Annotated in this window: 48 protein-coding genes, 1 tRNA gene and 1 pseudogene (1 of these 50 running past the window's edge); 15 read left to right on the top strand and 35 right to left on the bottom strand. The window is 68.1% G+C overall.

The genetic code is table 11. From position 1 onward, the window contains the following. The 13 genes from atpA to rpmE form a co-directional block, all read right to left on the bottom strand. Nucleotides 1–851, bottom strand: partial view of a F0F1 ATP synthase subunit alpha gene (gene atpA / locus ACIHAR_RS33300; protein WP_365464101.1) — the 5' portion only. The gene continues 739 nt to the left of window position 1, outside the view; the window shows 851 of its 1,590 coding nt (coding positions 1–851); its start codon is at nt 849–851; the stop codon falls past the left edge of the window. Between the two features lie 119 nt (nt 852–970). After that, a complete protein-coding gene (locus tag ACIHAR_RS33295) occupies nt 971–1,786 on the bottom strand; it encodes a F0F1 ATP synthase subunit delta (RefSeq protein ID WP_365464104.1) in 816 nt (271 codons plus the stop codon). After that, a complete protein-coding gene (locus tag ACIHAR_RS33290) occupies nt 1,783–2,328 on the bottom strand; it encodes a F0F1 ATP synthase subunit B (protein ID WP_365464106.1) in 546 nt (181 codons plus the stop codon). The genes ACIHAR_RS33295 and ACIHAR_RS33290 overlap by 4 nt, the downstream gene beginning before the upstream one ends. 41 nt (nt 2,329–2,369) lie before the next feature. Continuing rightward, nucleotides 2,370–2,600, bottom strand: a complete 231-nt coding sequence (gene atpE, locus ACIHAR_RS33285; protein WP_007384721.1) for an ATP synthase F0 subunit C — start codon at nt 2,598–2,600, stop codon at nt 2,370–2,372. 76 nt (nt 2,601–2,676) lie between these two features. Beyond that, the gene (atpB, locus tag ACIHAR_RS33280; RefSeq protein WP_365464109.1) at nt 2,677–3,504 is read right to left on the bottom strand and encodes a F0F1 ATP synthase subunit A; all 828 of its coding nucleotides are present in this window, start codon (nt 3,502–3,504) and stop codon (nt 2,677–2,679) included. 225 nt (nt 3,505–3,729) lie between these two features. Next, entirely contained in the window at nt 3,730–4,176 is a 447-nt protein-coding gene (locus tag ACIHAR_RS33275; RefSeq protein WP_365464112.1) for a hypothetical protein, read from the bottom strand. Nucleotides 4,177–4,480: 304 nt separating this feature from the next. Further along, nucleotides 4,481–5,854, bottom strand: coding sequence for an MraY family glycosyltransferase (locus tag ACIHAR_RS33270; RefSeq protein ID WP_365464115.1), 1,374 nt, complete (start codon nt 5,852–5,854; stop codon nt 4,481–4,483). Between the two features lie 129 nt (nt 5,855–5,983). Then, complete coding sequence (gene glyA / locus ACIHAR_RS33265; protein ID WP_365464118.1) at nt 5,984–7,222, bottom strand: serine hydroxymethyltransferase; 1,239 nt, start codon at nt 7,220–7,222, stop codon at nt 5,984–5,986. 87 nt (nt 7,223–7,309) lie between these two features. Next, nucleotides 7,310–7,990 (bottom strand): protein-tyrosine-phosphatase, encoded by a 681-nt coding sequence (locus tag ACIHAR_RS33260; protein WP_365464121.1) that lies wholly within the window; start codon nt 7,988–7,990, stop codon nt 7,310–7,312. Next, a complete protein-coding gene (locus ACIHAR_RS33255) occupies nt 7,987–8,634 on the bottom strand; it encodes an L-threonylcarbamoyladenylate synthase (RefSeq protein ID WP_365464124.1) in 648 nt (215 codons plus the stop codon). The genes ACIHAR_RS33260 and ACIHAR_RS33255 overlap by 4 nt, the downstream gene beginning before the upstream one ends. Nucleotides 8,635–8,689: 55 nt before the next feature. Then, on the bottom strand, nt 8,690–9,529 hold the full coding sequence (gene prmC, locus ACIHAR_RS33250; RefSeq protein ID WP_365464194.1) for a peptide chain release factor N(5)-glutamine methyltransferase: 840 nt from the start codon (nt 9,527–9,529) through the stop codon (nt 8,690–8,692). A 79-nt stretch (nt 9,530–9,608) separates the two neighbouring features. Beyond that, the gene (gene prfA / locus ACIHAR_RS33245; RefSeq protein WP_365464127.1) at nt 9,609–10,685 is read right to left on the bottom strand and encodes a peptide chain release factor 1; all 1,077 of its coding nucleotides are present in this window, start codon (nt 10,683–10,685) and stop codon (nt 9,609–9,611) included. A gap of 110 nt (nt 10,686–10,795) precedes the next feature. Continuing rightward, complete coding sequence (gene rpmE / locus ACIHAR_RS33240; RefSeq protein ID WP_189942647.1) at nt 10,796–11,017, bottom strand: 50S ribosomal protein L31; 222 nt, start codon at nt 11,015–11,017, stop codon at nt 10,796–10,798. Nucleotides 11,018–11,178: 161 nt separating this feature from the next. Between rpmE and ACIHAR_RS33235 the strand changes: the two genes are divergently transcribed. Beyond that, a complete protein-coding gene (locus ACIHAR_RS33235; protein ID WP_400022994.1) occupies nt 11,179–11,646 on the top strand; it encodes a hypothetical protein in 468 nt (155 codons plus the stop codon). A gap of 8 nt (nt 11,647–11,654) precedes the next feature. Here the strand turns inward: ACIHAR_RS33235 and ACIHAR_RS33230 are convergent, their stop codons facing one another. From ACIHAR_RS33230 to ACIHAR_RS33190, 9 genes are all read right to left on the bottom strand, one after another. Next, nucleotides 11,655–12,809, bottom strand: a complete 1,155-nt coding sequence (locus ACIHAR_RS33230) for an LCP family protein (RefSeq protein WP_400022993.1) — start codon at nt 12,807–12,809, stop codon at nt 11,655–11,657. Nucleotides 12,810–13,021: 212 nt separating this feature from the next. Further along, entirely contained in the window at nt 13,022–14,767 is a 1,746-nt protein-coding gene (locus ACIHAR_RS33225; RefSeq protein WP_400022992.1) for a trypsin-like serine protease, read from the bottom strand. 269 nt (nt 14,768–15,036) lie between these two features. Then, nucleotides 15,037–17,028 (bottom strand): transcription termination factor Rho, encoded by a 1,992-nt coding sequence (gene rho, locus ACIHAR_RS33220; RefSeq protein WP_365464138.1) that lies wholly within the window; start codon nt 17,026–17,028, stop codon nt 15,037–15,039. Between the two features lie 406 nt (nt 17,029–17,434). Further along, a complete protein-coding gene (gene thrB, locus ACIHAR_RS33215) occupies nt 17,435–18,364 on the bottom strand; it encodes a homoserine kinase (RefSeq protein ID WP_365464141.1) in 930 nt (309 codons plus the stop codon). Nucleotides 18,365–18,636: 272 nt separating this feature from the next. Then, nucleotides 18,637–19,695: a threonine synthase gene (thrC, locus tag ACIHAR_RS33210; protein ID WP_365464144.1), complete on the bottom strand. Its 1,059-nt coding sequence runs from the start codon at nt 19,693–19,695 to the stop codon at nt 18,637–18,639. 6 nt (nt 19,696–19,701) lie between these two features. Continuing rightward, nucleotides 19,702–20,994: a homoserine dehydrogenase gene (locus ACIHAR_RS33205; RefSeq protein ID WP_365464146.1), complete on the bottom strand. Its 1,293-nt coding sequence runs from the start codon at nt 20,992–20,994 to the stop codon at nt 19,702–19,704. 152 nt (nt 20,995–21,146) lie between these two features. Then, nucleotides 21,147–22,538, bottom strand: coding sequence for a diaminopimelate decarboxylase (gene lysA / locus ACIHAR_RS33200; RefSeq protein ID WP_400022991.1), 1,392 nt, complete (start codon nt 22,536–22,538; stop codon nt 21,147–21,149). 15 nt (nt 22,539–22,553) lie between these two features. Next, nucleotides 22,554–23,720 (bottom strand): ArgS-related anticodon-binding protein NrtL, encoded by a 1,167-nt coding sequence (nrtL, locus tag ACIHAR_RS33195; RefSeq protein ID WP_400022990.1) that lies wholly within the window; start codon nt 23,718–23,720, stop codon nt 22,554–22,556. 144 nt (nt 23,721–23,864) lie between these two features. Then, nucleotides 23,865–24,356: a response regulator gene (locus tag ACIHAR_RS33190; RefSeq protein ID WP_365464196.1), complete on the bottom strand. Its 492-nt coding sequence runs from the start codon at nt 24,354–24,356 to the stop codon at nt 23,865–23,867. A gap of 345 nt (nt 24,357–24,701) precedes the next feature. Here ACIHAR_RS33190 and ACIHAR_RS33185 point away from each other — a divergent pair. Beyond that, nucleotides 24,702–24,773: transfer RNA gene (locus ACIHAR_RS33185), tRNA-Arg, on the top strand. Between the two features lie 211 nt (nt 24,774–24,984). Here the strand turns inward: ACIHAR_RS33185 and ACIHAR_RS33180 are convergent. Then, nucleotides 24,985–26,361 (bottom strand): tyrosine-type recombinase/integrase, encoded by a 1,377-nt coding sequence (locus ACIHAR_RS33180; RefSeq protein WP_400022989.1) that lies wholly within the window; start codon nt 26,359–26,361, stop codon nt 24,985–24,987. After that, nucleotides 26,358–26,531: a helix-turn-helix transcriptional regulator gene (locus ACIHAR_RS33175; RefSeq protein WP_400022988.1), complete on the bottom strand. Its 174-nt coding sequence runs from the start codon at nt 26,529–26,531 to the stop codon at nt 26,358–26,360. Before ACIHAR_RS33175 ends, ACIHAR_RS33180 begins: the two co-directional genes overlap by 4 nt. Nucleotides 26,532–27,810: 1,279 nt before the next feature. Between ACIHAR_RS33175 and ACIHAR_RS33170 the strand changes: the two genes are divergently transcribed. Further along, nucleotides 27,811–28,107 (top strand): hypothetical protein, encoded by a 297-nt coding sequence (locus tag ACIHAR_RS33170; protein ID WP_400022987.1) that lies wholly within the window; start codon nt 27,811–27,813, stop codon nt 28,105–28,107. Between the two features lie 635 nt (nt 28,108–28,742). Here the strand turns inward: ACIHAR_RS33170 and ACIHAR_RS33165 are convergent. Both ACIHAR_RS33165 and ACIHAR_RS33160 read right to left on the bottom strand, forming a co-directional pair. Further along, nucleotides 28,743–31,199, bottom strand: coding sequence for a DUF262 domain-containing protein (locus ACIHAR_RS33165; protein ID WP_400022986.1), 2,457 nt, complete (start codon nt 31,197–31,199; stop codon nt 28,743–28,745). Nucleotides 31,200–31,229: 30 nt separating this feature from the next. Next, entirely contained in the window at nt 31,230–31,421 is a 192-nt protein-coding gene (locus ACIHAR_RS33160) for a hypothetical protein (protein ID WP_400022985.1), read from the bottom strand. A 355-nt stretch (nt 31,422–31,776) separates the two neighbouring features. Here ACIHAR_RS33160 and ACIHAR_RS33155 point away from each other — a divergent pair. Beyond that, nucleotides 31,777–32,627 (top strand): annotated as a pseudogene (locus tag ACIHAR_RS33155) (IS5 family transposase). A gap of 61 nt (nt 32,628–32,688) precedes the next feature. Here the strand turns inward: ACIHAR_RS33155 and ACIHAR_RS33150 are convergent. From ACIHAR_RS33150 to ACIHAR_RS33130, 5 genes are all read right to left on the bottom strand, one after another. Then, on the bottom strand, nt 32,689–33,057 hold the full coding sequence (locus tag ACIHAR_RS33150; RefSeq protein WP_400022984.1) for a contact-dependent growth inhibition system immunity protein: 369 nt from the start codon (nt 33,055–33,057) through the stop codon (nt 32,689–32,691). Nucleotides 33,058–33,195: 138 nt separating this feature from the next. Then, nucleotides 33,196–34,029 carry a phosphoadenosine phosphosulfate reductase family protein gene (locus ACIHAR_RS33145; RefSeq protein ID WP_400022983.1) on the bottom strand — a complete coding sequence of 278 codons (834 nt, stop codon included), beginning with the start codon at nt 34,027–34,029 and terminating at the stop codon, nt 33,196–33,198. Continuing rightward, entirely contained in the window at nt 34,026–37,604 is a 3,579-nt protein-coding gene (locus ACIHAR_RS33140) for an ATP-binding protein (RefSeq protein ID WP_400022982.1), read from the bottom strand. The genes ACIHAR_RS33145 and ACIHAR_RS33140 overlap by 4 nt, the downstream gene beginning before the upstream one ends. Further along, nucleotides 37,601–38,713, bottom strand: a complete 1,113-nt coding sequence (locus ACIHAR_RS33135; RefSeq protein WP_400022981.1) for a DUF4007 family protein — start codon at nt 38,711–38,713, stop codon at nt 37,601–37,603. The genes ACIHAR_RS33140 and ACIHAR_RS33135 overlap by 4 nt, the downstream gene beginning before the upstream one ends. A gap of 59 nt (nt 38,714–38,772) precedes the next feature. After that, the gene (locus ACIHAR_RS33130; protein ID WP_400022980.1) at nt 38,773–39,948 is read right to left on the bottom strand and encodes a cysteine desulfurase family protein; all 1,176 of its coding nucleotides are present in this window, start codon (nt 39,946–39,948) and stop codon (nt 38,773–38,775) included. A 459-nt stretch (nt 39,949–40,407) separates the two neighbouring features. Here ACIHAR_RS33130 and ACIHAR_RS33125 point away from each other — a divergent pair, with 459 nt between their 5' ends. From ACIHAR_RS33125 to ACIHAR_RS33105, 5 genes are all read left to right on the top strand, one after another. Continuing rightward, nucleotides 40,408–42,033, top strand: coding sequence for a DEAD/DEAH box helicase (locus tag ACIHAR_RS33125; protein WP_400022979.1), 1,626 nt, complete (start codon nt 40,408–40,410; stop codon nt 42,031–42,033). After that, nucleotides 42,030–43,910 carry an ATP-binding protein gene (locus tag ACIHAR_RS33120; protein WP_400022978.1) on the top strand — a complete coding sequence of 627 codons (1,881 nt, stop codon included), beginning with the start codon at nt 42,030–42,032 and terminating at the stop codon, nt 43,908–43,910. The genes ACIHAR_RS33125 and ACIHAR_RS33120 overlap by 4 nt, the downstream gene beginning before the upstream one ends. Further along, nucleotides 43,907–44,803, top strand: coding sequence for a phospholipase D family protein (locus ACIHAR_RS33115; RefSeq protein WP_400022977.1), 897 nt, complete (start codon nt 43,907–43,909; stop codon nt 44,801–44,803). The genes ACIHAR_RS33120 and ACIHAR_RS33115 overlap by 4 nt, the downstream gene beginning before the upstream one ends. Nucleotides 44,804–44,818: 15 nt before the next feature. Beyond that, complete coding sequence (locus ACIHAR_RS33110) at nt 44,819–45,526, top strand: hypothetical protein (RefSeq protein ID WP_400022976.1); 708 nt, start codon at nt 44,819–44,821, stop codon at nt 45,524–45,526. 207 nt (nt 45,527–45,733) lie between these two features. After that, nucleotides 45,734–46,534 carry a phosphoadenosine phosphosulfate reductase gene (locus ACIHAR_RS33105; RefSeq protein WP_400023021.1) on the top strand — a complete coding sequence of 267 codons (801 nt, stop codon included), beginning with the start codon at nt 45,734–45,736 and terminating at the stop codon, nt 46,532–46,534. Between the two features lie 108 nt (nt 46,535–46,642). Here ACIHAR_RS33105 and ACIHAR_RS33100 read toward each other — a convergent pair whose 3' ends face one another. The 4 genes from ACIHAR_RS33100 to ACIHAR_RS33085 all read right to left on the bottom strand — a co-directional run bounded on the left by ACIHAR_RS33100 (nt 46,643) and on the right by ACIHAR_RS33085 (nt 51,483). Continuing rightward, nucleotides 46,643–47,494, bottom strand: a complete 852-nt coding sequence (locus tag ACIHAR_RS33100; protein WP_400022975.1) for a hypothetical protein — start codon at nt 47,492–47,494, stop codon at nt 46,643–46,645. Nucleotides 47,495–47,553: 59 nt separating this feature from the next. Continuing rightward, complete coding sequence (locus tag ACIHAR_RS33095; RefSeq protein ID WP_400022974.1) at nt 47,554–48,996, bottom strand: DNA phosphorothioation-associated putative methyltransferase; 1,443 nt, start codon at nt 48,994–48,996, stop codon at nt 47,554–47,556. 208 nt (nt 48,997–49,204) lie between these two features. Further along, on the bottom strand, nt 49,205–50,086 hold the full coding sequence (locus ACIHAR_RS33090; RefSeq protein WP_400022973.1) for an aminoglycoside phosphotransferase family protein: 882 nt from the start codon (nt 50,084–50,086) through the stop codon (nt 49,205–49,207). After that, entirely contained in the window at nt 50,083–51,483 is a 1,401-nt protein-coding gene (locus ACIHAR_RS33085) for a helix-turn-helix domain-containing protein (protein WP_400022972.1), read from the bottom strand. The genes ACIHAR_RS33090 and ACIHAR_RS33085 overlap by 4 nt, the downstream gene beginning before the upstream one ends. A 161-nt stretch (nt 51,484–51,644) precedes the next feature. On the opposite strand from ACIHAR_RS33085, the gene ACIHAR_RS33080 reads away from it, so the two are divergent. The 6 genes from ACIHAR_RS33080 (at nt 51,645) to ACIHAR_RS33055 (ending at nt 57,401) form a co-directional block, all read left to right on the top strand. Continuing rightward, the gene (locus ACIHAR_RS33080; protein ID WP_400022971.1) at nt 51,645–52,142 is read left to right on the top strand and encodes an ATP-binding protein; all 498 of its coding nucleotides are present in this window, start codon (nt 51,645–51,647) and stop codon (nt 52,140–52,142) included. Nucleotides 52,143–52,216: 74 nt separating this feature from the next. Further along, entirely contained in the window at nt 52,217–52,804 is a 588-nt protein-coding gene (locus ACIHAR_RS33075) for a DUF6624 domain-containing protein (RefSeq protein WP_400022970.1), read from the top strand. Between the two features lie 184 nt (nt 52,805–52,988). Next, nucleotides 52,989–54,191 carry an ATP-binding protein gene (locus tag ACIHAR_RS33070; RefSeq protein WP_400022969.1) on the top strand — a complete coding sequence of 401 codons (1,203 nt, stop codon included), beginning with the start codon at nt 52,989–52,991 and terminating at the stop codon, nt 54,189–54,191. 77 nt (nt 54,192–54,268) lie between these two features. Next, nucleotides 54,269–54,817 carry a hypothetical protein gene (locus ACIHAR_RS33065; RefSeq protein WP_400022968.1) on the top strand — a complete coding sequence of 183 codons (549 nt, stop codon included), beginning with the start codon at nt 54,269–54,271 and terminating at the stop codon, nt 54,815–54,817. Further along, nucleotides 54,814–55,569: a DUF317 domain-containing protein gene (locus ACIHAR_RS33060; RefSeq protein ID WP_400022967.1), complete on the top strand. Its 756-nt coding sequence runs from the start codon at nt 54,814–54,816 to the stop codon at nt 55,567–55,569. The genes ACIHAR_RS33065 and ACIHAR_RS33060 overlap by 4 nt, the downstream gene beginning before the upstream one ends. A 35-nt stretch (nt 55,570–55,604) precedes the next feature. Beyond that, nucleotides 55,605–57,401, top strand: coding sequence for a type IV secretory system conjugative DNA transfer family protein (locus tag ACIHAR_RS33055; RefSeq protein WP_400022966.1), 1,797 nt, complete (start codon nt 55,605–55,607; stop codon nt 57,399–57,401). Nucleotides 57,402–57,671 lie beyond the last annotated feature (270 nt).

Genomic DNA, 57,671 nt, shown 5'->3' with positions numbered 1-57,671 from the left:
GCGCGGTAGGCGTCGGCCTGCTTCGACAGGTCGTCGAAGATGATCAGGACGTGCTTGCCCTCGTACATCCACTGCTGGCCGATGGCCGAACCGGTGTACGGGGCGAGGTACTTGAAGCCGGCCGGGTCGGACGCCGGGGCGGCGACGATGGTCGTGTACTCCAGCGCGCCGTTCTCCTCCAGCGCGCGGCGGACCGACGCGATGGTCGAGCCCTTCTGGCCGATGGCGACGTAGATGCAGCGGACCTGCTTCTTCGGGTCGCCCGAGCGCCAGTTGTCGCGCTGGTTGATGATCGTGTCGACGGCCAGGGCGGTCTTGCCGGTCTGGCGGTCGCCGATGATCAGCTGACGCTGACCACGGCCGATCGGGGTCATCGCGTCGACGGCCTTGTAGCCGGTCTCCATCGGCTCGTGCACCGACTTGCGCTGCATGACCGTGGGGGCCTGCAGCTCGAGGGCGCGGCGGCCGGACGTCTCGATCTCGCCGAGGCCGTCGATCGGGTTGCCGAGCGGGTCGACGACGCGGCCGAGGTAGCCCTCGCCCACCGCGACGGAGAGGACCTCACCGGTACGGGTGACCGGCTGACCCTCCTCGATGCCGCTGAACTCACCGAGGACGATGGCACCGATCTCGCGCTCCTCGAGGTTGAGGGCGAGGCCGAGGGTGCCGTCCTCGAACTTCAGCAGTTCGTTGGCCATGGCCGAGGGCAGACCCTCGACCTTCGCGATGCCGTCGCCGGCAAGGGTGACCGTACCGACCTCCTCGCGCGAGGCCGCGTCCGGCTTGTACGACTGGACGAAGTTCTCCAGCGCGTCCCGGATCTCCTCCGGCCGGATCGTGAGCTCCGCCATCTGGGTTCCCTGCTCTCCTTGTTGGGCCCGAAGTTTCTTTGGGGGTCTGGGGGCGACCCCCAGGAATCCTCTGCACGGCCCAACCAGGGCCGTAAGCACTACTGCGTGTTGAGTTGCTGCTAGCTCGCCATGCGGCGGGCGGCGTCCTCGATGCGGTCCGCGAGGGAACCGTTGATCACCTCGTCGCCGACCTGCACCCGGATCCCGCCGAGGACCGCGGGGTCCACGTCGAGGTTGAGGTGCATCCGACGGCCGTAGAGCTTCGCCAGGGCGGCGCCCAGGCGCTGCTTCTGTCCGTCGCTCAGCGGCACCGCCGAGGTGACGACGGCCACCACACGGTCCCGGCGCTCGGCGGCGAGCTTGGACAGGGACTCGAGTCCCGCTTCCAGGCTACGTCCCCGCGGCGCGGTCACGAGGCGCGTCACCAGACGCTCGGTGGCCGCGTCGGCCCGGCCGCCGAGCAGGCTGCGCAGCAGCTCGCCCTTGGCCGAGGCGGTGGCCTTCCGGTTCGTCAGCGCGGCGCGCAGCTCGGTGTTCGAGGAGACGATCCGCCCGAAGCGGAACAGTTCGTCCTCGACGTCGTCGAGCGTGCCGGTCTTCTGCGCGGCGGTGAGGTCGGCGGTGTTCGCCAGGTCCTCCAGCGCGTCCACCAGGTCGCGCGACTGCGACCAGCGGGAGCGCACCAGGCCGGACACCAGGTCGGCGGTGGCGCCGCTGACCTGGTTGCCGAGCAGGCGCTGGGCCAGCTCGGCCTTGGCCTCACCGGCCTGCGCCGGGTCGGTGAGGACCCGACGCAGCGACACCTCGCGGTCGAGCAGCGCGGTGACGGCCGCCAGCTCGGCGGCGAGCTGCGCCGCGTCCACGGACGTGGAGTCCGTCAGCGCGTCGAGACGCTCGCGTGCGGCTGCCAGGGCCTCGCGGCTCGCTCCGTTCATCGCGACGCCTCGGCCTTCTCCTCGAGCTCGTCGAGGAAGCGGTCGATGACGCGGCTCTGGCGGGCGTGGTCCTCGAGGGACTCGCCGACGAGCTTGCCGGCCAGCTCGGTGGCGAGCTTGCCGACGTCCTGGCGCAGCGCGGACGCGGCGGCCTTGCGGTCGGCCTCGATCTGGGTGTGACCGGCGGCGACGATCTCCTCGCGCTGCCGCTGGCCTTCCGCGCGCATCTCGGCGATGAGCGCGGCGCCCTGCTCCTGCGCCTCCTGGCGCAGACGCGCGGCCTCGTGCCGGGCCTCGGCGAGCTGAGCCTTGTACTGCTCAAGAACGCTCTGGGCCTCGGTCTGAGCGGCCTCGGCCTTCTCGATACCGCCCTCGATGGCCTCGCGACGCTCGTCCAGAACCTTGTTGATGTTCGGGAGCAGCTTCTTGGCGAGGAAGCCGAAGACGATGACGAAGGCGAGCAGGCCGATGACAAGCTCGGGGATCGGCGGGATGAGGGGGTTCTCTCCCTCCGCAGCCGCGATCGTGAGCAGCGGGCTCATGGGTGTGCCTTTCGTCTAGTCGGCTGGTCTGGTGTCAGCGATCAGTAGCCGTAGACGAACGGCATGACCAGACCGATCAGGGCCAGCGCCTCACAGAAGGCGAAGCCGAGGATCTGGTTGGCGCGGATCAGGCCGGCGGCCTCGGGCTGGCGGGCCAGGGCCTGGGTGCCGTTACCGAAGATGATGCCGACGCCGACGCCCGGGCCGATCGCAGCGAGACCGTAACCGATGGAACCGAGGGAACCTTCGACGGCAGCAAGGGTCGTGGACATGCGAGGTTCTTCCTTCTCTTTACGGACCGGTGGGGGTTGGCCACCGGACGACTTGTGGAGGTGGGAGGGCGGTGGCTCAGTGGTGCTCGGCGAGAGCGCCCTGGATGTAGGTGCACGTCAGCAGGACGAAGACGTACGCCTGCAGAGCCTGGATGAAGAGCTCGAAGGCGGTCATCACGACGACCATCACGAACGAGACACCCGCGTAGGCGATGCCGAAGCCGTTCAGCATGTACCAGCTGGCGATCGTGAAGAGCAGCAGCAGGGTGTGACCGGCGAACATGTTCGCGAAGAGTCGCACGGCGTGCGTGAACGGGCGGATCAGCAGGTTCGAGAAGAGCTCGATCAGCATGGCCAGCGGGAGCACCGGGCCGAGCGACTTGTCGTAACCGGTGACGTTCTTCCAGAAGCCGACGAAGCCGTGCCGCTTGAAGGTCAGGGACACCCACAGGATGTAGACGAGCAGCGCCAGGATCAGCGGGTAGGAGATGATCGCGGTGACCGGGAACTGGGCGACCGGGATGATCGACCAGAGGTTCAGCATCCAGACGAAGAAGAAGAGGGAGACGACGAGCGGGACGTACTTCTCACCCTCCTTCTTGCCGATGGTCTCGTAGACGACACCGCGCCGGATGAAGTCGTAGCCCGCCTCGGCGACCATCTGGAGCTTGCCGGGGACGACCTGCGGCTTGCGGAAGGCGGCCCAGAAGAAGCCGACGATGATGATCGAGCCGAGCAGCGCCAGCAGCATCGTCTTGTTGAAGTACAGGTTGCTGTCCGCGTTGCCCCACAGGGGCTGGAACAGGAACGAGTGCAGGCCCGGCGAAACCTCGGCGAAGCCACACCCGTCGAAAAGGTGGCAGTCGGTCTCGAAGGCGAGCACCTGCGTCGGGTCAGCACTCACCGCGGGCTCCTTCAGCGTGGCGCATAGGTACGGCAACCTCGTTGTGTCGGCGCGGCGCGGAGCCGCGGTTCGGCACGGGACTGGTGTTACGGATGTGGGGGCGGCGTGGGGGCATCTCGCCTCGCGAATGAGCAGGCGTCAGCTGGGATGCCCGCGCCCGCGATGCCGCAGTTGGCACCGGACGATAGCAGGATCTCTCAGGCGTCTTTATCCCGGCCCTACCCCTCACGACGAGTGCCCCGATTTTTCGGGCTTCTCGCCCTTCGAGGAGTCCGACGAATCGGGTTCGACGTAAAGGATCTTGGACTTCATGTGGGCGCGCGTCTGCGCGACGATCCACGCGAGAGTGCCGGCGACGAGCGTGAAGGCGAAGGCCCGGGGGTGGAACAGCGTCGTGTTCTTGAACGCGGCCATGAAGATGAACAACAGCAGGATCTGCGCCGCGTACAGCATCAGGCCCATGGCCTGGAAGAGATGCGGAAGCGATTTGGCAGTGCGCTGCAGAACGTAGAGACCGAGCCCCATGAACAGGATGACCACGACGGTCGCGACGACGGCGCCGATCGCTCCCTTGCCTCCGGCGACCACACCGCTGACGACGGCGGCAATCGCGCCGACGGCAACCGTGGGCACGGCAGCCTGGGCCAGGATCCGGACGTCGTTGGACGGCATGGCGGCAACTCCGCTTTCAAAGGGGGTGGCAGGGGTGTCGTCATGGACGAGCGTAGTCCCGGTCCGAGGGGAGTGGAGACCTCACACCAATGGACCGTCGCACTACGGTCCTTCGGTTCTATCCGGGGTTCTCGTGAACGGTATCACAAACTATTTGATGAGGTCTTTACCTGGATGGTGTGCTTGCTGTCACACGTGAGAGTGACAGTGCGCGCATGAGCGGGAACGGCGCCCACTTGTCTGGTATTGCACCCTTTGTCGCCGCGACACTTCCCCACGACTTGGCAATGCTCTCGTCAGATTCTTACCTTGCCGTGCGCGAAGCCGGACGCGAGGCGCCGCGCGACCGGTGGCCGACCGCGGTGGCCCCGTTGACGCCCGAGACGCCCACGACCACCGGCGTGCGGTGTTCCGGCTCGTCGGCCGCGGGGCTCTCCTGGGCCGCCGCGGGGCTCCTCTCCGCCGCGCGGCCCTCCTCCGCGGCGGCGACGGCCGTCTCCACCTCCGGCAGGACCTTGCGGCGCCGGTAGCGCGGCGGCACGAAGGCCTCGGCCCAGCGCGGGGCACGCGGCGTGAAGCGCGGCAGCAGAAGCAGCACCAGCCCGATCGCGCTGAGGATCACGACACCCAGGACGATCCACATGGACGCCGCGTTGACCGAGTAGGCCAGCGCGCCGAAGCCGATCAGCGCCGACCAGAAGTACATGATCAGCACCGCGCGGCTGTGCGAGTGCCCGATCTCCAGCAGCCGGTGGTGCAGGTGCCCGCGGTCCGCCGCGAACGGCGACTGGCCGCGCCAGGTGCGCCGCACGATGGCCAGGACCAGGTCGGCGGCCGGGATGGCGATGATCGTCAACGGCATCAGCAGCGGGATGTAGACCGGCACCATCTGGTGCACCGCGCTCCGCTCGGAACCGCCGAACAGGTTGTCCGGGTCCACCTGGCCCGTGATGGAGATCGCGCCGGCGGCCAGCACCAGCCCGATCATCATCGAGCCGGAGTCGCCCATGAAGATCCGCGCGGGATGCATGTTGTGCGGCAGGAAGCCCAGGCACATGCCCATCAGGAGCGCCGCGAACAGGGTCGCGGGGGCGGCGGCCTCGATGCCGTACGAGTACCAGATGCGGTAGGCGTACATGAAGAACGCCGCCGAGGCGATGCACACCATGCCGGCGGCCAGGCCGTCGAGGCCGTCCACGAAGTTGACCGCGTTGATGGTGATGACGACCAGGGCCACCGTCAGCAGGGTGCCCTGCCACTGGGTCAGCGCGACCGTGCCGACGCTCGGGATGGGCAGCCACAGGATCGTCAGACCCTGCATGACCATCACGCCCGCGGCGATCATCTGCGCGCCCAGCTTGATCAGCGCGTCGATCTCGAACTTGTCGTCCAGGACGCCGATCAGCCAGATCAGCGCGGCCCCGGAGAGCAGGGCGCGCGGCTCGTTGGACTTCTCGAAGACCTGGTTGAGGTTGGTCAGGTGGTCGGCGACCAGCAGGCCCGCGCACAGACCGAAGAACATCGCGATCCCGCCGAGCCGCGGAGTGGGTTCCCGGTGCACGTCACGGGCCCTGATCTCCGGCATCGCTCCGGCCACGATCGCGAACTTCCGTACCGGCCCTGTCAGCAGATACGTCACCGCGGCCGTGACGCAGAGCGTCAGCAGGTATTCACGCACGGGCTTCCCCACAGGTCTCGCTGGCCATCTCAGCTCCACACCCTAGCGACGGCCGCATATGGGTGAGGACTTCCGGGTAGCCACGATGGTTGCACGGGTGGCTGTGTACCGGGGCGCGTCTACCCCGGATCACCCCGGATACGGGGGGAATCCCCGGGTCAGCTCCCGGACCTCCTCACGCGCGGTCCTGCCCTCCACCTCGTCCCGCAGCACGCCCGCCATCAGCTTGGCGATCCGGGTCATCTCCTCCTCGCCCATGCCCTGCGTGGTCACGGCGGCCGTGCCCAGGCGCAGGCCGCGGGCGTCGGCGTGCGGCAGGGCGCAGCAGTCCAGCACCATCCCGGCGGCCGCGAGCCGGCCGCGCGCGGTGCGGCCGTCGATGCCGAGGGGCGCCGGGTCGGCGGTGATGAGGTGCGTGTCGGTGCCGCCGGTGGTGACGGCGAACCCCTCCCCCTCCAGGCCGGCCGCGAGAGCCCTGGCGTTGGCGACCACCTGATGGGCGTACGCGGCGAACGCCGGTGTTGCCGCCTCGCCGAACGCGACCGCCTTCGCGGCGATGGTGTGCATCTGCGCGCCGCCCTGCGTGAAGGGGAAGACGGCCCGGTCGACCCGCTCGGCCAGCTCGCCGCCGCACAGGATCATCCCACCGCGCGGCCCGCGCAGCACCTTGTGCGTGGTGGCGCAGACGACGTCGGCGTACGGCACCGGGGAGGGCGCCGCTCCCCCGGCGACGAGGCCGATGGGGTGCGCGGCGTCCGCGATGAGATAGGCGCCGACCTCGTCGGCCACCTCCCGGAAGAAGGCGTAGTCGATGTGGCGCGGGTAGGCGATGGACCCGCACACGATCGCCTTGGGCCGGTGGCCGCGGGCCAGCGTCCTCACCTGTTCGAGGTCGATGAGCCCGGTCTCGGCGTCCACCCCGTACGGCACGAAGTCGAACCAGCGGCCGGAGAAGTTGGCGGGCGAACCGTGGGTCAGGTGACCGCCGTAGGGCAGTCCGAGGGCGAGGACGGTGTCGCCGGGCCGCAGCAGCGCCGCGTAGGCGGCCAGCACGGCCGATGACCCGGAATGCGCCTGCACGTTGGCGTGGTCCGCCCGGAACAGCGCCTTGGCCCGCTCCACGGCGAGGCGCTCGGCGACGTCGACGATCTCGCAGCCGCCGTGGTGACGGGCCCCCGGGTAGCCCTCGGCGTACTTGTTGGCGAGCGGCGAGCCGAGCGCCGCCAGCACGGCCGGCGAGGTGAAGTTCTCGGCGGCGATCAGCTGCAAGGAGGACGCCTGCCGTTCCCGCTCCCCGAGCAGGATCTCGGCGAGCTCGGGGTCCTGCCGCTGCAGGACGTCGGCCTCGAGGGCATGGGTGACCGGCATGGTGGACTCCGGGCGTCGACGGTGACGTAGGTCCAATGTAGGCCGGGGAGGCCCGGGACGCCCGGTGCCGCAGCCGACTTCCGGCACCTACATCCGCGCGGTCACTCCGGTGAGCGCCGTGACGACGGGGTCCAGCGCCTGGTGTATCTCGTCGCCGATCGAACGGAAGAACGTCAGCGGAGCCCCGTACGGGTCGTACACCTCGTCCGCCTCCGCCGTGGGCGCCAGCAGCCACCCGCGTAGAGCCGCCGCCGCGCGCACCAGGGCACGGGCGCGTATCACCACGCCGTCCTCCAGCGGGGGCAGCGTGGCCGGGTCGATGGCGTTCACCAGGCGGGTGAACTCCTTGAGGGTGAAGGTGCGCAGGCCCGCCGAGTGGCCCATGGAGATGACCTGGGCGCGGTGGTCGCGGGTGGCCGTCAGGACCAGGTCGGCCCGGATGACGTGCTCGTCGAGGAGCTCCCGCCCGGTGAAGCCGGAGGCGTCCGCGCCGAACTCGGCCAGCACGGTCTCGGCGTTGGCCTCCATGGGCGCGCCCTCGTGGCCCCACGTGCCCGCGCTCTCCACGATCAGCCCGCCGCCCAGCACCCCGAGTCGCTGCGACACGAAATGCCGGGTCAGCCGCTCGGTGATCGGCGAGCGGCAGACGTTGCCGGTGCTGACGTGGAGGATGCGGAAGGTGTCGCGCGGAAGCCCGACGAACGTCGTCGTGATCTCCGCCGCGCTTTCCCCGTTGCCTATGCCACGCCCCGCGTCAGGGGCTGTCAATTCGCCACCTCGAGGTCGGGTACGACCTTCCGCAGCTCGTCGGCCGTGATCGCGCCCGCGCGCAGCAGCAGGGGCACGTCACCGCTGACGTCGACGATCGAGGACGGCACGTTGCCGGGGGTCGGGCCGCCGTCGAGGTAGACGGAGACGGAGTCGCCGAGCATCTCCTGGGCGGAGTCGCAGTTCTCCGGGGCGGGGTGGCCCGTCAGGTTGGCGGAGGACACCGCCATCGGGCCGACCTCGGTCAGGAGCTCGATGGCGACCGGGTGCAGCGGCATGCGCACGGCGACCGTGCCGCGGGTGTCGCCCAGGTCCCACTGGAGGGACGGCTGGTGCCTGGCGACGAGGGTGAGCGCGCCCGGCCAGAAGGCGTCGACCAGCTCCCAGGCCAGCTCGGAGAAGTCGGTGACGAGACCGTGGAGCGTGTTCGGGGAGCCGATCAGCACGGGGGTGGGCATGTTGCGGCCCCGGCCCTTGGCCTCCAGCAGGTCACCGACGGCCTCCTTGGAGAACGCGTCGGCGCCGATGCCGTACACCGTGTCGGTGGGGAGGACCACCAGCTCGCCGCGGCGGACGGCGGACGCGGCCTCACGCAGACCCGTCACGCGGTCGGTCGCGTCATTGGTGTCGTATCGCCGAGCCATGTCTAGCGGGCCTCCTCGTGCACGTACTGCTGGGGGTCGGAAGTCGGGGTGGCGCTCACGGCAGCGCCTTGCGGGCCGTCGCGAAGCGCGGGCGCTTGTTGAGGTCGGGGTGGTCGGCCGCGTCGGCCCAGCCCCGCTCCTCGGTGAAGATCCACGGCACCTGGCCGCCCTGGGTGTCGGCGTGCTCGATCACGACGACACCGCCGGGGCGCAGGAGCCGGTGTGCGGTGCGTTCCAGGCCCCGGATGAGGTCGAGGCCGTCCTCGCCGGAGAACAGGGCCATGTCGGGGTCGTAGTCCCGTGCCTCGGGGGCGACGTACTCCCACTCGGTGAGCGGGATGTACGGCGGGTTGGAGATCACCAGGTCGACCTGGCCGTCGAGGTCCGGGAAGGCGGTCAGGGCGTCGCCCTGCCGCAGATCGACCCTGGACCCCTCCACGTTCTTGCGCGTCCACACCAGGGCGTCCTCGGACAGCTCCACGGCGTGCACGCGGGAGCGCGGGACCTCCTGGGCGAGGGCGAGCGCGATGGCGCCGGACCCGGTGCACAGGTCGACGATGCACGGCTCGACGACGTCCATCGCCCGTACGGCGTCTATGGCCCAGCCGACCACGGACTCGGTCTCGGGCCGCGGGACGAAGACGCCGGGGCCGACCTGGAGCTCCAGGTAGCGGAAGTAGGCCCGCCCGGTGATGTGCTGCAGCGGCTCGCGCTGCTCGCGCCGGGCGATGACCTCCCAGTACCGGGCGTCGAAGTCGGAGTCCTTCACGGAGTGGAGGGCGCCGCGCTTCACGCCGTGCACGAACGCGGCGAGCTCCTCCGCGTCGTTGCGCGGCGAGGGCACGCCGGCGTCGGCCAGCCGCTGGGTGGCCTGAGCTACCTCAGCGAGCAGCAGGCTGCGGGGGCTTGGGGGTCGCCCCCCAATGGATTGCTGCACGCAAGTCCTCCGTGTCGTCCTCGTCCGCGCGACTGCCTTACGCCGCCGCCAGTTTCGCCGCCGAGTCCGCGTCGACGCAGGCCTGGATCACCGCGTCGAGGTCGCCGTCCAGGACCTGGTCCAGGTTGTACGCCTTGAAGCCGACGCGGTGGTCGGAGATGCGGTTCTCCGGGAAGTTGTAGGTGCGGATCTTCTCGGAGCGGTCGACGGTGCGGACCTGGCTGCGGCGGGCGTCGGCGGCTTCCTTCTCCGCTTCCTCCTGCGCCATGGCGAGCAGCCTGGAGCGCAGGATACGCAGTGCCTGCTCCTTGTTCTGCAGCTGGCTCTTCTCGTTCTGGCAGGAGGCCACGACTCCGGTCGGGATGTGCGTGATGCGCACGGCGGAGTCGGTGGTGTTCACGGACTGCCCACCGGGCCCGGAGGAGCGGTAGACGTCGATGCGGAGGTCGTTCGGATTGATCTCGACGTCGACCTCCTCGGCCTCGGGGGTGACGAGCACGCCGGCGGCGGAGGTGTGGATACGGCCCTGGGACTCGGTCGCCGGGACGCGCTGCACGCGGTGCACGCCGCCCTCGTACTTCAGCCGGGCCCACACGCCCTGCCCGGGCTCGGTGGCGCCCTGGCCGCCCTTGGTCTTCACGGCGACCTGGACGTCCTTGTAGCCGCCCAGCTCGGACTCGGTGGCGTCGATGATCTCGGTCTTCCAGCCGACCCGCTCGGCGTAGCGCAGGTACATGCGCAGCAGGTCGCCGGCGAACAGGGCGGACTCGTCGCCGCCCGCGCCCGCCTTGATCTCCAGGATCACGTCCTTGTCGTCGCTGGGGTCGCGCGGGACGAGCAGCAGGCGCAGCTTCTCGGTGAGCTCCTCGCGCTGCTTCTCCAGCTCCTTGACCTCGGCGGCGAAGTCGGGGTCGTCGGCGGCGAATTCCTTCGCCGTGTCGATGTCGTCGCCGGTCTGCTTCCAGGAGCGGTACGTGGCGACGATCGGGGTGAGCTCGGCGTAGCGCTTGTTCAGCTTGCGCGCGTTGGCCTGGTCGGCGAAGACCGACGGGTCGGCGAGCTTCTTCTCCAGGTCGGCGTGCTCACCGACGAGTTCCTCGACGGCCTCGAACATCTCTGGCTCCTGTACTGCGGACGAAAGGGAAGGCGGGCGACCAAAAACGCCGGTCCCGGCACACGGCCCCGGGACGGGGACGCGGCCGTGGACCGGCGAAGAAGGGCTCGCTACTTCTTGGAGCCGGCGGCCTTGCCGAAGCGGGCCTCGAAGCGGGCCACACGGCCACCGGTGTCGAGGATCTTCTGCTTGCCCGTGTAGAACGGGTGGCACTCGGAGCAGACGTCGGCGCGGATGGTGCCGGCCTCGATCGTGCTGCGGGTGGTGAACGACGCGCCGCAGGTGCAGCTGACCTGCGTCTCGACGTACGCGGGGTGGATGTCGCGCTTCAAGGTGTCTCCTAGGTTCCGGGAGGGCGCCGGGTCGCAGCCGCGGGAATGCGGAGGCGTGAACCGGAGCCGACGTACCAGTCTGCCAGGACTGGCGCCATCCCCCAAAACCGGGGGGTGGGGTGATCTATTCCCGGGCCGCCGGGGGACGGGAGGAGGTGGGCATGAGCTACGAGTTGCGGGCGGTGATCGCCGGGGATGACGTGCTGCGGGGTGTCGTGCGGGAGCTGCCCGCCGCCCGTTCGGCGCCCCTTGGGGCAGGGTCTGTCGCTGCTGCCGGTGACGAACGCCCGCCTCGACGCCGCCGGCGGCGACACGACACGCCCGCTGGCTTCCGGTGGCTGCCGGCCGGTTTCGACGCCCGCCTCGTCGCGTGGTCGGCCGCCGGGCCCGTCGCCTTCGTGGAGGCGGAGTACTTCGGTGGCGTGGGTGAGCAGAGGACGGCCGTCTGGGCCGGCGGCGCGCTCGTACTGGGGCCGCTCGCCGTAGGAGAGGGGGAGCGCCTCCCGGTCGGCGGCAGTCCGATCTCGCAGGCGCTGCGCCGTCTCGGCGCGGTGGCGCGGGACGGTGGGGACGAATTCTCCGCCGTCGGGCTGGGCCGCCACCGCCGGAGCGGGCGCTGGATCTCCTGACCCGCCCCTCAGGACGAGGTCACGACCCCCGACGCCTCCCCCGTGGCGTTGCCCTCGGTGACCGTCCGGGGAACGGGTCGGTCGTTCCTCAGGGCCGTCCAGAGCTGCTGGGCCTTCTTCTCCTGGACGAGGACGCGGTTGGGGTCGGCGGGGTCGTACCGGACCGGCATGGTGACCATGGTCAGGTCGGAGGCGTCGATGCCCTTGAGGCCGTCGGCGAAGGACATCAGGGAGTTCAGGGAGCCGAGGCCGGCGTCGGTGGTGACGGCCTTGGTGGCGGTGTCGGCGAGGTCGTACAGCTTGTTGCCGCCGGTGAGGACGCCGACCTCCTCGACCTGGTCCATCAGGGCCTTGACGAACGCCTGCTGGAGCTGGATGCGGCCGAGGTCGGAGCCGTCGCCGACACCGTGCCGGGTGCGCACCAGGGCGAGGGCCTGCTCGCCGTCCAGCTTGTGCGTGCCGGCCTCGAGGTCGAGGTGGCTGTCGGGGTCCTTGAGGTCCTTGGTGGTGGTGATCTCCACCCCGCCCAGCTCGTCGACGAGCTTCTTGAAGCCGGAGAAGTCGACCTCCAGGTAGTGGTCCATGCGCACGCCGCTGATCGACTCGACCGTTTTCACCGCGCAGGTCGCGCCGCCGGTGGAGTACGCCGAGTTGAACATCACGTCCTTCGCCGCGTCGTGCGTGACGCCCTGGGAGTCCGTGCACTCGGGGCGGTCGATGAGGGTGTCGCGCGGGATAGAGACGACGCTCGCCTTCTCGTGGCCCTCGTGGACGTGGATGACCATCGCCGTGTCGGAGCGCGCGCTGCCGTCGTCGGCGCCGCCGCCGAGCTTCTTGTTGGCGCCGGAACGGGTGTCCGAGCCGAGGACGAGGATGTTCTCCGAGCCGTTGTCGGCCTTCGTGGGCCGGTCGGCGCCCAGGGCCCGGTCGATGTCGACGCTCTTGATGTTGCCGTTGAGCTTGAAGTAGAGGTAGCCGGCGCCGGTGCCGCCCAGGACGACGATGCCGGCGGCCGTCCACGCCGTGACCAGCAGGCTTCTGCGCCCGGCGCGCGGCCTGCGGCGGCGCCCCTCGGCGTCGCGGCCCGGCTCGCTGCTGCCCGGGTGATCCGGTGTGCCGGTCTCTCCCGGTATGCCGGGCTCCGGCGTGCTCTCGGCGGACATGTGCTCCTCGGTTGTCGTCCGGTCGGTTACCCCGTGTCGCCGGGGTCAGGCCTGGTCCTGCTCCGGACGGACCCTCACCGCACCATCGTCGCTCCGCCGGCAGGACGGCGGAAACTCGGCACAGGGTCGCACGACGCACTGTGCCCGGCCTCAGGGAGACCGGGCACAGTGCGTGATCGGGTGAGCGGGGAACACCCCGCCCACCTGCGATGTCAGGCGAAGATGTCGTACTGCTTGAACGTCGTCCCGAGGGAGATCCCCGGGGAGAAGATCACGTTGCCGGTGCTGCCGTTGCCCCGGTACAGGTACAGGGTGCCTGCGGGGGTACGGGCCAGCAGGTCGGCCTTGCCGTCACCGTTGACGTCGCCGACGGTGGCGAAGGCGTTGTACGTCGTGTTGCTCCAGGTCGCGACCTTGAGCCCGGACATGAAGGCGGTCGAGCCGAGGACGCCCCGGCCCCGGTAGAGGTACACGGCGCCGCTGGTCTTGTTGCGGGCGAGCAGGTCGGCCCTGCCGTCGCCGTTGAAGTCGCCGTGGCCGCGCACGACGTTGAAGTTGTTCCAGCCCGTGCCGGCCTTCACCCGCGTGCCGAAGCTGCCGTTGCCCTTGCCCGGGTAGATCCACAGGACGCCGGCGGAGTCGACGGAGACCACGTCGGGCAGGTCGTCACCGGTGACGTCACCGGGGGCCACGATGCTCAGGCGGGTCTTCCAGTTGTCGCCGATCAGCTTGTCCGCCCAGGTGCCGCTGGCGGGCACGAAGTGCTTCCAGTAGACGTCACCGTCGGACGTGCGGCGCACGATCAGGTCCTGGTAGCCGTCCCGGTCCAGGTCCGTCTGCAGGATCACGTTGTAGCCGCCCCAGGTGCCCCAGGACTGGCGCGCCGCGAGCGTGGTGCCCTTGGAGTCGATCTCGTAGCCGGTCTGGGTGGAGGCGTTGCGCACCCACAGGTCGGCGTTGTGGTCACCGCTGAGGTTGGTGTCGTCGATGCGCGGGTAGACGGTGCCGACGTACGTCGTGACCTTGGCGAAGACGCTGTACGCGCCGCTCGCCACGCAGTCCTCCACGCCCCAGGAGACGACGCCCACGATGCGGCCGCCGTAGACGAGCGGGCCGCCGGAGTCGCCGTTGCAGGCGGAGGTGGTGCCCTCGTCGCTGCCGGTGGCGGGGTTGCCCGCGCACACCATGTGGCCCTTGACGAAGTCGGCGCCGTAGGCGTCCGCGCAGGTCGCGTCCGACTGGATCGGCAGCGTGGCGGTCTTCAGCGTCTCGGAGATGTCGTCGCTGGTGGAGGAGGTGCGGCCCCAGCCGTAGACCTTGGCCTGGGTGCCGGCCACGTACGAGCCGGTGTTGCCGGGCGTGATCATCTTGATCGGCGTGGCCTTGACCGGGTTCGGCAGGGTCAGCACGGCGATGTCGTTGTCGATCGTCGTGGCGTTGTACGACCAGTGGTTCCACTGGCGCCAGACGCCGCTGACGGTGCCGCCGTGCAGGTCGTCCCCGGTCGGCAGCTGCGAGGTGCCGGTGATGATCGCGCCGTTCGCGTACCAGTCGTAGCCCTTGACGCAGTGCGCTGCGGTGAGGATCTTCGTCGGCGCCACGACCGCGCCGCCGCAGAAGAAGCCGATGTCGTCGGTCGTGGTCTCGGTGCCGCGGTCGTCGCCGTACCAGAGCTGCGCCATCCACGGGGCCGTGGTGATGGTCGTCGTGGTACCGCCGATGATCTTCGGGTCGATCGTGGTGGCGCCGGTGCTCGCGCTCTGCGACGCCTTCGTCGTCTTGCCCGCGGTGTCGTCACCGGCAAGGGCGATGTCGAGCCGCTTCTGCAGCTCCTTCACCGACGGCACGGTGACGGCGGGCGCCGGCGGCGCCTCGGAGGCGGAGGCCGACGAGGTCAGCAGCGCACCGGCGACAGCGGCGGCAAGCCCGGCCGCCGCGACAGGCAGAACGATCCGCATCCGACGTCTGTGACGCCCGCCCCCGGACGTGGGTGTACCCACTCAAGTCCCCCCTAGGGATCTGTAGTTCGTGGTCGAAAGGACGACCGAAGACGGCGATCGTACCTTGACCGTGAACAGCAGAAAGGGCCGCCCCCTGAAAACAGGGGGCGGCCCCGACACGCCCTTCGAGGGGCGCGGACGGCGTCATCCCTGCGGCTCCGCCGCATGGGCGCGATCAGCCACCGTCAGCCCGCGGCTGACGGCCCGGCAGGCCGTCTCGACGGCGACTAGTCGCCGTTGCCCGGCGCAGGCGTCGTCTTCTGGATCTGCATCAGGAACTCGGCGTTCGACTTCGTCTGCTTCATCTTGTCGAGGAGCAGCTCGACCGCCTGCTGCTGGTCGAGGGCGTGCAGCACCCTCCGCAGCTTCCAGACGATGTTGAGCTCCTCGGCGCCGAGCAGGATCTCTTCCTTACGGGTACCGGACGCGTCCACGTCCACCGCCGGGAAGATGCGCTTGTCGGCGAGCTTCCGGTCGAGCTTGAGCTCGGCGTTACCCGTGCCCTTGAACTCCTCGAAGATCACCTCGTCCATGCGGGACCCGGTGTCCACCAGCGCGGTGGCGAGGATGGTCAGCGAGCCGCCGTCCTCGATGTTGCGGGCCGCACCGAAGAAGCGCTTCGGCGGGTACAGGGCGGTCGAGTCGACACCACCGGACAGGATGCGGCCGGAGGCCGGGGCGGCGAGGTTGTACGCACGGCCCAGACGCGTGATCGAGTCGAGCAGCACGACGACGTCGTGGCCCAGCTCCACCAGGCGCTTGGCGCGCTCGATGGCGAGCTCGGCGACCGTGGTGTGGTCCTCGGCCGGGCGGTCGAAGGTCGAGGAGATGACCTCGCCCTTGACCGACCGCTGCATGTCGGTGACCTCTTCCGGACGCTCGTCGACGAGGACGACCATCAGGTGGCACTCGGGGTTGTTGTGCGTGATCGCGTTGGCGATCGCCTGCATGATCATGGTCTTGCCGGTCTTCGGCGGGGCCACGATCAGACCGCGCTGGCCCTTGCCGATCGGCGACACGAGGTCGATGATCCGGGTGGTCAGCACGCCCGGGTCCGTCTCCAGGCGGAGGCGGTCCTGCGGGTACAGCGGGGTCAGCTTGTTGAACTCCGGGCGGCCGCGGCCGTGTTCGGGCGCCATGCCGTTGACGGAGTCGAGGCGGACCAGCGCGTTGAACTTCTCGCGGCGCTCGCCTTCCTTGGGCTGACGGACCGCACCCGTGATGTGGTCGCCCTTGCGCAGGCCGTTCTTGCGGACCTGGGCGAGGGAGACGTACACGTCGTTCGGGCCGGGCAGGTAGCCCGACGTCCGGATGAACGCGTAGTTGTCGAGGATGTCCAGGATGCCCGCGACGGGGATCAGGACGTCGTCGTCGGCGATCTGCGGCTCGACGGCGCCCATCTCGTCACGGCCACGACGGCCACGGCGGTCGCGGTAGCGGCCGCGACGGCCACGGCGGCCGCCCTCGAAGTCGTCGTCGTCCTGCGGACCGGTGCCCCGGTCCTGGCGTCCGCCGCCCTGCTGCTGGTTCTGCTGCTGGCGCTGGCCGCCCTGGCCCTGCTGGTCGTCACCCTTGCCGCGGCGGTCGCGGTCACGGCCGCGCTCACGGCGGTCGCGGCGACGGCCCTCGCCGCCGTCGGCGTCTCCCTTGCCCTCGCCCTGCGGCTGCGCGGCCTGCTCGGTCTGCGCGGGGGCCTGGGTCTCGGCCTTGGGGGCGCTCTTCGCCTCGGCCGTTACGGTCTCGGGGCTGCCCGCCTCGGCGGTGGCGCGGCGACGGCGGCGCTCGGCGGGGGCGTCGTTCCCTCCGGCCGGCTGGCCGGGGATCTCGATCTGCTGCTGGGCCACGGCCTTCTCGGCGGGGGCCTCGGCCGGGGCGGCGTCCGCCTTCTTCTCGGCGGCGGCCTCACCCGTACGCGCCTTGGAGGTGGCGCGGCGCTTCGGCTTGGTCTCGGTGGGGGCTTCGGCCTTCGCGGCCGGGGCGCCACCTGCGGCCTGCGCCTCCTTGATGACCTCGATCAGCTGGCTCTTGCGCATACGCGCGGTGCCCCTGATGCCGAGGCCGGATGCGACCTGCTGCAGCTCGGCCAGCACCATGCCCTCGAGGCCGGTACCGCGGCGCCGCCGGGAGCCGGCACCGGTGGCAGGCGCGGAGGCGTCCGTGGAGGGCGCGGCAGCGGTCTCCTCGACACGTGCGCCCATCAGATCGGTGGTGTCGCTCACGAAGGGTCCTTCCCTGGAGCGGACGTCGGCCTGTCTGGCTCGGCGACCGGTTGTGCTGTCCGACTTCGGTCCTTGCTGTGGCGAAGCCGGGGCGGTGGTCCGCCAAAGCGGCGGAAGAGATATCTGGTGATGGCGCTTCCTCGACGAGCCGTGGCACCCAGTGTCACGAAGCGTGGTCGCACCGATTCCGGAGCGTGCCCGGCAGACCGCTCAGCGTCGCTGTACGGCGTACTGCCCAGGTACGACGTACGGAACGCAGTGCGGCTTGGGGAGCTCCCGGAAGGATGTCTGTCCCGGACGGGGACACGAGGCACCTCGCCATGGTGGGGTCGGGTGCAGACTTGAGGTTAACACTACCGGATCCAACAAACATTCCCCCTCTCGAAATCCGGCAACCGTCACGCTTTCAGAAGTCGCCGGAGGGCGCGAGCGGCAGCACGCTCGCTCCCTGCAGGTCCAGGCTGAGCCGGTTCGCGGCCCAGTCCGCGCCGGCCAGGGTCTCGACCTTGTCGGCCGTGCCCGCGTCGGCCAGCGCCATCACGGTGGGTCCGGCGCCGGAGATCACCGCGGGGATCCCGTCGGCGCGCAGCCGCTCCACCAGCGCGGCGCTCTCCGGCATGGCCGGCGCGCGGTACTCCTGGTGGAGGCGGTCCTCGGTGGCGGGCAGCAGCAGCTCGGGGCGCCTGGTCAGGGCCTCGACGAGCAGGGCGGCACGGCCCGCGTTGGTGGCGGCGTCGACGTGCGGCACGGTGCGCGGGAGCAGACCGCGCGCGGTCTCGGTCAGGACCGGCTTACCGGGCACGAAAACCACCGGAACGATGGAATCGGAGGGCTCCATCCTGATCGCCCGCGCGGCGCCCGCCTCCATCCAGGAGAGGGTGAAGCCGCCGAGCAGACAGGCCGCGACGTTGTCGGGATGGCCCTCGATCTCGGTCGCGAGCTCGAGCAGGGCGGTGTCGTCGAGCTTGCTCTCGCCGCCTATGGTCACGGCGCGCGCGGCCACGATGCCGGCGCAGATGGCGGCGGAGGAGGAGCCGAGGCCGCGGCCGTGCGGGATGCGGTTGGCGCAGACGATCTCCAGGCCGCGCGGCTGGCCGCCGAGGACGTCGAAGGCGGTGCGCAGGGAGCGGACGAGGAGGTGCTTCTCGTCACGCGGCAGCGTCTCGCTGCCCTCACCCGCGATGTCGATGTGCAGCCCTGAGTCGGCCACCCGGACCACGACGTCGTCGTAGAGCCCCAGCGCGAGGCCCAGGGCGTCGAAGCCCGGACCGAGGTTGGCGCTGGTGGCGGGGACGCGCACCCGGACGGCGGCGGCGCGGAACGCTGGACCGGCCATCGCTCGTTGACTCTCCTTGAGCTGCGTGATGGTCGAATGACACTCGATGACGTACGAAAGACCCACGGGCCGCGCAGACGGCGCGGCCCCGTTGCCGGCCGCGCGATATGCGGAGGCATATGCGGTAGGCGGGTTCGGTACAGCCTATCGAAGGAAGGTTCTGTGGCGACATAGGGCGCACAGGAGGCGCACGATGCGTGTCGTAAGCCCCCTGTGCACCCCTGGGAGGGGTTACCCCGGCCGGGATCTGCCGGGTAGCCCGCCAAACTTCGTCAGGCGAGGCCGAGGCGCGCGGCCGCGGTCACGGCGTCGACGGGGACGGTGACCGGCTGCGGGGCGCCGGCGACGGCCCAGTCGGGGTCCTTCAGACCGTTGCCCGTGACGGTGCACACGATCCTCTGGCCCGGGTCGACCTTGCCCTGCTCGGCGGCCTTGAGCAGACCGGCCACGGACGCGGCGGACGCGGGCTCCACGAAGACGCCCTCCTGCGCGGCCAACAGCCGGTAGGCGCGCAGGATCTCACGGTCCGTCACCTCGTCGATGAGACCGCCGGACTCGTCCCGTGCGGCCAGCGCGTACTGCCAGGAGGCGGGGTTGCCGATGCGGATCGCGGTGGCGATGGTCGACGGGTCCTTGACCACCTCGCCGCGCACGATCGGCGCGCTGCCGGACGCCTGAAAGCCCCACATACGCGGTGTCTTTCCGGCCACACCGTCGGCGGCGTACTCCTTGTACCCCTTCCAGTACGCGGTGATGTTGCCCGCGTTGCCGACCGGCAGGACGTGGATGTCGGGCGCGTCACCCAGCATGTCCACGATCTCGAAGGCGGCGGTCTTCTGACCCTCGATACGTACCGGGTTGACCGAATTGACCAGCGCCACCGGGTAGTTGTCGCTCAGGGCGCGAGCCAGCGTGAGGCAGTCGTCGAAGTTGCCGTCGACCTGGAGGATCTTCGCGCCGTGCACGAGGGCCTGGCCCATCTTGCCGAGCGCGATCTTGCCCTGCGGGACGAGAACGGCCGAAACCATGCCGGCGCGCACCGCGTACGCGGCGGCGGAGGCGGAGGTGTTGCCCGTCGAGGCGCAGATGACCGCCTTCGCGCCCTCCTCCTTGGCCCGGGTGATGGCCATGGTCATCCCGCGGTCCTTGAAGGACCCGGTGGGGTTCGCGCCCTCGACCTTGAGGTGGACCTCGCAGCCCGTGCGCTCGGAGAGCACCTGCGCGGGCACGAGCGGCGTGCCGCCCTCGCGGAGCGTCACGACCGGCGTGCTGTCGGATACCGGCAGCCGGTCCCGGTACTCCTCGATGATTCCGCGCCACTGGTGGGTCATTGCTGCTTACTCTCCTTCAACCCGCATGATGCTGGCGACACCCCGCACGGTGTCGAGCTTGCGCAACGCCTCGACGGTCCCGGTCAGGGAGGCGTCGGACGCGCGGTGGGTGACGACGACGAGGGAGGCCTCGCCGTCCTTGCCCTGCTGGCGAACCGTATCGATGGACACGCCGTGCTCGGCGAACACGGTCGCCACCTGGGCGAGTACACCCGGTTTGTCCGCGACGTCAAGGCTGATGTGGTAGCGCGTGACGACCTCGCCCATCGGCGAGACGGGCAGGGCGGCGTACGCCGACTCGCCGGGTCCCGTCGCCCCGCTGAGCCGGTTGCGGCACACGGCGACGAGGTCGCCGAGGACGGCGGAGGCGGTGGGAGCACCGCCGGCGCCGGGGCCGTAGAACATGAGCTGTCCCGAAGCGTCCGACTCGACGAACACGGCGTTGTACGCGCCGCGCACGGAGGCGAGCGGGTGGGTCAGCGGAATCATGGCGGGGTGCACCCGCGCGGTCACGGACCCCCCGTCGGCCGCCCGCTCGCAGATGGCGAGCAGCTTGATGGTGCAGCCCATCTCCTTGGCGGAGGCGAAGTCGGCCGCGGTGACCTCGGTCATGCCCTCGCGGTAGACGTCGTCGAGGCGCACACGGGTGTGGAAGGAGATCCCGGCGAGGATGGCCGCCTTGGCGGCGGCGTCGAAGCCCTCGACGTCGGCGGTCGGGTCCGCCTCCGCGTACCCGAGCGCGGTCGCCTCGTCGAGGGCCTCCTGATAGCCGGCCCCGGTCGAGTCCATCTTGTCGAGGATGAAGTTGGTCGTCCCGTTGACGATGCCCATCACCCGGTTGATCTTGTCGCCGGCGAGCGACTCGCGCAGCGGACGGATCAGCGGGATGGCGCCGGCGACGGCGGCCTCGTAGTAGAGGTCCCTGCCGTGCTCCTCGGCGGCCGCGTGCAGGGCGGCCCCGTCCTGGGCCAGCAGCGCCTTGTTGGCGGAGACGACGGAGGCGCCGTGCTCGAAGGCGGTGGTGATGAGCGTACGGGCGGGCTCGATGCCCCCGATGACCTCGACGACGACGTCGATGTCGCCCCGTTTGACGAGGGCGGTGGCGTCGGTGGTGACGAGCTCCTGCGCGATGCCCTCGCGCACCTTGGACGGCCGGCGGACGGCGACGCCCGCGAGCTCCACCGGTGCCCCGATCCTCGCGGCGAGGTCGTCGGCGTGCGTCGTCATGATGCGCGCCACCTCTGAGCCGACCACTCCACAGCCCAGCAGCGCCACCTTCAGCGGACGCGTACGCATCATCCGACCTCGTTTCCTCATACCGTCTACGGTTGCTCCAGTCTCACTCACCGGACCGGCGTTTCTATCCCCGGTCCGGATCGTGAGACGTCTATTTCACATTCTGCGAGGCGGCAGACAGGAGATCTTCCGCCCCGTTTCCGGCGCCGCCCGCGTCACCCGACGTCGAGCCGCAGGAGGTCCTCCTCCGTCTCGCGCCGGACGATGACCCGCGACGCACCCTCGCGCACGGCCACCACCGGCGGACGCAGGACGTGGTTGTAGTTGCTGGCCATGGAACGGCAGTACGCGCCCGTGGCCGGCACCGCGATCAGGTCACCCGGTGCCAGGTCCCCCGGCAGGAACGCGTCCTTCACCACGATGTCACCACTCTCACAGTGCTTGCCGACGACGCGGGCCAGCATCGGCTCGGCGTCGGAGGCGCGGGAGACCAGGGCGACGCTGTACTCGGCGTCGTACAGCGCGGTGCGGATGTTGTCCGACATGCCGCCGTCGACGGAGACGTACGTCCGCAGCCCGTCGAGGGGCTTGACGGTGCCCACCTCGTAGAGGGTGAAGGCGGTCGGCCCGACGATGGCGCGCCCGGGCTCGACGGAGATCCGCGGGGTCCGCAGCCTGGCGGCCTCGCACTCCCGGGTGACGATCTCGGTGAGCGCCTTCGCGATCTCGTGCGGCTCGCGCGGGTCGTCGTCGCTGGTGTACGCGATCCCGAGCCCGCCGCCGAGGTCGATCTCCGGGAGCTCTACCCCGTGCTCGTCACGGATGTCCTTCAGCAGCCCGACGACCCGGTGGGCGGCGACCTCGAAGCCGGACATGTCGAAGATCTGCGACCCGATGTGCGAGTGGATCCCGATGAGCTCGAGCCCGTCGAGCTGCAGGGCCCGCCGCACCGCCTCGGCGGCCTGTCCCCCGGCGAGCGGAATGCCGAACTTCTGGTCCTCGTGCGCGGTGGCGATGAACTCGTGCGTGTGAGCCTCGACACCTACGGTGATCCGGATCTGCACCCGCTGCCGCCTGCCCAGCGACTGGGCGATGTGCGCGACGCGGACGATCTCCTGGAAGGAGTCGAGGACGATCCGCCCGACGCCGTTCTCGATGGCCCTGGTGATCTCACCGGTGGACTTGTTGTTGCCGTGGAAGGCGATGCGGTCGGCGGGCATCCCCGCCGACAGGGCGGTGGCCAGCTCGCCACCGGAGCAGACGTCGAGGTTGAGCCCCTCCTCGTGCAGCCACCGGACGACGGCGCGGGAGAGGAAGGCCTTGCCGGCGTAGAAGACGTCGGCGTCGTCCCCGAACGCGGTACGCCAGGCCCGCGCCCGGGCCCGGAAGTCGGCCTCGTCGAGGATGTAGGCGGGAGTGCCGTGCTCCTCGGCGAGCGCCTTGACGTCGACCCCGCCGACGGTGACGACACCGTCGTCGCCGCGGCTGACGGTCTGCGCCCACACCTTGGGGTCGAGGGCGTTGAGGTCGGCGGGCGGGGCGGTGTAGTGCCCCTCGGGAAGGACGTCGGCGTGACGGGGCCCGGCGGGGTGTGCGGAACGGCTCATCTTGGGCGTGCTCTCTCAGAGGTGATCGGGTGCGTCGATGCCGAGCAGGGTCAGGCCGCCGGCCAGCACCGTCCCGGCGGCTTCGGCGAGCGCGAGCCGGGCACGGTGGGCGGCCGAGGGTTTCTCCTCACCGCGGGGCAGGACGGCGGGCAGCAGAACGAGGGTGGCGTCGGCGAGGGCGACCAGGTGCCGGGTGAGGCGGGAGGGCGCGGCGATCCCGTCGGGGTGGGGGAGGGCGGCGACGGTGGTGAGGATGCGGGGGTGATCGGCTAGGAGGGTGGTGAGGCGCAGGATTGCGGGGAGGGCCTCGAGGTGGTTGGGGGTGGCGTGGGCAGCGGGGGCGGCTGTGCTGCTCGGGGTGGTGAGGCAGTCGGCGGTTCCTGAGGTGTAGCTGTGGCCGCGGGGATCGGCGGCGTCCGCGGGGTCGGCGGTGTAGCAGTGGTCACCGAAACCGGCGATGCTGCCCTGGTCGCCGAGGGGGTCGCCGGGTTCGGCGGTGAATCCCAGGTCGGCGGCGTTGCGGCTGACGGCACGGGTGCGGGCGTGGGCGTACCGCACGCGGAAGAGGGGATTGCCCTCACGCTGGATCAGGTGGTCCGCGGTGATGCGGGGCCGGTCGTGCGGGGCGGGGTGCAGCAGCGCCCACCGGGCGGCGTCGAGCCCGAGCGGAGCGGGGTCCTCCGGCGCCGGAACCGGGCGCAGATTGACGGGCTCACGATGATCGACCTCGACGCGCCCGCCCTGGGTACCGACGATGCGCGCGAGCGCGTCGGCGAGGACTTCGGCGCGGACGTCGTAGGGCACGCGCAGCTCGAAGACATGTCCGGCGAGGGTGGTGCCGTGCCCGTAACGGAGGCCTTCCCGCAGGATCCGACGGACGAGGACGGCGGAGGTGGCGGCGTGATCGATGCTGATGTTGAGGAAACCGGGCCCGGTGATCTCGACACCGGTGACACCGACGGCGCCGGCGAGATACGGCCGCAGCACCTCCGCAACCCGCAACGGGGGCTGCCCGGCCGGCCGGGCCAGCTGCAGGGCGATGCTGGTGGCGTAGTCCCCACACCCCCCGGGCCCCGGCGGCGCGACGACCGCCCGCGACGGAACGGCCACGGCGAGCTCCCCGGCATCGACGGCACGACGTACCGCGTGCAGCACGGTGCGCGAGAGCTCGACGGGGGTCACGGGACAAGCGTAGGGGAGGAGGGGGGTGGGTAAGCGAGCCGGTTTGGGGAGGGTCCGGGATGTGGACGGAGCAAGGTGATCAACGCGGTCGTCCTGGACCGGGTTCAGGATTGTGGACCGCGCATGACGATCGCCGCGCTCGCCCTACTCGGCCACCGGCCCGTTCCCCGTGCCCGCCGTGACGCCCTCGCCGGAACCGAGCGCGGTCCCGAAGCCGAGCCCGAGCCCGCCCCGCACCGAACCGACACCACCCCCCGGCGCCCCACCCACTCCCCCGCTGTCCTCCCCCCGCTTCCCTTCCATGAGCCTCCGCACGACGCTCACGAGTTCGGCGGGCTCGAAGGGCTTGGGGAGAAAGGCGTCGACGCCGGCTTCGAGACCGGCCTCGACCTCGTACCGCGTACAGGCACTGATGATGGCGAGCGGAAGCTCTCGGGTGAGCGGATCGGCACGCAGCCGCGCGGCCGTACGGAGCCCGTCCAGCCGGGGCATGACGACATCGAGGGTCACAAGATCGGGCCGCACCTGATGAACGACATCAAGACACTCGGCACCATCGGACGCGGTCACGACCTCGAGGCCCTCAAGCTCGAGATTGACCCTGATCAGCTGCCGGATGACCTTGTTGTCGTCCACAACAAGCACCCGACCCGACGCGCCTGACACAACTCGAGAGTAGGTCGACACCGGCCACCGCGTCCGGGTTTTCCCCACTTCCACCCCGCGCGGGGGACGAGACGTGGTGGGGGCCCGCGCGGGGGACGAGACGTGGTGGGGGTCCGGCATGCCGTTCCGACGGCTGATCGCCCCGGACGCCCGCCACCGCCGGGCGGCGGCCCTGTGTCGGTGGGCGGGCCCCTCGCAGAACACCCACCCGGGACGCGCGCCCCCGACCACCCCCAGAAACCCGTTCATGAACACCCCGGGGGAGCTGGTAGTGTTCTACACGTCGCCGCGAGCGAACAGCTCAACGCCCGACACGCCCCCGTAGCTCAGGGGATAGAGCAACGGCCTCCGGAGCCGTGTGCGCAGGTTCGAATCCTGCCGGGGGCACTGCAGGTCAGAGGGCAAGAACGGCACCTGACCAGCGCAGATGCCAAAACGAAGTGACTGCAGCCATATGCAGCCGAGGGCCAGCGAAAGCGGCCGTAGGACGCGCGCTGCGGGACATACACGGGATCGGACATTGAGTCACTTAATGACCAATCCGCCACATAGCAAACGCCCCGAGGGTTCACCCCCGGGGCGTTCGGTGTGATCATCGTCACTCGTATTCGAGCAAGAGATCCTCGATTCGTTTGTTGGCCACCACGTGCCGCCCATGCAGACACTTCGCATACCGAGCGAGTAGCACCTCCACGGTGTTTCCGGCCCGCTCTGCGACCTCCGTCGGATCGACTCCGGCATTCAGCCATGTCGACAGCGCCGAGTGACGCAGGTCGTACGGTCGGTCAGCGAGCGGGCTCGCAACAAGTTCTGGTGGCAGGCCGAGCTCGCGGGCCTCGGCCCACACACGCGAGTAGGTCGAGGAGCCGACCAGTCCGCCACGCTCGTTGAAGAAGAGTCTGCCGTCATCTGCCGTGCCGAACGTGTCGATGCTGTCGCGCCAGATGGCCACGAGGATCGGCGGCAGAGGCGTCGGGCGCACCTCCTCGGGATCGCGGTTCTTCAGCCCGCGGTCGTCGTGCACCTCGCCCGTCTTGGTCCACTTCTTCCCCGCGGTCGGCCTGGTCCGATGGAGATTCGCCAGCCCCCACCCCTCCTCGGGGAGGTAGCAGTCCTGGACCGCGACCCCGACGGTCTCCGCCGGACGCATCCCGGCGTAGTACATGCCGGCGAACATGCCCACCAGTCGCCTGCCCCTGGCTCGGTGATATCCGCCCACGTACGAGACAGCGCCGATCAGGTTGCCGGCCTGCTTCGGGTTGGCCACGACGCGAGGGTCGACAGGGACAATCCTTGACGGCTTCTGCACCGAAACCGAGTTGACGGGATTTTCGTCGAACTCGCCAAGCTCCCTGGCGTAGTTCAGCGCGTTGACGAGGACCTTACGCTTGCGCTTGAAGGTTTCACTCGATGCCGCTTCTCCGTCAAGTCTCAGTTTGAGCGCTTCCAGCACACCTCGCATAACCGCGGGCTTGGCGAGATCGGCGAGCGGAGGCGAGTTTCTCGCCACCCAGTCGACCACTGTTCTGGCTGCTGGCGGGATTTCGCGATCTTCCGGGCCGGGAAGAACGAATAGCCAGTCCCGAAGCGCACGCTGCATCGCCTCATCCGTTGGCCGCCCGGGACGCTTTGGCATGAGCGCCTTTGTGACACCGGTCAGCGCCTCATTGATCTCGTCCCGATAGTTCGGCGCGGCATGCGGCCACTTGACTTGGAGGTATTTCAAAGCGAAGGCATACCAGGTGAGGGCGGGTGCCTTCTCCTCCATCGAGGGAGGGAAGCCTGTCTCTGTGTCGAACTGCTCCCCATTCTCCTGAGCCATGAGGAGCTGCGCTCGCAGCTTGTCGGCAAGCCCCTTAGTGCGACGCGAGCGAGATACCTCGCGCCCTGCAACGACCCAGCGCACCTCATAGGTGTCCTTGCCCTGGCGCTGCTTTACCCTGACGTCCCATATCCGAACGTCGGTCGTCTTCAAGCTGCGGCTTCCTCTCTCTCTTGCAGCCATTCCATGAATGCACTTCGCCATACGCGCAACTCCCCGTTCGGGAGCTTCAGTACGGCGGGCCCCGTTCCCATCTCCCGCCAGCGGTAGAAGGTTCGGCGGGATGTGCCCTTCAGCTCTGCTAGCACCTCGGGAACTGTCATCAACTCGTCACTCTTACCGCCCCTCCTCACTCAGCGCCTCCTGTGCCGAACCGCCAAGAATCGAGGCGCCGCCGCGCAGCAACCGGTACGCCATCAGGCACGAAGAAGCACTGAGGCCAGTGCGCGCGACTCGGCATTTGGGCAGGGGGTATCGCAAAAGGGCGCATGAGAGTTCCTTACGGGTGGTGCAGAATCCACCGACGCCTGGGCGGAGTGGATGACCGTTGGGCGCGGTTCGTGCCTTCCTGGATTCACGGGGTCTGGTCCTGCGCGCTGAAGAAGCGCCAGACGACGTCTGGGCACCAGGACGGCGCTGTCCGCTCCAGGTCCACCGCCAAGTAGCCAGTGCGAACGACATCAATACTCCGGAGGATCGCCGGTTTGGCTAACCGGCGATCGTCGGCTATGTTGCGCCCCCACCCACCACAGGGAAGTCCACGCACCGTTCCGAGTGGACTTCCAGTGGACGAAACTCAGGAGGCCAGCCGGTACATCCGGAGACTGGGGGCGTGCCGTCCGTCCCGAGACCAGGAGCTCATCGTCGGTGAGCCGGTCGAGGTTGCGTGCCCCGTCACACTTGGCGCCACGTAGGGCTCGGGTGACGTGTCGCGGTGCGGCTCCGGGGGTGTCTCGCGAAGTGTGCGAGGACTGCTCGGTCCCGGCGATAGCCACGTTGCACCACGTCCTCGCCAAACAGCCTGGCCGCACAGACGCAGGGCCGTGGAGATGGCTCTAGACCTCCCTGTCCTGGGCGATCGAGGCGTTCGTGACACCGAGTGCTAACAGGATGGGGGCAGTGACGCGGGCGGATCGGAAGGCGATTCGCCAGAAGGACCTCCTCGGGGCTGAACGCGGTCATGAGACGGAGCCGACGCGGGCCGCTATGGCTGCCAGGCTGCCCCGCTAGCCCGCGTCACCTTGCTGACCTGGGTGTTTTCCGGGTCGTTGTACGTTGACATGATTCAGGACGACGTTCCAGTCCGTTGAGGCTCTTCCTCGTCTGCCATCAGCTGAAGGTGTCCGCTGTCATCCAACCCAGGCGTTTGACAGCGAACCCAGTCGTTCAGAGCTGCAGCACCGATGACCTCACGAAGGCCGCGTCGGCCGGTGCCGCCTGCTTCGCATGACGCGGGGAATCCCAGAGCGGTGGGGTGCTGCTCGGCGGTGCGCTTCTCTCTTCGCCCAACGGCGGAGTCACTACGCGGGGACCCGTGGCGCAAACGCCTACTGGACAGTTCCGGTCACCGACCGCGGCCGGCAGGACAAAGGTCAGCAGAAGATGTACCGCCTGGGCCGGGCCATCACCCGCGTCTGGGAGGCCGCGGCCTCCACCGGCACCACGCTCTGCCTCGGCCATGGTCTGGTGGTCGACTCTGACGACATCGCCCCGGAAATGGCTCCTGCCCTCGCGGCCATCCGCACCGTCGATCTCAACGTGATCCGGAACGGCCTGTCCAGAGCCGACGTCCAGCGCTACCTGGACCTGCAGATGACCGACCCCCTGGGACAGGTCGTTCTCGGCCTGGTGCTGGTACGCAACGCCGACATCCACCTCCGTGCCACACTCGAGGTGTAGATCAACCGCGTCGTCGGCGAAGGCGATGCCTACCGCGTGATGCCCTCCTGGCAGCTGTACGACAACCTGCCAGCCGTCGCGCCAGCAAGAGGACCCAGAGCAACAGGAACGGCACGAACGAGCGCTCCCACACCGCCTACCAGAACGCGGTCGGCGGCCACCTTGTCACCGAAACCCTCCTACGAGTGCCGCCACCTCGACCAGCCCAACCGGGTCGATATCGGCGCGGAAGCCGCCAGCTCACCGACAATGCCCCGCCCTCGGGCAGCGGCCGGGAGATCTCGTATCGCGTCACCAGCAATGGCACGGCCTTGTACTGCGGGCACGCCGTCGAGCCCTTCGGTATACGCTCGGCGCTCACCGAGACCGCACCCCAGATCGGGCGCGACTCCAGGCCAGGTACCCGTACGTCGCTGTGGCCGCCGACGGTGCGCACCACGCAGTCACCGCTGACGCCGACGGCCACCTGTCCGCGGACGGCGCCCCGCCTTAAGGACTACCCGTTCTCCCATCCGCACCGGAATCCGCTCCCCGAGACGCGGCTGACGTGGTGGCAGCTCACGCGTGAGGCCCCGTTCGCGGGGTCAGTCCCCCCGGAGTCCGGGCCGACAACGCCGCCCAATTGGCCCATGGCGTTACCCCGTTACAACTGCTCCCCCGGCATCCTCAGTCTCGTCGAGCTCATCGTTCTCGATCTCCACATCCCCGACCTTGACCACCGGATCACTGCTGGAGTCAGACAGCTCCAGGCCGAGCCAGCCCTTGAGTCGTGTGTAGGCCAGACGTAGGAGGACGTCAGCCCGCTGATCCATGAACGTCGGATTCCATTCGTCCTCACGCTGACCCAGTGCTCGCAGGTGCGGGAGGTAGCGCGACATGGCTGCTAGATCTTCAGTCGCCTGCGCGAAAGTCAAGCCAGAACTGTTGAGGATCGACTTGGCGTCGTCGGCCGTTGAAGCACCGAGTGCCGCATACAAGACCTTCTTCTCGGTCCAAGGCCGCGAGCTGAGGGACGTGTTGGCAGCGCCTGGTGCCAGGACCAGATTGCCCAGCTTGTGGACGGTCTCCTTCTGGCTGTAGAACTCCGGATCCCACCCACTCGTGGCCTGCTGTGGTGCGATGTGTTCGATCGTGAGGTGTGTCTCGTCCGCCCAGCCGTCTGCGGTGAAGCACGAGGCGACCCCCGCCTTGCCTGGGATGATGAGGCCCGGATTCTCCGGATCCTCAATTGTGTCGTGATATGCAGCCAGAAGAAGGAAACGCGTAAGCGGGCGACTAATTGAGTAGAGCGGCAGCGCGGAGCCAAATGCCAGGAACGTCGCCAAGTTTGGGACGCCGCCGTACTTAGGGTGCGCCAATCGCGCCGCAAGTTCCTTCTTCAGCGCCTCCGCGTCGACGATCGGATCGGGCTTCGATGCATCTGGCACTTCCCACTGCCGAGCGAGCGGCCCAATGCCCGTGAGCGAGTCGCCGGCCATGACTGCCCGGTACTGGCTGTCGATGTTGCCCGTGCCGCGACGGGTTGCTCGCCAGAAGACCGTGAAGGCAGTGATTGCCTTGATAGCCTTCTCGAACTCGGCGATGCGCTGGGCCCTTGCCTCCCCTTCGTCCGCGTGGACAGCCTCGGAGTAGAAGCGCACGAGCGGCGCGATGGCAATGGTGTGATTGAGCGATTTAAGGAAGGCCAGACACAACTTTACAGTGTCCGTCATTGCGGTCGCTTCTAGCCCGGCTAGCGTGCGAGGAGAGTTTGCCGCAGGCTCCCAAGTATTCCCGATAAAGGCCGCCGTGTCGCTTAGGTGGCGCAAGTACGCGCTCCGCTCATCGGCCGAGTCCTTGTGGCGCTCAAAGGTATCGCGCATGTAGACCCGCTGATCCGGGAGGCGCTTGGAGAGCTTCTTTCCAGTCTCTGCCAACGCGAAAGTGACCAGCAGTTCTCGAGTTGCGTTCTGAAGCTTGTCTCCGACGTCGAAGTGGTCGAGGTAGCCCTGAACTGCCTTCATGGACGCATGTGCGTCCGAGTCCTGGTAGTGTTCAATTTTCTCTGCCATGACCACCCGAGGGAGGAAGGTCTCGAAGGCGGTCAGAGGCTCGCCCGTGGTGTTCAACGACTCGAAGATCGTGAAGGCATAGTCCTCGTCCTTGCCTTGCACGACCGTCAGAGCGATGCGGTTCAAGCCATAGGCAGCAAACATGACGAGTCGCATCAGCTCAGCCTCGGGCTCGTCTTGCAACTGCCCCAGCCAAGTGCAGAGCTCGGGGTCGAGTTCGTGGTTGAAGAGCGCACGCTGGAACTCAATGTCAGTAGCAAGGGTTCCTAGCGGCGGCAGATCCTCCAGCTCCTCGATAGAGTTTCGCTGTGACAGCTTGGTCAACGCCGTACGGATCTCGTTGAACCTCTTGATGAGATCGCCTTCGCCTTCGCCAGCATTCTGTCGCGCCTTCGGCTTGAAGTCCGTCGGCCTAGAAGTTGCCGGCTCGCCGTCGGCTAGCACCGAGTACGTGTAGATAAGGTTGGCGATCGGCGACTCATACTTCTTGAGCTTCTCGTCCCTGGCCCACTGATCCACGAAGGCTCGAATGAGGCGCGGGTAGATCGGCGTAGTTCCGAAGTTCTTCCGCTCGTAGAACGCTGCCCCAAGCATCTGCAGGATGTTGATCGTTTCCGAGTACAGCTGAATCCGAGCAGTATCGGCCGGATCCGGCGTCTTGCCCTTGAAGACCTTCCACGCACGCTGACGAATGAGGTTGTGCAGGCCGACAAGCAGGATAAGAAGGCTCGACAAACGCTGCTGTCCATCGATCACTGTAAGGACCTTGGACGGGACCTCGGGCTTGACGATTGGCTTCACCGTGACGTGGTTGACATCATGGATGGTGATGACGGTTCCCAAGAAGGTGAAGCTGTCCGGCGACTCACCCAGATTTTTGAGGCCATGCAGTGTGTCGTCGAGCAATTTCTCGACCTTGTCTTTGCCCCAGCCGTACGGACGCTGGTAGGGCGGCAGGTAGAGGCCCAAGCCATTGTCAGAAAGTAGCTCGCGGACACTCTTGCTCTGCGCCTCGAATATTTCCTTGGCCTGCGTAGGCATGCGTAGCCCCTTTTCGTTGAGCAGGTTCGTTCAGATCAGATGCGGCATCGCCTTGGAAGGGACCTGCAACCTGCATTTCGACTCAACGATCTTGTAGTTGATGTCGCGAAGCGCGGTGACAGTACCGAGGAAACAGCTCGATCCCTCGAACTCCGCAAGCTGGTCAAGGGCGTGCGCAACGCAACCAAGAAGGCGCGTAATTTCGGGCAGCTCCCGCTGCATGCGCACTGATACGAAGGAACATAGAGCCCCTGACTGGGCTTAATGAAGAACTGAGAAGCTGACATCCGTGCCGCATCAAAACCCTGCGAGTTTGCATATCCCGGTTTCTCTCCGTCACCGCTCCGCACCTGTGAGTGAGCCGTCACTCATGGTGGCATATGAGTGGTCGACAGAGGTAGCAGGAGCGCCATGCGACCATCATGCCCCACATGTGACGCTGCGTCACCCCAGCACAGAGAAACTCGACTTGTGGTGGGCGAGTTGCGCTGTGCTCCCTCGGAAGGTCTGAGACCTAGTCTGAGACCGTGTTTGAGATCTGCCGTGTCCCGTTGCTAGGGCGTTCGTTGAGCTCGCTGTGAGCGGTGGTGGCGGTGGGTATCCGTCGGACCTGACGGATGCGCAGTGGGCGCTGGTGGAGCCGTTGCTCCCGCCGGCACGGGTGGGACCGAAGGGCGGGCGCCGGGAGAAGCATCCGCGGCGGCGGATCGTGGACGCGATCTTCTACGTGGTGCGGACCGGCTGTGCCTGGCGGCAGCTGCCGAAGGACTTCGCCCCGTGGCCGACGGTGTACTGGTATTTCACCTGGTGGCACGACGACGGCACCGTCGAGCGCATCCACGACGCCCTGCGCGGCAAGGTCCGTGAAGCTGACGACCGCGACGTAGAGCCGAGCGCGGGCCTGATCGACTCGCAGTCCGTCCGCACGGCTGACACGGTCCCCGCGGCCACCAGAGGCTTCGACGCGGGCAAAAAGGTTAAGGGCCGCAAGAGGTTCATCGGCACCGACACCTTGGGCCTGCTCCTGGCCGTCCACGTCGTCGCGGCGAACATCCAGGACCGCGACGGCGCAAAGCGGCCTTTGCTGTGGACCAGGCTCGACCATCCCGGCGTCAAGAAGGTCTGGGCCGACCAGGGCTTCGCCGGCCGCCTGGTCGAGTGGGCCACACAGATCCTCGGCCGTGACCTGGAGATAGTCCGCAAGGACCCTGACCAGCGCGGCTTCCAGGTCCAGCCCAAGCGGTGGGCGGTAGAGCGTACGTTCTCATGGCTTACCGCTCACCGGCCTGGCCCGGGACTACGAGACGTCCGGCCCGCTCCGAGACGATGGTTCGATGGGCCATGATCGGCGTCATGGTCCGTCGGCTCGCCCGGGGCCGTGCTGCGACACGTTCTGGCCCACGACCGCTCGTGCGCCACTCCTCGTAGACAGCCTGCCAGCCCCTCGACGTGGTAGCTGCCGTCAGCGAGCTACAGGGCCAGAAACCTCTCAACCTCGCGTTTCAGGGCGGGCGGCACGTCGGCCAACTCTGCCACGATCAGGCGGACATCCCGCTTGAGTTCGGGGGACTCGCTCCAGACCTCCCCACTCCTGGTGAGCCAGCAGGTCGCCCTCGTACATGTCGCCTTCCGCCAGTGGGTCGATCCGGAGGACCTCCACCGCAAGGGGCAGGAGATAGGCAAGACCCACGTCTTGCCTGATCAGTAGCCGCATGTCCTCGACCGTCAGGCCACCGATCGGCTTGCGGCGAAGCTCACGCACGGTCGCCATCAGCCGGGTTTCACCGTCCGAGGGGGCCGACCAGCGGTCGCGCTCAAGCTCCTCAAGGGAGCGGTCACGGTTCACGAGTCGAGTCACCGACCGATCGTCCCATGTCAGATCTCAAACACGGTCTGAGTGAGATCGCAACCGCAAGCGGGACAAGCTTGGTTGGCAGCCGGGAAAGCAACAGCGGCCCCAGCTCGCGCTGCTGGGGCCGCTGTGTGAGGTTGCGCGTCAGAGGTGGCAGACGGAGCAGCCAGCCTCGTCGTCGTCGGAGTCGAGTGCGTCTGAGAGGACTTCCAGGAGCGGACGGTTGGGCTTGATGCGCTTGGCGGCGCGATCCAGGGCCGCCTGGTGCTTGGCCTCGATCTCCTCCTTGCGTTCTATGAGCTCTGGGAGGGATTCGCCTTGCGACCAGGTGTAGTTGCGGCCCTTCATTGCGGTGTGCCGGTAGCGAACCTTCTCTTCGTACTCCACGGCACGGTCGAACAGGTCCGGATGGCGTTCCTTGAGGCCGACCCATTCATGCTTGCGCTGGAAGAAGCAGAAGTAGCAGCCAGAGCGGGTGCGCCACTCGTAGTAGTCGGGCAGGCCGATGCCGGCCTCGTCGAGGATGCGCATGACGCCGTCCTTGTCGATGCCGTCCTCACGGAAGGGGAAGACAGCTTCGATGTTCGGCTTGGTACTGACGTAGCCGAGGCGGTTCTCGTCGGCGCGGATGGCGACGTAGGAGATGACCTTGTCCTCGCCGACCCAGTCTTCCAGGGGCTTGATCTTGAGGTTCTTGGTGCACCAGCGCATCTGGGGGCTGGGCAGCGTGCCCTGGTAGACCTCCATCCAGTGGTCGAAGTCCCGGTCGGCGTTCAGCCGCACGATGGACTTGCCGAGTGCGGCCTCCAGGCGGTTGAGGTACTCGTAGGTCTCGGGCAGCTCGGCGCCCGTGTCGCAGAAGAAGTACTCCATCTCTGGGACTCGGTTGCGCATGTAGACGGCGAGCGCTGAGGAGTCCTTGCCTCCGGAGATACCGAGCACGTGCCGGACCTTCTGAGTGTCGGCTCCGTCGGTCATCCCTGTGCCTTCCTTTCACTCGCTGCTGTCGCGGCATCGGTCACGCGCTGGGCGAGGGCCGCGAGCAGGATCCTCGCTCCGTCCGGCCCGAGAGCCTTCTCGGCCTGCTTCAGGACGTCGGTGGCGAGGCTGTCGGCCTCGCCGCGGGCCTGTTCCGGCACGTAGATCAGGGTGCGTTGTTCCACGCCGGCGCTGTCGGTCAAGGTCAACAACTGGGCGTCAAGTTTCTCTTCCCGGCCGCGGACCTCGTTGCCGGCGTGGTGCAGGTGTCCGACGCGGTCGAGGGCGGCGGCCATCGACCGGGCCTTTTGCGGGAAGACCTTGGCCTCGTGGTCGTCCCAGTCGCCGAGGGCGGAGTTGGTCAGGCGTACGACGATGGGTTCGAGCCAGTCGTCGTCCTCGAGGTCATCGCTGAGGACGAAGTCGACGAAGCCCCGTAGTTCCGGGGTCAGTACCGCGTCGGCGAAGCCGCGCAACCGGGCTGCGAGCTGTGCTCGCAGCTCTGGCAGTTCGGCCGGCAGGCGGAACTCCTTGGCGAGAACGCGCACGACCTGGGCGCGTAGTTTGCTGTCGACGGCGACGAGTTCGTCCGCTGCCGCAGTGAGCCGTTCCACGTAGGCGTTGGCGGCTTCCGCATTGGTGCGGGTGCGGGCCGGGATCTCGGGCAGGCCAAGGGCCTTCGGCAGTGCGTGGAAGATCAGGTCGTCGGGGTCCAGGGACCGGACGATTGTCGTCCGCACGGTGCGGGCGTCTGCGGAGATGTTCTTGGTGGTGCGGGCGTACTTGTGCAGGTCGGCCACGCGCATGATCAGGGCGCTGGCCACGGAGAGGAGGTCGGGGTTCCGCAGGGCCTTGGAGCGCGGTGCCTCCACGCCGAGCGAGACCATGAGCTTCTTGATGATGCTGCCGCGCTGGCCGTCTCCGGCCGGCGTGTACTTCACCGAGAAGCGTGCCGGGCCCTTGACGAGGCGCTCAACGACGTCGACGGTCAGCCGGGGCAGGTAGGTGCCTTCCTCGAACAGGGCGACGTCGTGGCGGCGGATAATCAGGGCCGGGATCAGGAAGACCGGGACCACGCCGGCCTTGAGCCCGAAGGGCGGGCTCATCAGAACACGGATGACCTCTTCCATGCTGACCCGCTCCGTGGCACTGGTCAGTACCTCGTTGAGGGCGTTCCAGGCGGGCTGGGCGTGCTCGTGGCCCTCGCCGGGTGGGGAGAAGCCGTACGGGAGCAGGCTCTCTTGCTGGGTCTCGGCCTGTGCCTCCCCGTTCTCTCGGTGCAGGCCGAGGTAGGCCAGGACACCGTGGTAGATGGCTCGCTCAGCCTTGTACCCGGGGAGGCCGAGGTTCTCCTCGCCCGAGGCGGAGAGCATCGCCGACAGCAGTATGCCGCGCGCCTGGGCGGCCTGGCTGGTCAGGACGTGGCGGCCGAGCATCTCGTTACGGATGTGCGGGGTGTGCGGGTACACCGACTCGCAAGCGAGGGAGACCAGGCCGCTCAGGCTACGGGCCGTCAGGCCGGAAGCGGCGGGTTCTTCGCCAGGGGCGATCCCGGTGTGCCACAAGCTCCAGGACGCATCGGAGGACGGCGGGTAGAAGGCGTCCTGCAGCTGCTCCAGCAGCTCGGCCTCGGCCTGCACGAGCCGCTCCATGACTTCCCGCCGGGCGACGTGGTCGATGTCCTGCTGGACGCTGAGTTCCTTCAGCGCGACGAGGTAGGTGGCCGTGGTCAGCACTACGTCGGGGTCAGGGGTGGTGCCCACGAGTACCGGCAGAGGCGAGTGGACGTTGGGCCGGTCTGCGCCAGTGCCGAAGTGGAAGACGACGAGGCCGTCGGCGGGCTCCCTCAACTCATCCGGGGCGGCGACGGTCTTGGTCTCCGGGCCGCTGACCGCGGTGTAGAACACGCGCATCATGCCAGTGACCTGGCTGTGGCGGCTGGCCACGAACGCCTGTGGGACGAGACTGCCGAGCCGGTTGATGACCGCAGCGTCATCCAAGTGGCTGATGATTTCCTTGAGCCGACCGTCGATGTCGACGTCCGTGCCCTGCCAGACCCGGTATTCCCCGCTGAACTCACGATGGACCACGAAGCCCCGGCGCACGAGGTCGGCGAGCCGCTCTTCGAGTGCCGTGAAGGCGTCGGGGGCAGCGACGTCGGTGGGGTCGTGGAGGGCGAAGTGGATCATCGGGGCAGTGGCGCTGAGGGCCCCGTCGGAGTCGATCAGGTTGAGGACGCCGATGGTCTTCAGTACGTCCTGGTCGGCATCTGGGAGGCCATTGGCGTCCCGGATGCGTGAGTCGACCTCGATCCACCGGCTCGCGTTGGCGGAGGCGAGCAGGGTGGTGCGCCCGGAGTTGAGGAAGTAGTCGTACAGCTGCGGCAGCCGCACCGTGCTGGCGTGCTCCGCTTTCTCGTTACTGTGCTGGGCCAGCGAGTGGCGGACGGTGTTGGGCTCCCCGCTGTTGAGGAAGCCCGACAGGCTGCGATCGTGCTGGCCGATCTGGGCGGCAAGGATCGGCGCGGCCAGGGCCGTGATGGGGTGCAGCGGGTAGAGGTCGGCGAAGTGGTCGGGGCCGAGTTCGGCGAGAACGCCGAGACCGTGCTGGGTCCAGATGTCCGCGGATGCCTCGGCGGAGGCGTTGATCAGTGCCTGCCCCGCAGAGTTGACGGCCGAGCGGTCGAGGCGGCGGCGCAGCAGGTGCAGTGAGTCGCCGTGGTGGGGGACGAAGGTGATGTCTTCGAAGCGCCCTTGGATCTTGGCCCATTCGCGGGTCTTGAGTTCGCTAGACCGTGAGGCGTAGTCCATGAACGACAGGTGCTGCAAGGTCATCAGGTAGACGGGCAGCCCGTTGGGGCCGGCCGCCTTCTCGGCGAGTTCCTGCAGCAGGAACAGGTCGTGCTGGGCGTCGGCGAACTCGTTGTGTGCGGCGAGGTGTTCCAGCGTCTTGCCGAACTCGTCGATGACGAGGAGCAGAGGCTGCTGCCCGTCCACCGTCAGCGCCGTGACGGCGCCGAGAATTTCCTTGGCCCCGGCCCGGTCCGAGTCGGCGCACGCCTCCAGGGCGGTGGCGATGGCCTTCGGGACACGCTTGCCCCAGCGTCGCGCCGCAGCCGTGTGCAGGGCACGGGAGAGGGTAGCGACGACGGATTCGCGGCGGGCGGTGGCCACGCCGCCGAGGAATCCCCCGGGAGCGATGGCATCGCGGGCTGCGGCAAGGCGCTGAGCGAGGGCGGGGCTGGCCTCTTCAAGGATGCGCTCGGCCTCGCTGCGCCGCTTGGCATCCCGCCCCAGCAGAGCGTCGATGATGTTGGACAGGGTGGACTTGCCGGAGCCGTACGGGCCGGTGAACGACCAGGCGCGGGCACGGCGTTGGTCGGCCAGCGCGCTCGCGATGCGTTCCAGGACGTCGACGGCCCGGGCGCCGACGTAGGGGTCGTGCAGCGCGTCCTCGACGTCGCGCTCGAGGTTGGTGGAGCGCATCTGGGAGCCGACAAGTTCGATGCCGGCGGGGAACTGCGGAGCGGAGCCCGACGGGCTGCTCGGGGTCCGCGTGGAGGTTGCGGTGGTCACGCGGTCTCCTTAGCAAAGAGTGTGTCGGTGGTGTCGTCCGTGTCTGTGGCGTCCGTGGGCCTCGTTGCGAGTTCCTTCTGCTCGGCCTCGGCGAGCTTGGGGAACGTGGCGGCCCACTCCTCTCGGGTGGGGAAGCCGGGACGGCGGGTGACGAAGTCGTACTGCTCGTCGAGCACTTCCCACGCCAGATCGAAGGGGTCGGCCGTGAAGGCGAGGCTGCGCTGTCCCACGGCCTCGGTCAGGTCGAGCTGCGGGTGGTCCGCAGCGACCTTCTGCAGTGCCATGACGATCTCGTTCTCCCGGACGCGGAAGGCGCGCCCCGGGGAGCCCGGCTCGTTGGCGAGGCGGGCCACGGAGATTGAGTTGGCCTGGCGGGAGAACTTGGCGGCGTAGTCGAGGCAGGCATAGGCCAGGACCCGGGCAGGCAGCGAGGTGCGGTGCCCGCTGGTGAACTGCCATTCGGGCTTGCCGCGCGTCCCGACAAACGTCAGCAGGTCCAGGTCACGGAAGGGGCATGCGAGCAGATCCTCGTAACTGCCCGGCGAGCCCGCCTTCTCCGGGGCACTGCGCGCGTACATCTTGGTGAGGCACTCGACGTCCCGGACGATCGACGCCTCCTCCGGGCTCTTGTCGTAGGAGAAGTTCACATGCCGGGTGACCACCTGCGTCATGTCCGCAACCGTGAACCGAGAGAACGGCGCGAGGTGGAAGGCCGTGTACCAGGTCGGCGCGTGGCTCTTGGCCCCGGGACGGGACGAGACCAGCCACCAGTGCAGCAGCCACAGGCTGCCGTTCTCCTCCAGATACGGGTCCGCACCGTCCTCGTCCAGAAGCCAGCGGGCCTCCCAGGTGGGGTAGGAGAACTTGGCCTGTGTGCGCTTCTCGGGCGTGTGCTCGCGGGTCAGCTTGAACGCCCTCGACCAGTAACGCATGGAGTGGACCATGTTCTTGCCCACACCGAACCGCACCGGGGCATCAGCCGCGAGGAACGCACCCTGATCGTGTTTGACCTGCATGTACGCCTTGTGCAGCCAGCCGAAGCGGGGCGCGAACGTTTCGTGTCGCGCGAAGGAAAAAAGGGCGGCTTCCCCAAGCCGGCTGTCTGACATCCGGGACCTCTCTGTGTCCAATGCGATTGCTCTAACGAGGTTGGTAAACGGGGTAACGGTCAGCGTGGACCGTCGGCTTCGGCCAGCGCGGCTCGAACCTGCGTCACGGCGCGTTTGACGGCTTGCGCGGCGTGCTCGATCTCGGCATCTGTGGTGGCGTAGCCCAGCGAGAAGCGGATCGTGCTGTCGGCGTCCGCCCGGGACAGCCCCATCGCCAGGAGCACGTGGCTCGGCGTCGGAGCGCCGGACGCGCACGCGCTGCCCTCCGAGGCAGCGACGTCGGGCATGGCCGCCAGGACCGCGTCCGCAGGCACCCCAGGGAAACTAATGCTCGTCACGCCGGGCAGGCGCTGATCGCGCCGACCGTTGATACGGCAGTCGGGTAGGGCGCCGGTGACCAGGTATTCGAGGCGGTCACGCAGGGCAGCGACCCGCTCAGCCTCCTCGCCGAGGCCGCGCGCCGCGGCCTCGGCCGCTGCTCCCATGCCGATGATCCCTGCCACGTTCAGCGTGCCTGCGCGCCAGCCCCGCTCCTGTCCGCCGCCCACGAGGAGGGGCCGTTGCGGAAGTGGGGACCCACGCCGCACATACAGGGCACCGACTCCCTGCGGTCCGCCGAACTTGTGGGCCGACAGCGACAAGAGGTCGACGTCGAGTTCAGCGACGTCGACCGGGAGGCGGCCGATGAGCTGCGTCGCGTCTGTGTGGATGAGTGCGCCGGCTTCACGGGCCGCCTTGGCCACGACGCGGAGGTCGGTGAGGACACCGGTCTCGTTGTTCGCCGCCATCAGGGAGACCACTCCCCCACGACGCGCGGCAAGGACCTGTTCCAGGGCGCCGAGATCCACCAGGCCGTCGCCACCGACCGGCAGGAGCACAAGATCCTCGGGGCTCCCGGCCGTGACCGCGCGGACTGTCTCCAGTACAGCCGGATGCTCAACAGGGCTTGTGACCAGGGGACTTCCAGCTGTGAACGCGGCCCGCAGGGCCAGATTGTTCGCTTCGGTCGCCCCGGAGGTAAAGATGATCTCGCCGGGCGAGCAGCCGAGGAGGTCGGCTAGCTGTCGGCGGGCGACGTCGACCCGACGAGCCGCCTGTCGTCCGGGTTGGTGCATGCTTGAGGCGTTGCCGACTGATTGCATGGCCTCGACGACGGCAGCGAGGGCCTCGGGGCGGATCGGAGCGGTGGCGTTGTAGTCAAAATAGGACGTATCTGGCCCATTCGGCTCGCTCATCGTCTGCCACCCCACCTCGCTCGTGTCGCACACCAATGTACTGCTGGTGGAAGCCTCGCCCCGCATCCGGGGTTCCACCAGTAGCTCGCCGTGATCCTAGCCGCGAGCCGAGATCCACTCTTTGAATCACTCGAACGCGTGGTGCCGCAAGCCATTTACCGAATGAATGTTCTATATCGCGTGCCTCACGCGCAAGCCGCTGGCTGCAAAACCCGTTTCGCGGCCGGGAAGTCGGGCAGCTACGTGGCCAAATGCCGTCCCGTGCTGGGCTTTTAGTCTGATGGTGCTCCTGTTGTCAGTGGTCCCATTTAGGGTGGTCCGCACGCTGCAACGCCGCAGTATCTGCACGTTGAAGCGCTGCTTGGTGTGCGTCGAGCTGGGGGAGGAACTTCACGATGATGGTCGGTCCTGTGCGAGTGGCTCACGGCTTGCCGTCAGCGGCATCGGTCAGGTGAGGCTGTGACGACGTGGTCACCGGGAATGCCGTTCGAGGCGGTCCTGGCAAACGCCCCCATGGACTACATCCGCCGGCACCTCGGCAAGGAGCTGTGCGCCCTTCTCGACCTCATCGAAGGAGGCACGGCGGGTGGTGATCGGTTGCGAGCCGTCGCTGCGATCGCGATCGACGCCGAACTCCTGGTCGGGGACGAGGACGAGCGCGCCGTACTGCTCGGCCTCGTTCCCGGGCCCAAGCAGGCGGAACTGGCGCAACGGCTCGGGTCGCTGGGTGACGAGCAACCGCTGGAGTACCTGCAGGCGCTGAAGTGGACTCCTGACGAGCGCAGGGAGCTTCTGGAGTTCTTCGGCTTCACGGTCGAGCGCGCACAGCCTCAACTTCCCTCCTTCAAGCGGGAGACAGCACCTGACTACGCCCTGTTCCCCCATCAGCTCCGCGCGGCGCGCCGGGTCAAGGAGCTGTTGTACGACGGCCCCCGCCGGGCCGTGCTCCATCTGCCGACGGGCGTGGGCAAGACGCGGACCGGCATGAGCATGATCTGCGACCACCTGCGGCAGCACGGGCCCGCCCTGGTGGTGTGGCTGGCTCACGGGCAGGAACTGCTGGAGCAGGCCGCGGCTGAGTTCGAGCGTGCCTGGAGCAAGGTCGGCGACCGTCCCCTGCCGGTCCTCCGCGTGTGGGGCAGTGCTTCCCCGGACCTCGCTGACGTGACCGACGGACTGGTCGTCCTCGGGCTGGAGAAGGCCGTCTCAACCGCCAAGTCGGACCCGCAGTTCCTGCGTACGCTGGCCGCCCGCAGCACTCTGACCGTGTTCGACGAGGCACATCAGATCATCGCCCCCACGTTTCAGGGCGTAGTGGACGACCTAACGGTACGCCACGACTCCAGCTTGTTGGGCCTCACCGCGACCCCGGGCCGCACGTGGGCGGACATCACCAAGGACGAGGAACTTGCCGACTTCTTCTCCCGGCAGAAGGTCATGCTGGAGATCGAGGGTTACACGAATCCCGTGACGGCCCTCATCGATCAGGGCTACCTGGCCAAACCGATCATGCGTACGGTGGCCGCGGAAGCCGGCATGCATCTGTCGGCTCAGGATCAGCAGAGCCTGGCGCGAGCGTTCGAGATCCCGGACAGCATCATCGCCGAGCTCGCGAAGGACGAGCAGTGGAACCTCAAGGTCGTCCAGACGATCATGGAGCTGCTTGAGAAGCAGCACCGCCGCATCCTCGTGTTCGCGGCATCGGTGCAGCACTGCCGACTCATCGCATCCGTGCTGTCCGCGGCCGGCCTTGACGCGGTATTCGTGACCGGCGAGTCGTCTCCTCGGCACCGCAGCGACGCCATCCGTCGTTTCAAGAGCACGGCGCGGCGGCCCATGATCCTGTGCAACTTCGGAGTCCTGACCACGGGCTTCGACGCGCCCGCAGCCAGCGCCGCCGTCATCGCCCGGCCGACCAAGTCCCTGGTGCTGTACAGCCAGATGGTCGGCCGGGTCATCCGCGGTCCCAAGGCCGGCGGAACCGAAACCTGCGAGATCGTCACCGTCGTCGACCCGGAGCTCCCCGGGTTCGGCGATGTCGCCGAAGCATTCACCAACTGGGAAGACGTATGGGAGACAGCGTGACTGGCGAAGGAAATAACTACCGGATCGTCAGCCCTTCGCTGACCGTCAAGGCGATGCGCGACAGCGGCTACAAGAACACCGCCTACGCGCTCGCCGAGCTGATCGACAACAGCATCGACGCGGAAGCCACGCTGGTGCAGGTCTTCGCCTGCGAGAGCCCCATCGAAGGTGCCGCCCAGACCAGGTACCGGGTGGACAAGATAGCCGTCCTCGACAACGGCAAGGGCATGGACAGCGAACTCCTGCGCCGTGCTCTGAAGTACGGAGACGGTCTCGGCGACGACCGCAGCCGAATCGGCCGCTTCGGCATGGGCCTGCCCAACTCCAGCATGTCCCAGTGCACCAAGGTCGAGGTCTGGTCGTGGAAGAACGGCGCTGCGAACGCTCTGTACACCTACCTTGACCTGGACGAGATCACCAAGGGCCAGGATGAGGTTCCCGACCCCGTACCTCGTCGTGTGCCGGAGTATTGGGACGACCTGAGCGAGGTGCCCCTGGGCACCAGCGGCACCCTCGTCGTCTGGACGAACCTGGACCGCGTCAAATGGCACAGTGCCGGTGCCACCCTGCGCAACACGGCCGAATTGATCGGCCGTGTGTACCGGCACTACCTGAACGACGGCTCCGTGGACATCAAGATGGCGCCCGTTCGCGACGGGAAGGTCCTCGAAGGAAATAACGGCGCCTACTACGCCGAGCCCAATGACCCTCTGTACCTCATGACGAAGACCGGAACGCCCGCGCCGTTCAGCAGCACCCCCATGTTCGAGCCCTTCCACATGGGCAACGAGGCCGAGCCCGGCGTCTACCGCTATCCCATCACGGTCGATGGCACACAGCAAACCGTAACGGTGCGCGCGTCCATCGCCCGGCCTGAAGCCCGCCGTTCCGATGTCTCCGGCCATCCGTGGCCCGACGATGCCAACCCGAACCGGGACGCTGGTGCCCAGAAGTGGGGGCAGCACGCCCGTCGGAACATCGGCGTCTCGCTGGTCCGAAAGGGTCGCGAGCTCGACCTCGATACCTCGTGGGCGATCGGATACGACCCCGTGGAGCGGTGGTGGGGCGTCGAGGTGGACTTCCCGCCCGAGCTCGACGAGGTGTTCGGCGTCACCAACAACAAGCAGACCGCCGTCGTGTTCTCGTCACTCGCCGACTTCGACTGGTCGGCTGAGCAGGACCCCGACGAGACGCCCAAGCAGTTCAAGGACCGTTTGCGGGAACTCGGCGACCCCCGGCTGCCGCTGATCGATCTCGCCCAATACCTCAAGGGTCTCCTGGGCAAGATGCGCAAGAAGCTGAAGCAGCAGACGCTGGGTGGCCGGAAGGGCAAGAAGCGGTACGACCAGGACGTCACCTCCAAGGCCACGGACGCCGTCAAGCGTCGGCAGGAGGACGGGTACAACGGTACGACCGACCTCCTCGCCGAGGAGGCGACGGAAGCCGACAAGCGCCAGGAGCAGCTGACCGCGCTGACCGAGCGGCACCATGTCGACGAGGACACCGCCCAGACTCTGGTCGACGAGGCCCTGGAGAACGACTGGCGCGTCCGCTGGATCTCCAGCCCCCAGGACTCATCCGCCTTCTTCAACATCGACCTGCTCGCCGGCATGCTCCAGGTGTCCTTCAATACAGAGCATCCTCTGCACAGCAAGCTGATGGCCGTCCTTGAGGACGTGCCCGAGACCGCGAGTGAAGCAGAACTCCGCCAGCGGCTCGCCCGTGCGACCGAAACCTTCAAGCTACTCATCTTCTCTTGGGCACGGATGGAGGACGAGATCCCCAGCAAGAAAGATCGCAGGGTAATCGCAGATGCCCGAAGCGACTGGGGCCGGTACGCCCGTGACTTCATCGATGACGGGAGCGAAGAGGAGTGACGCAGCCGGACCATGTCTGGCAGCAGATCGCGGACATGATGGAGGACGCCGCCGAGGAGGTGGTCGTCATCGCCCCCTTCATCAAGAAGGTGATCTTCGAGGAGACCATCGCTGCGGTGCCCTCCTCCGTCCAGAAGATCACGTGCGTCACGCGCTGGACCCCGGCGGAGGTAGCCGCCGGGGTCTCCGACCCGGAGATCATCGAAGCTGCACAGAGCGACGAACGCATTTCCATTGCCTTGTGTCCGTCCCTCCACGCCAAGCTCTACCGTGCCGACGGCCGGTGTCTGGTCGGGTCCGCCAACCTCACCGGCAAAGCCACTGGCCGCGTGCCGAACGCCAACGTGGAGCTCTTGTTGGAGGTGCCTGTCGCTCACCCTGAGGTGCAGCGCGTCCTGAGCCAGATCGACGCCCGCTCGACTACAGCCACACCGCATATGGCAGCCCTCGTACGACAGCAGGCCGAACTTCTGAGAAGCGAGCGCGTCACTCCGCCGTCTGAAGACGAAGCAGTCCCGTACTGGTTCCCGGAGACAAGGAGACCGGAGAACGTCTACGCCCTCTACAGCGGGCGGCAGAGATTCACCTCGCTGGTCGAGGCTGGCATCGTGCGAGACCTGGCCATGCTCGATGTTCCCGTCGGCCTATCTGAAGACGCCTTCAATGCCGAGGTCGAGGCCCGCCTGCATGCGATCCCGGAACTCGGCCAGTTAACCGCAGAACAGCGTCTGAGCAACATCGAGCTCCAGCGGGCGATCGCCGAGCGGACAGGAGACGCAGAGGAGCAGGCGCGCAGAACGACCGAGACGCTCGCGGCCTGGCTCCAGCACTTCGGCCGGTACTACACCGAAGTGGGCTCGTGGGAGCTGCGACCCGGCATAGAGCACGCCTAAGATCACAGCCACGGCGTGGCCTGCCAGCACGCCGCCGACAAAGACGAGCACAAGGTGATGGGGGAAGGCCGTCTCATGGCAGACGTACGCGTCCCGTTCCTCCTCGGGCACGCCGAGATTGCCTACCTCTTCCGCGTGGAGCGGCAGACATCCCAAAGATGGCGGACAGCGGGCACGCTCGACGAGCCCGATCTGATCGCATCGGGCAATCCGTACTGGCTGCTGAGCACGGCCATGCGACTCGACGGCGGAAACGGTCGCAAAGCCCACCCAGAACGGCTAGCGACCTATAAGGCTGGTATCCCTTTCGGCTACGACATAGAGAACAAGGAGCACCTCCCGGTCATCGTCGGTATACAGGAGGCAGCACTTGTGCTCGGCCAGGACAAGCAGGCCATCTCCCGGTGGCGTAACCGGCACAAGATTGCCGAGGCCGACCTGCTCGTCTCCGGCTCGCCGCTCTGGCTCCTTGAGACGATCCTGGACGACGCGCGACAGCGGCAGCGAACCATCGTGGCCTCCGAAGTCGCTGCGCTCCGTGCAGGACAGCGCGCTCCTCAGAAGCCGCGTGGCCGAAGGCTGAGCACTCCCGAGGCAAACCCGCCTCGACAGCCATCGCCTGCCGCACAGACGTTCACCAGCGCTGACCATGGCGCCGCAGCCGAGTTTTTAGCGTCCGCCATGGCCCTGGGGTATTCCGTCACCATCAAGCCTCGGCCGTAGCTCATCATCAAACCTGGCCCGTGCCGACCCACACCCCCATTTGATCTCTGTGTTCACCAACAGCGTCGAGAGAAACACTTGCTTCTATCAAATTCCATCCATACTGTCTCTCATATGTCGATCTTGCAGCAGACCTCCGGAGCCAATCACGTCGATTCCACGGGCCTCCTCACTCAAGCCGCAGCCAGCGAGCCCAACCGCCGTCCCATGAAGGTTGTTTCCTACGGAGGCGGAGTCCAGAGCACGGCCCTCCTCGTGCTGGCCGCTCGCGGAGAGATCGACTTCCGCACCTTCCTGTTCGCCAACGTCGGGGATGACAGCGAGCATCCAGCGACCCTCGCATATGTTCGTGAGATCGCCATGCCGTACGCCGTGCGTGCGGGACTGGACATCCACGAGCTCAAGCGCCGACGGCGCGACGGGGCCAGCGAAACGCTCATGCAGCGGCTGAACCGGCCAGACACGCGGTCGATTCCCATACCGGTCCGCATGGCCAACGGTGCTCCCGGTCGCCGCAACTGCACGGCGGATTTCAAGATTAAAGTGGTCGGGCGGTGGCTCCGGGAGCATGGCGCCACCGCAGAGGAGCCGGCCGCGGTCGGCATCGGCATATCGCTCGACGAGATCCATCGCGCCAACCGTCGACGGCGGGAAACCCACGAGGTGATCGAGTATCCCCTCCTCGACCTCCGGCTGCGCAGGGACGACTGCGAGCGCATCATCACCGAGGCCGGCCTTCCGGTACCACCCAAGAGCTCCTGCTTCTTCTGCCCCTTCCGCACCGTCGACGCCTGGCGCCATCAGCGCAGGCACGAGCCCGAGTTGTTCGCCCTGTCGGTCCGGCTGGAGGAGACGATCAACCGCCGCCGGGCCGCACTCGGACGGGATGACGTATATCTCACGCGGTACGGCATCCCGCTCACGCAGGCCATCCCCGAGGAGAGCCCTGATGCAGGCGACGCCGACGAGGACGAGGGAGCATGTGACTCCGGCTGGTGCATGACCTGATGCGCACCATGCAGGTCACGACGGGAAGGGCCGGAAGCCGTAGCTGCGCCCGTCGTTTATCCCCATTGCCCCTCGAGTGGCCGCCAGAGACCAACGGGTGCGGCGGGATCAGAGCTCGGGCGGCTCACCGGGCTCAAGATGCAGTACCGCCAGATACTTGCGGTAGGGCATTTCCTCGTCCACCCAGCGGCTACCCCCCGTTGAGTCTGGAACCCACTTCCCGTCGAGAAGGTACTTGTCGTCGTAGACGGCGACGCGGTTCTCGTTCACTGCCGCCGCTAACAGCATCTGGATGCCCAGCAGCACCACCGTAGAGGCTTCCTTGGCGGCGCAGACCTCAGCGTGCCCAGCGGGGAAGATCTTCGCATCCGCGTCAGCGACCGGCTCGGGGATGCGCACACGGCCCTGCACTGCCTTCTCATGCAGGTCAATCGCCCGAACCACTCCTGCCGCGATCGACCCTCCGGCGCTTGCCACGCGGTCCGGGATGTGCGTGCAGAGGTGCTCAGCAACCTCGCTTGCGTGCAGCGGCCATGCGTCGGTGTGGTGTTGCAGCTTCTGCTCAGCCGCCTCGATGGCCGGTCCGGGCTTCGCGGCGTCAGGGTGCAGCAGCCGGACGAATCCTTCGAGCGCCGCCCGGACGTAACCGAGACGGACCTGGTGCAGCTGCCACCCCTCCATCATCTCCGTCCAGACGGCATCGAAGTCGATGCCTGCCGAGCACATGCCGCCGTCGTCGTACGACATGTCGAAGGAAATCGCGCGCAGGCCCTGGGCGAGGCGCAGCCACCTGTAGGCGTTGTCCCAGTCGTCCTGCGCGCCGGGCACTCCAGTGCGGGCAGAGGCATGCTCCACCCAGTCGGTGAGCTCACGGACATGGTCCTCGGGTTCGGCCAGCGCGAGCGTGGACAGCGTTCGGTATGAGGGCCGGCAGGGGCCATCCATACGGGTGGTCGTCATGAGCGGACCATCTCACACGCCACTGACAGTCACACCGAAGCCGAGAGTCCGGGCCACGCTCACCCGCTGGTGGTCCGCCGTACGAGCCGATGGCCCCGCAACTCACGTCCACAGCGAACGAGTTCGCGTTCCCAGCCCTCTTCCGTGCCGATCAGGTGCGGATTCTCGTAGAGGCCGGCGCGTACCTCGGCCTCGGTGAGCCGCCGGTACTTGGGTGCGTCGGGATCATCCTCGGCGAGGAACTCGTGTTTCCGGTGCAACAGGGGACGGTTGGTGGAGTCCGCGTACGAGGTGAATGAGGACTTGAGTGTCTTGAGGTCCACGGCGTACGACGCCGCGAGACGCGGGTGGGGATCCGTGTCGAACTCGGGGTAGTCGAGCCAGCTGACGCCGCGGCCCTGATGGCGGAGCTTGACGACGGACCACTCGCCGGGACGGCCGGCGGCGATGCTTGCGCACTGTTCGTACAGGCGCAGCACGGTGGGGATCCTGTGGAGTGCCCGGCGGTGCACGTACAGGGCAGTCGCGGTGAACTTGCCGGCGATCGATCCGTTCATCGCGCGGCGGACGTATGCGTCGTCACGCAGCTTGAACAGCAGGCGATCGGCTCGCTGGCACGCCTCGGTGTATGACGGAAAGAACGCGCGGATGTCCAGTTGCACAGGTAGGGGAAGACTGCTCACGGGGCCTCGGCCATGGAACAGCTCCAGAGCGAGGAACAGCAGCGTGTCGAGGGCTCCGCGTTCAGCGCTCCGTTCCACCTTCACGGGGTCGGCTTCCTGCTCGGCAAGTCGCTTCAGTTCAGCGGGGCGCAGGTGGCCGAGGAGGCTGATGATGGGCTGCGGCATTTCCTCAAGCTGGGGCATCCGGCCCCGCTGTTCGAGGTGAGCGACGACCGAGGTGATCGCCGAGGCGGTGTCCTCGGACGCCAGCCAGCCCCCGTCAGGGGCGACCTGGCGGGCGAGGTAGCTCAGGCGGGCCGCGTCGTCCTTGAAGGCATAGACGATGCCGGGCGCCGCCGATACACAGCGGACGCCAGTGGCTTCCTCAACGTAGTCGCGAAGCTCGCCGGCGGCATAGAGGTGCTGGAAGGTGCGGCGCTGAGTGAGGATGCCGTCGCCGTACTCCGTGCCTTTGATCTGGTTGCGCTCCCACCTCAACCGTGCGGACACCACGAGTACGGATTTGGCGAGATCCCAGGCGCGGAGGAGCGTCTCTCGTCGTTCGGCGGGGTTCTCAATGACGTTCAGGACATAGGTGAGAAGGACCACCTCGGCAGCCTCACGCCGCCCATCCGGGAAATGCACCGGGTCCCACCCCTCGGCGTCAAGGCCGAGGTGCTGCAGAGCCCGTACATCGCCGCCACGTCCGCACCCGTAGTCCAGCACTCCTGTGTCTGGTTCCAACTGAAGGTCGCCAACCGCACGACGGGCCGGTAGCGAGAGGCCGACACGACCAATGGCGGTCCGATGCCTCTGGCTGCTCCAAAGCTGCTGTGTCATCGGCGTCCCCTGATTCCACGGACAGGCCAGCATGCGACAGCACCGAACCTTACGTGACGCCCGCTTCGGTGGCCCGGCTTACGAGAGCTACGGCTCCCAGTCGATCACGGACGACGCAGCGCTACGTTCAGGAGCCGCGCAGGCTTCCTTCCGGGCCGGCCCCGGGCAGCGGCCGCAGGGGCCTGGCCCGCGAGACGCGGCCCTGGCATTACATGATCCCTTTCCAGTGCCAAGGTCGCGGTTCTGCACGGCCACGCAAGCAGTCGACGCGGTACTGAGCCTCTGCCCGCCACTCGGGGCGCGTGGCCGCGTGCTGAGCCGCGTAGGTGGTCATACGCAACTCGCGGGCACCGGCGAGGAGCTCGTACCCCTCCCATTCGGTGACGTCCGTTCCATACGCCTCGCAAAACTCGGCGTACTCGGCCTCGCTGACCGCTCCGGTCGTCGTCATCTTGACCGCCGTCGATACGAGATCCCACTCCGGCGGTCCGACGGAGACCCGCTCGAAGTCCATCAGTAGCGGCCCGGACGCCGTGCGAGCGACGTTGCCGACCCACGCGTCCCCGTGCACGACGCACTCGGGCAGGCCCGCGGGCCTCTTCTGCCACCAATCGCGGAGTTCCGCATGTCGACGGCGCAGCCACCCACGGTCATCCTCGGACAGGGACGTTGCCGCCTCGATCCGCTCGGCGACACGTATGAACGGGTCGAGTCTGTCGAGCGGGAAGTGCGGCACGGGTAGGGGGTGGAGCTGCTTCAGCAGCGTAACGACATCCCGCACGGTTCCGATCTCGTGCGCCGGGAGCTCGACCCAGAACGTCACCGGGCGGCCCGCGGCCTCGACCGGCTGCTCGACCGGCAGCGCGCGGACGGCCGGCACCCCGTTGTCGGCCAGCCAGTGGGCCACGCGGACCTCGCGTATGGCCGCCTTCAACTGGCCGGCCCGCGCGATGCGGACGATCACCTTGCCGGGGAGGCGCCAGATCTCATTCTCGGCAATGCGAACGGGCTCGGCGCCTGCCGGGTCGAAGCCTGCGAGGGAGCAGGCTTCTTCCAGTACGGCACGGGCAGGGACAGCCGAGATCGTCATGCCTGCAAGGTAGCCGTGATCCGCTGGCGCAGGTGTGCCGCTTCTTCCAATGTGCGGTGCTGTCCCGCGAATCGGCGGAGTTCTTTGAGGTCCTCGGCTGCCCGGAGCGAGGTGAGTCGGCCAACGTCGTCGAGGGCCTGGTGGCCGATGGCGATGGCCTGCATCGGGTCTCCCTTCGCCATGACCAGTGACGCCAGCTTCGTGCGTGAGATCCCGCGCGAGCGGGCGTAATCGTCGCTGTGCCCGGCGACCGCCGTTGCGAATCGTCGAGCGGCCCGTCCGGGGTCCTGGTCTTTGTGGATGGCCAGGTCGAACAGCGCATGCGCCGTGTCGCCGTGATGCTGCGCCTCATCGTAGTAGCGCATCCACGCCGGATCTTCGGCCGGGTTCGAGCGGGCGAAGGCGTCATCGGCGGCGCCGACTGCGGCCAGCGTGCCTTGTACGTCGTGCATTTTTCCGAAGGCGCGAGCGCGAGCGCTGTGCAACATGGCCTGGATCGTGGGGGTGAGCCGGTCGGAGCGCACCAGGCCCTTTTCGGCGTAGGTGAGCCCTTCGTCCGGATCGCCGAGCCATGTCGCTTGGCGAGAGAGGAAGGAGAACGTCTTGGCGCGCAGCCACCAGTCGCCGGCCTCCTCCGCGCATTCGGACGAGATCTTGAACGCGACGCGGGCGTGGTCGTGGCTGTAGGCGTCGAAGTGCGTTGCGCCGACCACGATGCCCAGCCGTGCGACATGGCCGAGAAGCTCCGGGCGCAGATGCTCCGGGCAGTCGACGGAGAGGAGTCGGACGGCCCATTCCATCGAGCGACTCGCGAAGTCGCCGACCAGGCCCCCGCCGCCTTGGGCGTTGTCCCAGCGGTGGATGTAGTCGGCGACGAGGCGCAGCTGGTCGAGCTCCGTAGGCCGAATGCGCTTTGGGAGCTCGGGCGGTGCGGTCGGGGCTACGAGTCGGGCGAGGTCTATCGGGGCGAAGGCGGCAAGGCTGGTGGCAGCCAGAAAGGCGCGTCGGTCCACTGGCGGAAGGCTCTCAGGTAGCGGGTCTCCGGTCTCTCTGCCCAGCATGCGGCCTTGGTGGACCTGAACGGTGCCCACCACCGCCCCCTTGCGGTCACTATCCGCATCGCGCCTCTTTTTATCCGCATCGCCGAACACCATCCCCCAGGCGCGCGTCAGCACTCCGCCGGTCTCCAGGACCGCGTCGAGCCTCTCCGCGAGGTCCCGCCGACACTTGTACTGGCCCTTCTCGATCTTGGAGATCACATCCGGGCTGACTTGCACCATCGGCCCTAACTGAGCGGCTCTCAGCCCCGGGCGTCGCTTGCGCCAGTACCGCAGTTCGGCACCGAACCATTCTTCGGGTGAGCCGTCTGGGTTGAGCACTTTCTCTGGCTGCGGCATCTCGGTCCCTGGGTCGTGATGCGGATATCTCAGCTCTCCGCATCCGGATCTGCACGCGGGTCTCGCGGCCTGACTGAATGGTTGCCGACCGGTTCCACACCAGTACACACCGCAGTCAGACCTCATTGGTGAGGATTCCGCCAGACCGAAGTGGATCTGTGATGGCCGACCTCTTGGACCTGCCCGCTGCGCCAGCAACCGGCGTGCGCGCCACGACGCACAGCAAGCCGGGACACCTGGAGATAGACCTAGACGTCAGCTCCGAGGCTGTGCCCATCGTCAGGGGCATCGTGAGTGCTCACCTGAAGCTGTGGGGTTTGGCCGGCCTGATCGACGGCGTGACGCTGGCCGTCTCGGAGCTGCTGACCAACGTCCTGCGACACGTAGAGCCCGACGCAGGTACTGAGGCGCGAAACGCGCGGCTCACGGTCACGCGCCTGCCCGGAGTATTGAACGTCTGCGTGCGCGACTTCAACCCTGCACTACCGCAGCCCTCCCACGCGGCCCTGGACACCGATCACGGCCGAGGGCTGCCCCTCGTCGTTGCCTTCGCCGACGACTTCGGCTGCTCCCCGATCAAGGGTGGCAAAGACGTATGGGCAAGCTTCCTGATCAGCAGCGACACGAGCGAGAGCCCGCAGGAGCGGAGGGCACCGTGACAGGCCCGGAAACCGGAAGTTCAGCCGGTGCTCGCGTTCGAAAGCGATGGAACAGAACTGCACCGAGGAGCCTCATGTCCCGCACCACCGAATCGGCCCTAGCCGTCCGATCCACGCTGCGAGCGGATCTCAATGCGGTGCCGGAGGACGCGAGAACGGTGCCCAACCTTGCCGACCGGCTGATCACCCTGGCCGCAGAGGACGAGCGCCTCACCCGCGAAGCGCTGGAGCTGCCCGGAGCGGTCTACCGGCGCGAGGCAGCGGTGCGGTGCCGCATCGATCATGGGCGAGTACTGCGCGAGATCGTGGATGCTTCCGGTTGGCCGTCCTGCTCAGCGGTCGGAGAAGCGGCGTCCATCGCCGCCGTGCAGATCCTGCTGCACTCCGGTGATCTCGAACTCATGTCGTCCTGCCAAGAGCGGATTGCCTCCGCGGTGGAAGCCAAAGCCTCTCCCGCGATCCACTTGGCCTACGTCGAAGACGCGTGCGCCGTGCTCCAGGGGCGCCGACAGAAGTACGGCACGCAGATCGACCCCAAGCTGCTGCGGCCTTACCCCATCGAGGACCCCGAGCGAGTCGGCGAACGCCGCCAAGAAGTGGGGCTTCCTCCGCTCCGCGAGGTGGTCGAACACCACCTCGGCCTGCTCAAACAAGCCCAATGACGCGACACCCGTCCATCTGCGCCCGACCGCTCCCCCACGTCAAAGGAACCGCCGTGTCACGAATCGAGGACCACATCCTCATGGGAGACCAGCACACCGCATGCCGGGACGCAGCCGGTACTCCAACCACGCGGCGGCGCAAGGACTCCACACCGGCCCACGACCCGATCTCCACGAGGAACCGATGAAGGACCTGATACTGGCCATGGCCGCGCTGCTGGCGGTAGCCAGCGTTTGGGCAGCGGGCCAGTTTCGATACCAGCAACAGCACGCACAGCGCCGGGCCGACCGCCTCCACGATCACTCCCAGCAGCTCACCCAGCAGCTGCGCTCCGTCGAGCTGTACTTGGGGCACCTGACGGACACCGTGGTTCCGGCCATCAGCGCTGCCGCGCTGAACGGTGGCGGGCATCAGGTCGCACTGGCCTTGCCGCCGCAGTTGGTGAACACACCGCTCGCGGACCGGCTGCGCACCCTGGCCGATCAACTCGGCGTCTCCCTAACCCAGCTGGGGCAGCAGGTGCAGGCCGCCTCGACCCAGCAGACCTCGCAGGTCCGTCTGGAGGCCGAACGCCAGGTCGCGCAGGCGCGGCGTGAGTCCGTGGACGTGGCCCGGGCTGCGGTTCGTGCCTTCGCCTCCAGCACGGTGCAGCGGGCGTCGAAGTTGAGCACGGCCATCAGCGCGGGCGTGCGCCGCCACGTGTCGGACGAGGCGTACGGGACACTGGTTGAGATCGATCACCTGGCGCAGCAGATGCTGCTGACCGCTTCGGGGTACGCCGTGCTCGCGGGCGACAAGCTGTCGCGTCGCTGGCCTGCCACCACGCTGACCGACGTTGTTCGCGCCGCGATGGGCCGGGTCGAGGGTTATGAACGCGTTAAGCATGCCGAGATGGACGGTGTTGCTCTCGAAGGCCGCGCGGTGGAAGCCGTGGTGCACACCCTGGCCGTCCTGCTGGACAACGCTCTGCGCTACTCGCCCCCGGCCGCCCCTGTGCACGTTTCGCTGGAGCAGGGCCACCGGGCGACCTTTCTGGCCGTGGACGACGCTGGCCTACGGATGGAGGACGAGCGGCTCAACTGGGCGCGCGATGTGATGTCCGGCAAGCATCGCGACGACATCACACAGCTCGGCGCTTACCCACAGACCGGCCTGCGTGTGGCATCCCTACTCGCCGAGAGCTACGGCTTCCACGTCGAGTTCACCCGCACCGCCCACCACAGCGTCGTGCAGGAGCCGAGCCCGCTCACCCCGCAGCAGGTGGTCGGCGCCCACACCGCCCGGCTCGATGCCCTCCGCGCGCAGGCACGCGCCGCCCGCCGCCAGCGGCCGACCACCGCCAAGGCTCCAGCTTCGCCGAGCACGGCCACCTCCCTGCGGCGCTAACGCCGGACGGACCGCCTCTTCTCCTCTGACACCGCTAGGACCACGCCATTTCCTTTACTCCCGCTGCCCACCGGAAGTTGCTGCGCCATCTCAGCCGCTTCCTGCACGACAGCAAGACCATCCTCGACTCCTGGAACGCCTACTCCGACGAACACACCGACCTCGACGGCTGGCCCTTTGACGAGGACGCCTACGGCCGACGCGCCAGCGTCCGCGACGCCGCCACCGCCAATGCATTCGAGAACGTCCGCATCGGCGCGCACCATCTCCTGGCCACCGCCCAGACCCAGCTGACTCAGCTGTCTGCCGACGCGGTGCAGAGCCGCTGGGTGTGGCAGCTGGGCGTGCTGCACGATGCGCTCGACCGGCTCGACGCCCTGCACGAGAAGTGGCGGGAGACCCGCGACAGCCTCCCCGCCGACGCCCGACCGGGCACGCCGGTGTTCGATGACGCCCTCGCCGAGCACCACGCCGAATGCTGGAGCCACCTCGATGACTGGGCCACCCACGGCCAGGCCATCGTCGAGATCAACGCCGCCGCCCGGCACGCCCCCTCACCCCTGGCCCCGCGGCCGACCACCACCGCAGCTCCCTCGACCAGCCTCGCAAGCACGGTGCGGAGGTGACCGTGCCCGAGACCGTGGATGTGGAGTTCGTCGCCCCGCGGCACCTGGCCGGCGGCGGCGATCCGGCGTGGGTCACCGTCCCTCTGCACCGCGCCTGCGAATGGAGCTACCACGACCCCCTGATGCCGCGCGTGGTCCTCTCCAGTCCCGATCAGAAGGCGCTCCTGCGGCTCGAGCCCGACCCCGACGGTCAGTGGTGGACACTGACCCACGCACCGGAGCCCGACCGGCCCGCCTGGTACGCGAGCTTCGGTGCCCGCACACCGGTCGAGATCATCGCCGCCGTCACCGACCCCACCGCCGACCCGTCGAACGCCCGCGACCCACTGGAGCCACTCCTCCGTGCCGGCTGGTCACCGGCCTACAACCACCATCGGTTCGCCTCCCCCGACGGCGCTGCGCGCGTCGACCTACATGAGACGACCGGCACCTGGTGGGTGGGCACCAGCCTCGACGACACCCGGCCCCCCGTGTGGCAGGCCCGCTTCGGCGAGCACACCCCAGGACACCTGATCACCGCGTTCACCCGTGCGCTCGCCGACACCAGGCCGCTCCTACGCCACAGCAACCCGCTGAGTCTCCCCGCCTACGGCACCAAGCTCATCACCCGAAGCCAGCGTGAACTGCCCGCCGTTCAGGTCGCCTTGCCCCTGGAGGACCGCGTCCGCGCACTTGCCGCCCGGCACACCACCCCACTTCCGTCCGCTCCGGCACCGCGACGCCCTCCGGCCAGCCCTGGTCACACCCGCTGACGAGCCGCTACCCAACCACCGGAAGCGCCCTGCCCTTGCCCTCCCCTGCCAACAACTCCTCCACCGACGGGTACGACCTCGCCTTCAAGGTTCTCCTCGGCGCTCTCGCCGTCGCCGTCCCCCTGTCCAACATCGCCTGGCTGTGCGGCAACCTCACCGCCTGGGTCACCGGCTCCGACGCCTGGGCGCCGTACCAGCCCATCGACGCCCTGCTCCACCCCGACCAGATCTGGCCACAGTCCGGAGGAACGTCCCTGCTGATCGGCACCCGCATCGTCCCGATCGCAGCCCTCCTCGCACTCGCCACCGTGACCGCCGTGCTGTGGTCCCGCCACAAGAACCGCGGAGGCGGCCGGAAAAAGAAGATCAGTGGAATGGCGAAGCCGAAGGACATCGAGCCGCTGATGGCCAAGGCAATCACCGCCAAGGCCCGCTCGCTGCGGCCAAGTTTGAAGAACGCCAAGCACATCGCCGCGAACGACACGGGCATCCTCCTCGGCAACCTGCAAGGAACTCGCCACGAGGTCCGCATGGGTTACGAGGATGTCGCGGTCGCGATCATGGCGCCCCGCTCCGGCAAGACCACCAGTCTGGCGATCCCCTCCATCCTCAACGCTCCCGGCCCCGTTCTGCTCACCTCCAACAAGGCCGCCGGCGACGCCTACACGGCGACGATCGAGGCTAGGTCCGGCACCGGCCGGACCTGGTCTATGGACCCGCAGCAGATCGCGCACGCCGCCCGCGAGATGTGGTGGAACCCGCTCGCCGACGCCAAGACCCTCGAAGGCGCCGGACGCCTGGCCGGTCACTTCCTTGCCGCGAGCGTGGACGCGAGCCAGCAGGGTGACTTCTGGTCCAAGGCCGGATCCAACATCCTGTCCCAGCTCTTCCTCGCCGCGGCCCTCGACGACCGCCCGATCACGGACGTCATGCAGTGGCTCGCCTTCCCAGCCGACCGCACCCCGCTCGACATCCTCCGGGACCACGGCTTCACGGCCGTCGCCGCGCAGCTCAAGGGCACCGTGGAAGGCCCGCCCGAGACGAGGGACGGCATCTACGAGACGGCCCGCCAGTACGCCGCCGCGCTGCTGAACACCGAGATCGCCGCGTGGGTCACACCGCAGAAGGACGTCCCCGAGTTTCGCCCATCGGAGTTCGTCCGCTCCTCCGACACCCTCTACCTGCTGTCGAAGGACGGCGGCGGCGGAGCGTCAGCGTTGATCGCCGCATGTGCGGACTCCGTGATGCGGGCCGCGACCGCACAGGCCGAACGCGCGGGCGGACGGCTCGATCCGCCGATGCTCGCGATCCTCGACGAGGCCGCCAACGTCTGCAAGATCAGCGACCTGCCGGACCTGTACTCACACCTCGGCTCGCGCGGGATCATCCCGATCACCATCCTGCAGTCCTACCGCCAGGGTCAGAAAGTTTGGGGCGACGCGGGCATGGACGCCATGTGGTCCGCCTCCACGGTCAAGGTGATCGGCTCCGGCATCGACGACCCGGACTTCGCCGACAAGCTCTCCCGGCTCATCGGCAACCACGACGTCGAGACGACCTCCACCTCCACCTCCGAATCCGGCAAGTCGACCTCGGTGTCGATGCGGCAGGAGCGGATCCTGCCCGCCGACGCGATCCGCGCCCTGCCCAAGGGCACCGCGCTCGTCTTCGCCACCGGCATGCGCGCCGCCATGCTCGACCTGCGCCCCTGGTACCTGGAGCCCGGCGCAGGCGAGTTGTCCGCCGCCTCCGCTCGCGCGTCGATGGCCATCACCGCCCGCGCCATCGCCAAGCACGCACCCCAGCAAGGCGAGTACGGCACAGCTGCCTGACCGAGCTACCCCCAGAGCCTCGGTCGCGCTCACCGTCCCCTGATCATCCGGAGCACCCTGGCTCTCATCGACCATGCCGACGTCTTCATCGGCTCGACCGACGACGGATGGACCTTCGTCGTCCTCAACCGCCCAATCCGCAACGCCGCCCGCCTCCTGACCGGGGCGGGATTCACCCCCGTTATGTTCTTCGCGGTCCTGCAAGAGGGCCGCTGGCCTCCGGGCCCGGCATGGCTGTTCCCCCCTGTCGAACGCATGACCTGGGGGGTG

The sequence above is a fragment of the Streptomyces sp. NPDC052016 genome, from assembly GCF_044548445.1.
Lineage (GTDB): Bacteria > Actinomycetota > Actinomycetes > Streptomycetales > Streptomycetaceae > Streptomyces.
The sequence above is the reverse complement of the archived record's forward strand: the minus strand, read 5'-3'. Positions and strand labels throughout refer to the sequence as shown.

Coding starts and splice junctions, on each gene's coding strand:
- ACIHAR_RS33205 (WP_365464146.1), bottom strand. CDS start 20,994: ATGATGCGTACGCGTCCGCTGAAGGTGGCGCTGCTGGGCTGTGGAGTG.
- ACIHAR_RS33255 (WP_365464124.1), bottom strand. CDS start 8,634: ATGGCTCGGCGATACGACACCAATGACGCGACCGACCGCGTGACGGGT.
- ACIHAR_RS33075 (WP_400022970.1), top strand. CDS start 52,217: ATGTCCCGCACCACCGAATCGGCCCTAGCCGTCCGATCCACGCTGCGA.
- thrC (WP_365464144.1), bottom strand. CDS start 19,695: ATGACCCACCAGTGGCGCGGAATCATCGAGGAGTACCGGGACCGGCTG.
- ACIHAR_RS33090 (WP_400022973.1), bottom strand. CDS start 50,086: ATGACGATCTCGGCTGTCCCTGCCCGTGCCGTACTGGAAGAAGCCTGC.
- ACIHAR_RS33080 (WP_400022971.1), top strand. CDS start 51,645: ATGGCCGACCTCTTGGACCTGCCCGCTGCGCCAGCAACCGGCGTGCGC.
- prfA (WP_365464127.1), bottom strand. CDS start 10,685: ATGTTCGAGGCCGTCGAGGAACTCGTCGGTGAGCACGCCGACCTGGAG.
- ACIHAR_RS33295 (WP_365464104.1), bottom strand. CDS start 1,786: ATGAACGGAGCGAGCCGCGAGGCCCTGGCAGCCGCACGCGAGCGTCTC.
- ACIHAR_RS33100 (WP_400022975.1), bottom strand. CDS start 47,494: ATGACGACCACCCGTATGGATGGCCCCTGCCGGCCCTCATACCGAACG.
- ACIHAR_RS33105 (WP_400023021.1), top strand. CDS start 45,734: ATGAAGGTTGTTTCCTACGGAGGCGGAGTCCAGAGCACGGCCCTCCTC.
- ACIHAR_RS33225 (WP_400022992.1), bottom strand. CDS start 14,767: ATGCGGATCGTTCTGCCTGTCGCGGCGGCCGGGCTTGCCGCCGCTGTC.
- ACIHAR_RS33235 (WP_400022994.1), top strand. CDS start 11,179: ATGAGCTACGAGTTGCGGGCGGTGATCGCCGGGGATGACGTGCTGCGG.
- ACIHAR_RS33175 (WP_400022988.1), bottom strand. CDS start 26,531: ATGACAGTTCCCGAGGTGCTAGCAGAGCTGAAGGGCACATCCCGCCGA.
- ACIHAR_RS33085 (WP_400022972.1), bottom strand. CDS start 51,483: ATGCCGCAGCCAGAGAAAGTGCTCAACCCAGACGGCTCACCCGAAGAA.
- glyA (WP_365464118.1), bottom strand. CDS start 7,222: ATGCCGGTCACCCATGCCCTCGAGGCCGACGTCCTGCAGCGGCAGGAC.
- ACIHAR_RS33130 (WP_400022980.1), bottom strand. CDS start 39,948: ATGAGCGAGCCGAATGGGCCAGATACGTCCTATTTTGACTACAACGCC.
- ACIHAR_RS33165 (WP_400022986.1), bottom strand. CDS start 31,199: ATGCCTACGCAGGCCAAGGAAATATTCGAGGCGCAGAGCAAGAGTGTC.
- ACIHAR_RS33095 (WP_400022974.1), bottom strand. CDS start 48,996: ATGACACAGCAGCTTTGGAGCAGCCAGAGGCATCGGACCGCCATTGGT.
- ACIHAR_RS33070 (WP_400022969.1), top strand. CDS start 52,989: ATGAAGGACCTGATACTGGCCATGGCCGCGCTGCTGGCGGTAGCCAGC.
- lysA (WP_400022991.1), bottom strand. CDS start 22,538: ATGAGCCGTTCCGCACACCCCGCCGGGCCCCGTCACGCCGACGTCCTT.
- ACIHAR_RS33170 (WP_400022987.1), top strand. CDS start 27,811: ATGTACCGCCTGGGCCGGGCCATCACCCGCGTCTGGGAGGCCGCGGCC.
- ACIHAR_RS33145 (WP_400022983.1), bottom strand. CDS start 34,029: ATGACCGACGGAGCCGACACTCAGAAGGTCCGGCACGTGCTCGGTATC.
- ACIHAR_RS33160 (WP_400022985.1), bottom strand. CDS start 31,421: ATGCAGCGGGAGCTGCCCGAAATTACGCGCCTTCTTGGTTGCGTTGCG.
- thrB (WP_365464141.1), bottom strand. CDS start 18,364: ATGGCCGGTCCAGCGTTCCGCGCCGCCGCCGTCCGGGTGCGCGTCCCC.
- ACIHAR_RS33275 (WP_365464112.1), bottom strand. CDS start 4,176: ATGCCGTCCAACGACGTCCGGATCCTGGCCCAGGCTGCCGTGCCCACG.
- atpE (WP_007384721.1), bottom strand. CDS start 2,600: ATGTCCACGACCCTTGCTGCCGTCGAAGGTTCCCTCGGTTCCATCGGT.
- ACIHAR_RS33135 (WP_400022981.1), bottom strand. CDS start 38,713: ATGTCAGACAGCCGGCTTGGGGAAGCCGCCCTTTTTTCCTTCGCGCGA.
- ACIHAR_RS33290 (WP_365464106.1), bottom strand. CDS start 2,328: ATGAGCCCGCTGCTCACGATCGCGGCTGCGGAGGGAGAGAACCCCCTC.
- ACIHAR_RS33230 (WP_400022993.1), bottom strand. CDS start 12,809: ATGTCCGCCGAGAGCACGCCGGAGCCCGGCATACCGGGAGAGACCGGC.